This is a genomic window from Mesorhizobium sp. B2-3-11 (genome assembly GCF_006442215.1).
GTDB classification, from domain to species: Bacteria; Pseudomonadota; Alphaproteobacteria; order Rhizobiales; family Rhizobiaceae; genus Mesorhizobium; species Mesorhizobium salmacidum.
Map to the genome: position 1 here is coordinate 54811 of NZ_VFVS01000020.1, position 55586 is coordinate 110396.

Annotated in this window: 55 protein-coding genes, 1 tRNA gene and 2 pseudogenes (2 of these 58 only partly in view); 24 read left to right on the forward strand and 34 right to left on the reverse strand. The window is 62.4% G+C overall.

The features are described from left to right. Positions 1-1193: the 5' portion of an MFS transporter gene (locus FJ960_RS24105; protein ID WP_140717260.1), read on the reverse strand. 10 nt of this gene lie to the left of the window's left edge; 1193 of the gene's 1203 nt are visible here — the first part of the coding sequence; its start codon is at positions 1191-1193; the stop codon falls past the left edge of the window. Between the two features lie 171 nt (positions 1194-1364). Beyond that, on the reverse strand, positions 1365-1823 hold the full coding sequence (locus FJ960_RS24110; protein WP_140505199.1) for an Lrp/AsnC family transcriptional regulator: 459 nt from the start codon (positions 1821-1823) through the stop codon (positions 1365-1367). 171 nt (positions 1824-1994) lie between these two features. Between FJ960_RS24110 and FJ960_RS24115 the strand changes: the two genes are divergently transcribed. Then, positions 1995-2729 (forward strand): AzlC family ABC transporter permease, encoded by a 735-nt coding sequence (locus FJ960_RS24115; RefSeq protein ID WP_140717262.1) that lies wholly within the window; start codon positions 1995-1997, stop codon positions 2727-2729. Further along, positions 2726-3025: an AzlD family protein gene (locus FJ960_RS24120; RefSeq protein ID WP_140717264.1), complete on the forward strand. Its 300-nt coding sequence runs from the start codon at positions 2726-2728 to the stop codon at positions 3023-3025. The genes FJ960_RS24115 and FJ960_RS24120 overlap by 4 nt, the downstream gene beginning before the upstream one ends. 53 nt (positions 3026-3078) lie before the next feature. On the opposite strand, the gene FJ960_RS24125 is transcribed toward FJ960_RS24120, so the two are convergent. Next, the gene (locus FJ960_RS24125) at positions 3079-3711 is read right to left on the reverse strand and encodes an FMN-dependent NADH-azoreductase (RefSeq protein ID WP_140505161.1); all 633 of its coding nucleotides are present in this window, start codon (positions 3709-3711) and stop codon (positions 3079-3081) included. A 109-nt stretch (positions 3712-3820) separates the two neighbouring features. Here FJ960_RS24125 and FJ960_RS24130 point away from each other — a divergent pair, with 109 nt between their 5' ends. After that, positions 3821-4783 (forward strand): LysR family transcriptional regulator, encoded by a 963-nt coding sequence (locus tag FJ960_RS24130; protein WP_140717266.1) that lies wholly within the window; start codon positions 3821-3823, stop codon positions 4781-4783. Positions 4784-4799: 16 nt separating this feature from the next. Here the strand turns inward: FJ960_RS24130 and FJ960_RS29685 are convergent, their stop codons facing one another. Continuing rightward, complete coding sequence (locus tag FJ960_RS29685) at positions 4800-4898, reverse strand: putative RiPP precursor (RefSeq protein ID WP_198028830.1); 99 nt, start codon at positions 4896-4898, stop codon at positions 4800-4802. A gap of 91 nt (positions 4899-4989) precedes the next feature. Between FJ960_RS29685 and FJ960_RS24135 the strand changes: the two are divergent. Next, positions 4990-5307 (forward strand): annotated as a pseudogene (locus FJ960_RS24135) (beta-ketoacyl-[acyl-carrier-protein] synthase II); the annotation flags it as partial. Between the two features lie 20 nt (positions 5308-5327). On the opposite strand, the gene FJ960_RS24140 reads toward FJ960_RS24135, so the two are convergent. Further along, entirely contained in the window at positions 5328-5921 is a 594-nt protein-coding gene (locus FJ960_RS24140) for a TetR/AcrR family transcriptional regulator (RefSeq protein WP_140717268.1), read from the reverse strand. 66 nt (positions 5922-5987) lie between these two features. On the opposite strand from FJ960_RS24140, the gene FJ960_RS24145 reads away from it, so the two are divergent. Beyond that, entirely contained in the window at positions 5988-6413 is a 426-nt protein-coding gene (locus tag FJ960_RS24145; protein WP_140505170.1) for a VOC family protein, read from the forward strand. Between the two features lie 9 nt (positions 6414-6422). Here FJ960_RS24145 and FJ960_RS24150 read toward each other — a convergent pair whose 3' ends face one another. Continuing rightward, positions 6423-7373, reverse strand: coding sequence for a trypsin-like peptidase domain-containing protein (locus FJ960_RS24150; protein WP_140717270.1), 951 nt, complete (start codon positions 7371-7373; stop codon positions 6423-6425). A 226-nt stretch (positions 7374-7599) separates the two neighbouring features. Between FJ960_RS24150 and FJ960_RS24155 the strand changes: the two genes are divergently transcribed. Beyond that, the gene (locus FJ960_RS24155; RefSeq protein WP_140717272.1) at positions 7600-8472 is read left to right on the forward strand and encodes a S1C family serine protease; all 873 of its coding nucleotides are present in this window, start codon (positions 7600-7602) and stop codon (positions 8470-8472) included. Positions 8473-8480: 8 nt separating this feature from the next. Next, positions 8481-9119 carry a helix-turn-helix transcriptional regulator gene (locus FJ960_RS24160; RefSeq protein ID WP_140717367.1) on the forward strand — a complete coding sequence of 213 codons (639 nt, stop codon included), beginning with the start codon at positions 8481-8483 and terminating at the stop codon, positions 9117-9119. A gap of 6 nt (positions 9120-9125) precedes the next feature. Here FJ960_RS24160 and FJ960_RS24165 read toward each other — a convergent pair whose 3' ends face one another. Both FJ960_RS24165 and FJ960_RS24170 read right to left on the reverse strand, forming a co-directional pair. After that, positions 9126-9482, reverse strand: a complete 357-nt coding sequence (locus FJ960_RS24165) for a type II toxin-antitoxin system VapC family toxin (protein ID WP_246672921.1) — start codon at positions 9480-9482, stop codon at positions 9126-9128. Positions 9483-9511: 29 nt separating this feature from the next. Further along, positions 9512-9778, reverse strand: coding sequence for a type II toxin-antitoxin system VapB family antitoxin (locus tag FJ960_RS24170; protein WP_140505177.1), 267 nt, complete (start codon positions 9776-9778; stop codon positions 9512-9514). 177 nt (positions 9779-9955) lie between these two features. Here FJ960_RS24170 and FJ960_RS24175 point away from each other — a divergent pair, with 177 nt between their 5' ends. After that, the gene (locus FJ960_RS24175) at positions 9956-10822 is read left to right on the forward strand and encodes an NAD(P)-dependent oxidoreductase (RefSeq protein WP_140505179.1); all 867 of its coding nucleotides are present in this window, start codon (positions 9956-9958) and stop codon (positions 10820-10822) included. A gap of 383 nt (positions 10823-11205) precedes the next feature. Here the strand turns inward: FJ960_RS24175 and FJ960_RS24180 are convergent, their stop codons facing one another. Beyond that, positions 11206-13488: an OmpA family protein gene (locus tag FJ960_RS24180; protein ID WP_140717276.1), complete on the reverse strand. Its 2283-nt coding sequence runs from the start codon at positions 13486-13488 to the stop codon at positions 11206-11208. A 196-nt stretch (positions 13489-13684) separates the two neighbouring features. Between FJ960_RS24180 and FJ960_RS24185 the strand changes: the two genes are divergently transcribed. The 3 genes from FJ960_RS24185 to FJ960_RS30200 all read left to right on the forward strand — a co-directional run bounded on the left by FJ960_RS24185 (position 13685) and on the right by FJ960_RS30200 (position 14875). Continuing rightward, positions 13685-14131, forward strand: a complete 447-nt coding sequence (locus tag FJ960_RS24185; RefSeq protein ID WP_027146015.1) for a YcgN family cysteine cluster protein — start codon at positions 13685-13687, stop codon at positions 14129-14131. Positions 14132-14279: 148 nt separating this feature from the next. Beyond that, the gene (locus tag FJ960_RS24190) at positions 14280-14654 is read left to right on the forward strand and encodes a hypothetical protein (protein WP_140505183.1); all 375 of its coding nucleotides are present in this window, start codon (positions 14280-14282) and stop codon (positions 14652-14654) included. 95 nt (positions 14655-14749) lie between these two features. Further along, complete coding sequence (locus FJ960_RS30200) at positions 14750-14875, forward strand: hypothetical protein (RefSeq protein WP_281406152.1); 126 nt, start codon at positions 14750-14752, stop codon at positions 14873-14875. A gap of 123 nt (positions 14876-14998) precedes the next feature. Here the strand turns inward: FJ960_RS30200 and FJ960_RS24195 are convergent, their stop codons facing one another. Then, a complete protein-coding gene (locus tag FJ960_RS24195; RefSeq protein ID WP_140717278.1) occupies positions 14999-15709 on the reverse strand; it encodes an SIMPL domain-containing protein in 711 nt (236 codons plus the stop codon). 134 nt (positions 15710-15843) lie between these two features. Between FJ960_RS24195 and FJ960_RS24200 the strand changes: the two genes are divergently transcribed. Then, positions 15844-15919: transfer RNA gene (locus FJ960_RS24200), tRNA-Ile, on the forward strand. 265 nt (positions 15920-16184) lie between these two features. Here the strand turns inward: FJ960_RS24200 and FJ960_RS24205 are convergent. From FJ960_RS24205 to FJ960_RS24215, 3 genes are all read right to left on the reverse strand, one after another. Continuing rightward, the gene (locus tag FJ960_RS24205) at positions 16185-17069 is read right to left on the reverse strand and encodes an SMP-30/gluconolactonase/LRE family protein (protein ID WP_140717280.1); all 885 of its coding nucleotides are present in this window, start codon (positions 17067-17069) and stop codon (positions 16185-16187) included. 95 nt (positions 17070-17164) lie between these two features. Then, entirely contained in the window at positions 17165-17935 is a 771-nt protein-coding gene (locus tag FJ960_RS24210; protein WP_246672922.1) for an SDR family oxidoreductase, read from the reverse strand. A gap of 170 nt (positions 17936-18105) precedes the next feature. Continuing rightward, on the reverse strand, positions 18106-18882 hold the full coding sequence (locus FJ960_RS24215; protein WP_140717282.1) for an SDR family NAD(P)-dependent oxidoreductase: 777 nt from the start codon (positions 18880-18882) through the stop codon (positions 18106-18108). Between the two features lie 109 nt (positions 18883-18991). On the opposite strand from FJ960_RS24215, the gene FJ960_RS24220 reads away from it, so the two are divergent. Beyond that, positions 18992-20482, forward strand: a complete 1491-nt coding sequence (locus FJ960_RS24220; RefSeq protein WP_246672923.1) for an NAD(P)-binding domain-containing protein — start codon at positions 18992-18994, stop codon at positions 20480-20482. A gap of 9 nt (positions 20483-20491) precedes the next feature. Here FJ960_RS24220 and FJ960_RS24225 read toward each other — a convergent pair whose 3' ends face one another. Continuing rightward, positions 20492-21565 (reverse strand): helix-turn-helix transcriptional regulator, encoded by a 1074-nt coding sequence (locus tag FJ960_RS24225; RefSeq protein ID WP_246672924.1) that lies wholly within the window; start codon positions 21563-21565, stop codon positions 20492-20494. 84 nt (positions 21566-21649) lie between these two features. On the opposite strand from FJ960_RS24225, the gene betI reads away from it, so the two are divergent. The 6 genes from betI to FJ960_RS29995 all read left to right on the forward strand — a co-directional run bounded on the left by betI (position 21650) and on the right by FJ960_RS29995 (position 27791). Continuing rightward, positions 21650-22279 (forward strand): transcriptional regulator BetI, encoded by a 630-nt coding sequence (gene betI, locus FJ960_RS24230; protein WP_140717284.1) that lies wholly within the window; start codon positions 21650-21652, stop codon positions 22277-22279. A gap of 113 nt (positions 22280-22392) precedes the next feature. Next, positions 22393-23202 carry an SDR family oxidoreductase gene (locus FJ960_RS24235; protein WP_140717286.1) on the forward strand — a complete coding sequence of 270 codons (810 nt, stop codon included), beginning with the start codon at positions 22393-22395 and terminating at the stop codon, positions 23200-23202. A gap of 57 nt (positions 23203-23259) precedes the next feature. After that, positions 23260-24192, forward strand: a complete 933-nt coding sequence (locus FJ960_RS24240) for an ABC transporter substrate-binding protein (protein WP_246672925.1) — start codon at positions 23260-23262, stop codon at positions 24190-24192. Positions 24193-24230: 38 nt separating this feature from the next. After that, positions 24231-25370, forward strand: a complete 1140-nt coding sequence (locus FJ960_RS24245; protein ID WP_246672926.1) for an ATP-binding cassette domain-containing protein — start codon at positions 24231-24233, stop codon at positions 25368-25370. Continuing rightward, the gene (locus tag FJ960_RS24250; RefSeq protein WP_140717288.1) at positions 25367-27457 is read left to right on the forward strand and encodes an ABC transporter permease subunit; all 2091 of its coding nucleotides are present in this window, start codon (positions 25367-25369) and stop codon (positions 27455-27457) included. The genes FJ960_RS24245 and FJ960_RS24250 overlap by 4 nt, the downstream gene beginning before the upstream one ends. A 154-nt stretch (positions 27458-27611) precedes the next feature. Next, entirely contained in the window at positions 27612-27791 is a 180-nt protein-coding gene (locus tag FJ960_RS29995; protein WP_246672928.1) for a serine hydrolase, read from the forward strand. On the opposite strand, the pseudogene FJ960_RS24260 reads toward FJ960_RS29995, so the two are convergent. The 19 genes and pseudogenes from FJ960_RS24260 to FJ960_RS24350 form a co-directional block, all read right to left on the reverse strand. Continuing rightward, positions 27746-28727, reverse strand: a pseudogene (locus tag FJ960_RS24260) (IS481 family transposase); the annotation flags it as partial. The gene FJ960_RS29995 and the pseudogene FJ960_RS24260 overlap by 46 nt on opposite strands. A 285-nt stretch (positions 28728-29012) precedes the next feature. Next, complete coding sequence (locus FJ960_RS24265; protein WP_140717290.1) at positions 29013-29825, reverse strand: NAD(P)-dependent oxidoreductase; 813 nt, start codon at positions 29823-29825, stop codon at positions 29013-29015. A gap of 3 nt (positions 29826-29828) precedes the next feature. Then, entirely contained in the window at positions 29829-31031 is a 1203-nt protein-coding gene (locus FJ960_RS24270) for a pyridoxal phosphate-dependent aminotransferase (protein WP_140717292.1), read from the reverse strand. Continuing rightward, positions 31028-32647, reverse strand: a complete 1620-nt coding sequence (locus FJ960_RS24275) for a hydantoinase B/oxoprolinase family protein (RefSeq protein ID WP_140717294.1) — start codon at positions 32645-32647, stop codon at positions 31028-31030. Before FJ960_RS24275 ends, FJ960_RS24270 begins: the two co-directional genes overlap by 4 nt. Then, a complete protein-coding gene (locus FJ960_RS24280) occupies positions 32644-34740 on the reverse strand; it encodes a hydantoinase/oxoprolinase family protein (protein ID WP_140717296.1) in 2097 nt (698 codons plus the stop codon). The genes FJ960_RS24275 and FJ960_RS24280 overlap by 4 nt, the downstream gene beginning before the upstream one ends. Next, entirely contained in the window at positions 34737-36407 is a 1671-nt protein-coding gene (locus FJ960_RS24285) for a thiamine pyrophosphate-binding protein (RefSeq protein ID WP_140717298.1), read from the reverse strand. The genes FJ960_RS24280 and FJ960_RS24285 overlap by 4 nt, the downstream gene beginning before the upstream one ends. A 115-nt stretch (positions 36408-36522) precedes the next feature. After that, the gene (locus FJ960_RS24290) at positions 36523-37929 is read right to left on the reverse strand and encodes an FAD-binding oxidoreductase (RefSeq protein WP_140717300.1); all 1407 of its coding nucleotides are present in this window, start codon (positions 37927-37929) and stop codon (positions 36523-36525) included. 55 nt (positions 37930-37984) lie between these two features. After that, positions 37985-38749 (reverse strand): amino acid ABC transporter ATP-binding protein, encoded by a 765-nt coding sequence (locus FJ960_RS24295; RefSeq protein ID WP_140717302.1) that lies wholly within the window; start codon positions 38747-38749, stop codon positions 37985-37987. Positions 38750-38759: 10 nt separating this feature from the next. Continuing rightward, on the reverse strand, positions 38760-39839 hold the full coding sequence (locus FJ960_RS24300; protein ID WP_140717304.1) for an amino acid ABC transporter permease: 1080 nt from the start codon (positions 39837-39839) through the stop codon (positions 38760-38762). A gap of 3 nt (positions 39840-39842) precedes the next feature. Next, complete coding sequence (locus FJ960_RS24305; protein ID WP_140717306.1) at positions 39843-41006, reverse strand: ABC transporter permease subunit; 1164 nt, start codon at positions 41004-41006, stop codon at positions 39843-39845. A gap of 130 nt (positions 41007-41136) precedes the next feature. Next, a complete protein-coding gene (locus tag FJ960_RS24310) occupies positions 41137-42171 on the reverse strand; it encodes an amino acid ABC transporter substrate-binding protein (protein WP_140717308.1) in 1035 nt (344 codons plus the stop codon). 85 nt (positions 42172-42256) lie between these two features. Next, entirely contained in the window at positions 42257-43204 is a 948-nt protein-coding gene (locus FJ960_RS24315; RefSeq protein WP_140717310.1) for a LysR substrate-binding domain-containing protein, read from the reverse strand. 83 nt (positions 43205-43287) lie between these two features. Then, positions 43288-44037, reverse strand: coding sequence for an SDR family oxidoreductase (locus tag FJ960_RS24320; RefSeq protein ID WP_140717312.1), 750 nt, complete (start codon positions 44035-44037; stop codon positions 43288-43290). 10 nt (positions 44038-44047) lie between these two features. Further along, on the reverse strand, positions 44048-44758 hold the full coding sequence (locus FJ960_RS24325; RefSeq protein WP_140717314.1) for an SDR family oxidoreductase: 711 nt from the start codon (positions 44756-44758) through the stop codon (positions 44048-44050). A 281-nt stretch (positions 44759-45039) separates the two neighbouring features. Beyond that, positions 45040-45828 carry a FadR/GntR family transcriptional regulator gene (locus FJ960_RS24330; RefSeq protein WP_181174304.1) on the reverse strand — a complete coding sequence of 263 codons (789 nt, stop codon included), beginning with the start codon at positions 45826-45828 and terminating at the stop codon, positions 45040-45042. A 50-nt stretch (positions 45829-45878) separates the two neighbouring features. Beyond that, a complete protein-coding gene (locus FJ960_RS24335) occupies positions 45879-46226 on the reverse strand; it encodes a RidA family protein (protein WP_140717318.1) in 348 nt (115 codons plus the stop codon). A gap of 14 nt (positions 46227-46240) precedes the next feature. After that, on the reverse strand, positions 46241-47047 hold the full coding sequence (locus FJ960_RS24340) for an SDR family oxidoreductase (RefSeq protein ID WP_140717320.1): 807 nt from the start codon (positions 47045-47047) through the stop codon (positions 46241-46243). Further along, positions 47040-47852: a shikimate dehydrogenase gene (locus tag FJ960_RS24345; RefSeq protein ID WP_140717322.1), complete on the reverse strand. Its 813-nt coding sequence runs from the start codon at positions 47850-47852 to the stop codon at positions 47040-47042. The genes FJ960_RS24340 and FJ960_RS24345 overlap by 8 nt, the downstream gene beginning before the upstream one ends. 4 nt (positions 47853-47856) lie before the next feature. Further along, positions 47857-48747: a 2-hydroxy-3-oxopropionate reductase gene (locus tag FJ960_RS24350; protein WP_140717324.1), complete on the reverse strand. Its 891-nt coding sequence runs from the start codon at positions 48745-48747 to the stop codon at positions 47857-47859. A 109-nt stretch (positions 48748-48856) separates the two neighbouring features. Here FJ960_RS24350 and FJ960_RS24355 point away from each other — a divergent pair, with 109 nt between their 5' ends. Together FJ960_RS24355 and FJ960_RS24360 are read left to right on the forward strand one after the other, a co-directional pair. Then, complete coding sequence (locus FJ960_RS24355; RefSeq protein ID WP_140717326.1) at positions 48857-49621, forward strand: aldolase/citrate lyase family protein; 765 nt, start codon at positions 48857-48859, stop codon at positions 49619-49621. An 8-nt stretch (positions 49622-49629) separates the two neighbouring features. Beyond that, positions 49630-50847, forward strand: a complete 1218-nt coding sequence (locus FJ960_RS24360) for an FAD-dependent oxidoreductase (protein WP_140717328.1) — start codon at positions 49630-49632, stop codon at positions 50845-50847. A gap of 501 nt (positions 50848-51348) precedes the next feature. On the opposite strand, the gene FJ960_RS24365 is transcribed toward FJ960_RS24360, so the two are convergent. Further along, complete coding sequence (locus FJ960_RS24365; RefSeq protein WP_140717330.1) at positions 51349-52383, reverse strand: LacI family DNA-binding transcriptional regulator; 1035 nt, start codon at positions 52381-52383, stop codon at positions 51349-51351. A gap of 186 nt (positions 52384-52569) precedes the next feature. Here FJ960_RS24365 and FJ960_RS24370 point away from each other — a divergent pair, with 186 nt between their 5' ends. From FJ960_RS24370 to FJ960_RS24380, 3 genes are all read left to right on the forward strand, one after another. Continuing rightward, entirely contained in the window at positions 52570-53616 is a 1047-nt protein-coding gene (locus tag FJ960_RS24370; RefSeq protein WP_140717332.1) for a sterol desaturase family protein, read from the forward strand. A 128-nt stretch (positions 53617-53744) separates the two neighbouring features. After that, positions 53745-54677: a sugar ABC transporter substrate-binding protein gene (locus FJ960_RS24375; protein ID WP_140717381.1), complete on the forward strand. Its 933-nt coding sequence runs from the start codon at positions 53745-53747 to the stop codon at positions 54675-54677. Between the two features lie 211 nt (positions 54678-54888). After that, positions 54889-55586, forward strand: partial view of an ABC transporter permease gene (locus FJ960_RS24380; RefSeq protein ID WP_246672929.1) — the 5' portion only. 247 nt of this gene lie beyond the right edge of the window; only the first 698 of its 945 coding nucleotides appear in the window; it begins with the start codon at positions 54889-54891; its stop codon lies off the right edge, out of view.

The following is a 55586-nucleotide window of genomic DNA, read 5'->3' on the forward strand; positions in this document are numbered from 1 at the left end:
TGCAACGCCGTGCGTGGCAGCGGCGGGAAGGCGATGGCTATGCCCGCGGCACCCAGGCCGATGAGAGCCGAGCCGATGAACAGCCAATGGTAGCTGGCATAGGCGTCGAAGATCATGCCGCCGGCAAGCGGCCCCAGCGCCATGCCGAGGCTGGAGAGCATGGTGGCGGCGCCGAATACGGTGCCGAGAATGCGCTGGCCGAAATATTCGCGCGCCAGCACGGCGTAGAGAGGCATGACGCCGCCATAGGTGGCGCCGAAGATGACGGCCAGCATATAGAACTGGTCGAGCTGGCTGATCGAGAGATAGGCGGCAATGACGATCGCCTGGATCGCCAGCCCCACGATCAGCACCGGCTTGACGCCCAGCCTGTCGGCCAGCACGCCGTAGAGCAGCCGGCCGCCGAGGCCAGCCAGACCCTCGACACTGTAGATCGAGACCGCGGCCATCGGGGCGACGCCGCACAGCATGGCGTAGCTGACCATGTGGAAGATCGGGCCGGAATGGGCCGCGCAACAGGCGAAGAAGGTTAGCCCCAGCACGATGAATTGGGGCGAGCGCAGCGCCTGCCCGACCGTCAGGCCGGCGCCTTCGGCGACTGGTGCCGCGGCCGCACCGGAGGCGGCGGGTTTCGGCGGCTGGCGCACCAGAAGGACGGCGGGCAGCAGGAGCACCCAGGCCAGGAGGCCGATGTCGAACATGGCGGCGCGCCATTCATAGGCCGAGATCAGCCAGCGCGCGAAAGGCGAGATCGTCATCGGCGCCACGCCCATGCCGGCCGAGACCAGCGATACCGCTAGCCCGCGATTGGTGTCGAACCAGCCTGATGTCAGCGCGATCATCGGTGCGAAAAAGGCGCTTGCCGCGAGCCCGACGAGCACGCCATAGGTGATCTGGAAGGTGAGAAGCGACCCGGCGCGGCTTGCCAGCACCAGCGCCAGCCCGAGCAGCACGGCGCCGATCGTGACGACGATGCGGGCGCCGAACCGGTCGGACAGGGCGCCCCAGGCGAAGCCGCCGAGGCCCATCACCAGGAAGTTGAGCGTCATGGCGCTCGAAATGCCCGCGCGCGACCAGTTGGTATCGATCGCCATTGGCTCGAGGAAAATCGCCAGCGAAAACATCGTGCCGATGGCGACACAGGACATCAGCGCGCCAGCCGCGACGATGACCCAACGGTAGGAATGATTCATGTTTCTTCTCCCAGCCGGGAACAGGATCGATCCTTCGACGCCGCCCGGCAATTCCGGTTGCGTCCCAAGGACGTTCGAGGCGTGCTCGGATCGACATTCCAGATGGAAATTCTTATAGGGCCAGGCGATGGCCTGCGCCTCGTCAAATGCGCTGAGAGATATTTCAAAGGCTCAGATCGGCAGTTCCGATGTGTACTTGATCGTCCAACTGGGAACGTCGGTCTTGACGTTCTGCACGCCCTTGATGCGGCTCAGATGCTCCGACTGGAAACGGCGATAGTCGTTGATATCAGCCGCCACCACGCGCACCAGGGCGTCGCAGTCGCCTAGCATGAGATAGCATTCCATCACTTGCGGCAGCTTGGCCACCTCGGTGGCGAAGTGCTCGATCGTGTCCTCGTCCTGCGTCTTCAGCCAGATCCGGGTGAAGAAAGTGAGGCCCTTGTCGATGCTGGCTGGATTGAGCACGGCGACATAGCGGTCGATGACGCCGGCTTCCTCCAGGAGCTTGACGCGCCGCAGGCAAGGCGAGGGCGACAGGCCGACCTCATTGGCCAGATCATTGTTGGCCATGCGGCCGTCGCGCTGCAGTGCCCGCAGGATGCGCTTGTCGATGTCGTCGAGCTTCATGGCGTCGAATTCCATTTTCCTGCGGAAATGTGACATTCAATGCCAAAATTTGGCGAAAGACAACAATCTTCGCAACCAAATTTCCGGGAGGTGTAGGTATGTTTCGCCCCTGACATCACGAAATTTCCAAACGCAGGGCAGGGCGGCTGCGAGGCCGGCCTATGGCAGACCATGAGCGTTTCACAGGCAGTCGAGGCAGCCGGCAATGGTTCGGAATCCGAGTTCCGCCGTGGTGTGATGTCCTGCGCGCCGGTGCTGTTCGGCACCATTCCCTACGCGCTCGTGCTTGGCGCCCAGGCCACGCAGAAGGGGCTGAGCACGGTCGAGTTATCCCTGATGACCGGCCTGAACTTCGCCGGCGGTTCGGAATTCGCGGCGATCCAGTTGTGGACGTCGCCGCCGCACATCCTGCTCATTGTCGCCATCACCTTCCTGGTCAACAGCCGTCATCTGCTGATGGGGGCGGCGCTCGCGCCGTTCCTGCGCGAGCTACCGCGGCGCAAGGTTTTCCCGGCGCTGTTCTTCATGTGCGACGAAAGCTGGGCACTTGGCCTGGCCGATGCCAAACAGCGTGCCGCCGCGGGCATCGGCCCGGCCTTCAGCCCGCGCTATTATATGGGCGCGGCGCTGGCGATGTATCTCACCTGGGTAGCCGTCACGACGCTCGGCGCCTTGCTCGGCCCGATGCTGGGCGATGTCGAGACCTATGGTTTCGATATGGCGTTTCCGGCCGTCTTCCTGGTGCTGATGCGCGGCATGTGGAAAGGCTTTGCCGCCGCGCGACCGTGGCTCGTCAGCCTGGCAGTCGCCGCGCTTGTCTATCTCTTCGTTCCCGGCGCCTGGTATGTCGCGGCGGGTGCTGTGTCGGGGCTGGTCGCGGCCTGGTTGCTGGCAGGTGATGCATGATCAACACGACAACCCTTCTCACCATCGTGCTGATGGCCGGCGTCACCTATCTGACGCGGATCGGCGGCTATGTCGTGCTGCGCAACCGCGTGCTCAGCACCCGCGCCACGGCGGTGATGGAGGCAGCGCCCGGCTGCGTGCTGATCTCTGTCATCGCGCCGGCCTTCGTGTCGCGGAATCCGGCTGATCTTGTGGCGTTGGCCGTCACGCTGGCGGCGGCAACGCGGCTTTCCATGCTGCCGACCGTGCTGATCGGGGTCGCTTCGGCCGGCCTCTTGCGGCATCTGATCGGCTGAAACGAAAAGGCAGGCGCGAACGCCTGCCTTTCGAGTTCAGATTATCCAGAGCCTTACGCGGCAGCAGCAGCCTGCTGGCTGGCCACCACGGCGTCGACCTTGGCGGTCGCCTTGGCGAGCGCCGCAGTGACCGCGTCCGGGCCCATGCCGACGCCTTCGATGCGGATGACATCGACATCGGTCATGCCGAGGAAGCCGAGCACGCCGCGCAAATAGGGAATGGCGTGATCGAACTGCACGGCCGCGCCCTCGGAATAGATGCCGCCCGAAGCCAGCACGATATAGACCTTCTTGCCGGTGACGAGGCCCTTGGGACCATTCTCGCCATAGGCAAAGCTCCGGCCGGAGCGGGCGATGTGGTCGACCCAGGACTTCAGGGTCGAGGAGATGTTGAAGTTAATGAAGCCGGTGGCGAGGATCACCGTGTCGGCAGCAAACAGTTCGTCCAGCACCGCGTCCGAAACGCCCACCACCTCGGCCTGGCGCGGGGTGCGGGCATCGGCCGGCGTGTAGATGCCGGTCGCATAGTCGGCATCGATGTGCGGCAGCGGGTTGGCGACGAGATCGCGCACGACCAGCGTGTTCGATGGGTCGGCGGCGAGAAGCTTCTGAGCGAACTCGGTGGCGATGCGGGTCGAGTGCGAGGCAGCGCCGCGGGGGCTCGAGGTAACAAGAAGAATGGACATGGCGGGTCTCTCCAGTTGAATGAATTGTCCCGACATATATGGGCTATCGATCCATCCGATAAACTGGCATATTTTCTATACGATCCATCTATAAAGTAGATACACGACGATGCAGCCGAACCCGACCCTCGACCAGCTCCAGATCCTTGTCGCGGTTGCCGACACCGGCAGTTTCTCGGCCGCCGGTCGCAAGCTCAACCGGGCACAATCCGTCATCAGCTACGGCATCGCCAATCTCGAGGCGCAGCTCGGGCTGAAGCTGTTCGAGCGCGAGGGCACGCGCGAGCCGCAACTGACCGAGATCGGCCGGGCGATGCTGGAAGACGCGCGGCGCATGATTGGCGTGCTGCAGCGGATGCGCTCGCGCGTCGACGGGCACCATCACGGGCTGGAGGCCGAGGTGGCGCTGGCGGTGGACGTGGCATTGCCTTCCCCCGTACTGGTGCGGGTGCTCAAGGCATTCGAGGCGCGGTTTCCGACCGTGATGCTGCGCCTGCATATCGGCACGCTCGGTCTCATCCCCGATCTTGTCGTCAACGGACAGGCCGATCTGGGCATTGGAGGCTTGCTGGGCGATGTCGACGTGCATCTCGTGCGCATCGGCTTCATGTCGCTGGTGCCGGCGGCCGCACCCAGCCATCCGCTGGCACAGCTGCCGAAGCCGGTGGCGCTCGAGGATGTGCGCGAGCACACGCAGCTTGTCGTCACCGATCAGTCGGAGCGCACCAAGGGACGTGATTACGGCGTCTTCGCCTACCGCACCTGGCGCCTGACCGACGTGCGCACCAAGCACATACTGATGCGCGAGGGGCTGGGCTGGGGTGGGCTGCCGCGCTGGTTGATCGCCGACGATCTGGCCAGCGGCCGCCTGGTGGAGCTTGATCTCGAACCCTACAAGGAGGTGAGTTCGCCATTGTTCGCCATGCACCGCAACGATCGCAGCCCGAAGCCGGCGGCCGCCTGGTTGATCGACCGGTTCAAGCGCGGGCTAGGCTGCTTCAACGAGTTCGAGCCGGGCGAGGTGCCCGAAGAGGAGCCGGAGACCCATGGCGTGTCCGGCTCCGGCACCTGACCCGGCATCCGAGAAATCACTGGATTATCGTCACCCCGGAAACCACGATCTGCGCGGTGCGGGCGGTCAATTTCCCGTGCTTGCGTAGCGTCGGTTTTTCATAGGTCTTTTTCATGTGTCGGTCCCGAATGTGAGCCTTGAGGATGCCCTGCCATAACGAGATTGGAGGGTTCCGGTTGCGTCGCCATCTCATTCCCCACCGCGGAGTGGGACAGATTCAGGTTAGATTGCAAAGGGTCTTTGGCGCGGATTTCAGCATCGCCGTCAGCGGAACCAAGTCGGCGACCGGGCACCTGCTCGGAGCCGCCGGTGGGCTTGCGGCGATCTTCACGATCCTGGCGCTCAGGGGCCAGGTCGCACCGCCGACCCTGAATTTGAGCGCCCCCGATCCGGCCGGCGACGGGATCGACTTCGTCGCAAACCACGCCCGGCCAATGGAGATGGACTACGCGATCTCCAATGGCTTCGGCTTTGGAGGCGTAAACGCCAGTGCGTTGTTCCGGCGCTGGACGGACAGTGAGTAGCGTGGGCCGGGCGACCTGCATCAGGCGCGGGACAGTCCGTCTATCAGCGCCGTCAGGACGGCGCGGTAGTCCTCGGCTGATGCGCCCGCCTCGATGGCGAGCGCAGCGCGGTCGAAAGCAGAACCGAGCAGCGCCGTCAGCGCCTCCGCCGGCAGCTTTGTCATCGATCGTGCCCGCATGGCGGCGACAAGGCCTTCACGCAGCGAGCGGTTGCCATGGCGACTATCGATCGCGTCCATGGCGGTGCGGCCGAGCACGGCCGGGCCGTCGAGCAGCAAGAGCCGCGTGCGGCCGGGCGCGCGCATGGCCATGAGATAGGCATCGGAACCGGCAATCAGCGCATCGCGGGCGCTGAGCGAAGGCGGGGAGGCGCGGTCAATTTCCCGCGCCACAGCCGCCGCTTCCTGTTCAACCACGGCGGCGAAAAGTGCCTGCTTGTCGGCAAAGTGGTGATAGAGCGCGCCGCGCGTCACGCCTGCGGCGGCAACGATCTCCGGCGTGCCGGTCTCGGCATAGGACTTTTCCGTAAACAGTTTGCGCGCCGCCGCGATCAGGTCGGCGCGTGTCGCCTCGGTGCGGTCGCGGTTCGAGCGGCGCCCGGATTCCTGTTGCATACATGCAGCCTGTATGTTAATTCGATTTACATGCAGACTGTATGTCAATTGACGGGAGAAGGAAAGATGAAGACGACGAGCTACTACCCGGTGCTGATGACCGGCGATGTCGCCGGCACGGCCGCCTTTTATGTCGAGCATTTCGGCTTCCAGCCGCTGTTTACGAGCGACTGGTACGTGCACCTCCAATCGGTGGACAAACGCAGGGTCAACCTAGGCATCGTCCAGGGCGACCACGAGACGATCCCTGAGGAGGGGCGGGGGCGCACCTCGGGCCTGCTGATCAATTTCGAGGTCCGCGATCCTGACGCAGTCTACGAACGGATCACCGCCGCCGGCCTGCCGATCCTGCGCACGCTGCGCGACGAGCCCTTCGGCCAGCGCCACTTCATCACCAAGGATCCCAACGGCGTGCTGATCGATGTCATCAAGCCGATCCCGCCCAGCGAGGAGTTCCTGGCGCAGTATGCCGAAGGCGCGGCGGGGGTGTGAGCGGCAGCCTCAACCAGCCCTTGCCACCGGCGTCACCGCCACCTGGCTGACGCCGGTGCGGCGTACCACGGTGCACAGCGTCTCGCGGCCGATGCGCTCGGCGTCGAGCATGCGCACGAGATCGTCGACGCCCGTCACCGGGCGCCCGTCGATGGCGGCGATGATGTCGCCTTCCTTGAGACCTGCCTTGGCCGCCGGGCCGTCCTTCTCGACGCTGCGCAGCCGCACGGCCGTGCTGGTCGAAACCTGCGACAGCAACGCCGCGCGGCGCGGCAGGTTTACGGTGTCGGCGGAGACGCCGATGAAGGCGCGGCGCACGCGGCCGAAGCGGATGATCTCGGAAATGACGAACCTGGCGGTGTTGGAGGCGACGGCGAAGGCAATGCCTTGCGCGCCGTGGATCATGGCGGTGTTGACGCCGATCACTTCGCCCGCCGACGACACCAGCGGCCCACCGGAATTGCCGGGGTTGAGCGCGGCGTCGGTCTGGATGACGTCGTCGATCAGCCTGCCGGTCGAGGCGCGCATCGAGCGGCCGAGCGCGGAGACCACGCCCGAGGTGACCGTCCATTCGAAGCCCAGCGGATTGCCGATGGCAATCGCGATCTGGCCGCGCCGCAGCCGCTTGGAATCGCCGAGCGGCGCCACATCGGCGAAGCTGCCATCGGCGCGCACCAAGGCGATGTCGGTGTCGGGGTCGCGGCCGAGCACGCGGCCCTCGCTGGAGGCGCCGTCCGGCATCGAGACGCGCACTGTTCTGGCGTCACCCACGACATGGAAATTGGTGACGACCAGCCCATCCGGCGCGATGACGAAGCCCGACCCATGGCCGCCCGGGCCGCCGATGCGCTCGATGCGGCAGACGGCCGGGCCGATGCGATCGACAGCGTCCGCTACTGTTTCGGAATAGGCGTCGAGCAAGGTGCCATCGGATTGGATTTTGGGGGCGGCGAGGGCCATGAACGGGCTCCGTGTTTTCAGGCACAACGATGCGTTTGTTACATGCGTGTCGTTGTCCCAAAACCGGTGAGCACTTTTGCGCGACACGCACTATATGTGCGGAGCGGCCCGAACCGCCGCGACCTGACCAGATGGCCAGTCAAACCCGCAACTAGCCGTCAGGCGAGTACCCGCGAGCGCGCCGTCGAGCGATATCTGGGACATGCAAGAAACCCAGGAGACCCTTATGAGCGACTTCAATTTGAGCGCGTTTTCAGACGCCATCGCCGATCTGGCGGCGGAAGCCGCGCCGGCGACGGCGAGCTTCGCCACCCATCACCACCGCACGGCCAGCGCCTTCCATTGGCGCGACGGCTATTTCGTCACCGCCGAGGAAGCCGTCGAGGCCGGCGAGGAGATCGAACTGACGCTGGCCTCCGGCGCCACGGTGAAGGCCGAACTGGTCGGCCGCGATCCTTCGACGGGCGTCGCCCTGCTGAAGCCCGCCGATGCGGCGACCGCGCCTGTCCTTGCCAGGGCCGATGCCGTTCGGCCGGGCAACATCGCCATTGCCATCGGCAGCAGCCAGGGTTCAGCACTGGCCGTGTCCGGCTCGGTCGGCGAAGTCGGGCCGGCCTGGCGCTCGATGCGCGGCGGCACCATCGACCGACGCATCAACCTGGCCGTCGGCGCCGGCGGCCGCTTCGAGGGCGGCCCGGTGCTCGACGCCAAGGGCGCGCTGATCGGCATGCTGTTGTTCGGGCCGCGCGGCCGTGCGCTGGTCATGCCCTACGAGACGATCGAACGCGCGGTGGCGACGCTGCGCGAAAAGGGCCATGTCGCACGCGGCTATCTCGGCGCTGGCCTGCATCCGGTGCGTGATCGCGACGCACATGGCGCAATGGTGATGAGCCTCGACGACAATGGCCCGGCCAAGGCCGCCGGCCTCTCACTCGGCGACATCATCGTGGCGTGGAACGGCGAGGCCGTGCATGGCCCGCGCGACCTGATCCGCCGGCTCGGGCCTGACAGTGCCGGTGCTTCGGTGACGTTGGGTGTCGTGCGGGGCGGCGAACAGCGCGACGTCGTGCTGATCATCGGCGAAAAGCCGCTGAGCTGAGAGGAATGATGGAAGCACTCGCCAGCGACCGGATCGGGACCGACAGTGCGGCTTCGCGGCGGCTGGTGGTGCTGATCGCGCTTGGCGATGCCGGGCGCGCCGAGCGCCTGGCCGCCTCGCTTGCCGCCAGCGACGACCTGTTGCCGGTGGTCGTTGGCGGCGGCAGGGCCGATGTCGCGATCGTCGACGACAGGAGCGGTGATGCCGTGCCGGCCTCGGTGCCACGGGTGCTGCTGTCGGCGCGCGCCGGCGGCGAGCGGCCTGCCGGCGAAGTGTCTGCCGTCATGCCCGCCGGCGCGGACGACCTGCTGATCGCCGCGGCGGCGCGGTTGGCCGCCGCTGGCTACAGCATATCGGGCAATGGCCGCGCGCCCGGACATCGTGAAGATTTCCACGCCGGCGATGGCGAGCCGTTCGAGGATGAAGTTCTGGACGAGCACGCCGCCCGGCCGGTGCTGTCGCCACGCGAGGCGGAAGTGCTGGCGCTGCTCGCCGAAGGCGCGCCCAACAAGGTGATCGCGCGGCGGCTCAACATTTCCGTGCATACGGCGAAGTTCCACGTCGCCGCGATCCTGATCAAGCTCGGCGCCGCCAATCGTACGGACGCCATCGCCATTGCCATGCGACAGGGGCTGGTGCTGGTCTGATATCGATCAGACCGCCGCTTCGATGTCGGTCAGGCGGAAATCATCACCTTTGAAGAGCAGCGGCATGGCTTCGAGCCGGGCCGTGGCGTAGGCGATGCAGTCGCCGAAGTTCAGCGCCGCCGGGTGCCGGCCCTTGCCGTAACGCAGAAAGGCTTGCCGGGCGACAGCTGCATGGTCGGCGGTGAAGTCGGTTGTCTCGATCGAGGCGGTGCGCAGGAAGCGGTCGAGGCGATCCAGGATTTCATCCTGCCGGCCGCCCGCGAGCACCATGGTGGTTTCAAGAAAGGTTGGCGCTGCCAGCAACCGTCTCTTGGCTTGCGTGATCGCGAGCACGAAACGTTCGAAGCCCGGCTCGACACGCAAAATGGCGACCAAGGCCGAGGAATCGATGATCATTTCGTCGGGATTCCGAATTCGTCGTAACCGAGGATTTCGTCGTCAGTCATCGCATTTTCGCGCTTGGGGATTTTTCCGGCGCTATCGGAAATTGCCATCAACCGTTGAAATAGGTCGCTTGCTTCATCACGAGGCACCAACCGTTCGCGCGCAACCTCGCGCTCAAGGCTTTGACGGATCGCCTCTGTCACGGACACGCGGCGGCGGCGGGCGAGTTCACGCGCCAATTGCTCGACTTCCATGTTCTTGATCGAGAGTGCCATTCTGTATTCTACCTATCTGTATAGAATATACACCAGACTCCGGGGCAATCCAACATGTTTCAGGCACTCGGCCAGCCAGCCTCCGCAGCGTCACCATGGCTTGCCGTCACAAGCTCTTGTATCCCCCTGCTGCGCGGGCAAGGATCGTACAAAGAAGTATGAGGACGCGGAGGAAAAATGTCGCTCAAGGGAAAGACGCTGTTCATCTCCGGCGGGTCGCGCGGCATCGGGCTGGCGATCGCGCTGCGCGCCGCGCGTGACGGCGCCAATGTGACGATCGCGGCCAAGACCGCAGAGCCGCATCCCAAGCTGCCGGGCACGATCTACAGCGCGGCGCAAGAGATCGAGCAGGCGGGCGGCAAGGCGCTGCCGATGCTGTGCGACATCCGCGAGGAAGGGCAGGTCGCCGAGGCGGTCGCCAGGACCGTTGAGAAATTCGGCGGCATCGATATCTGCGTCAACAATGCCAGCGCCATCCAGCTTACCGGCACGCTGGAAACCGACATGAAGCGCTACGACCTGATGCATCAGATCAACACGCGCGGCACCTTCCTCGTCTCCAAAATGTGCATCCCGCACCTGAAGTTGGCTAAAAACCCTCACATCCTGAATCTGGCGCCGCCGCTCGACATGAAGGCCAAATGGTTCAAGAACCACGTCGCCTACACCATGGCCAAGTTCGGCATGTCGATGTGCACGCTGGGCATGAGCGCGGAATTCGCCAAGGACGGCATCGCCGTCAATTCGCTGTGGCCGATCTCGACCATCGACACTGCGGCGGTGCGCAATCTGCTGGGTGGGGCGACGGTGGCGGCGATGAGCCGGTCGCCAGACATCATGGCCGATGCCGCGCATGCGATCTTCATGCGGCCGTCGCGCGAGGCGACGGGCAATTTCTACATCGACGAGGAGGTGCTGCGCGCCGAGGGCGTCAGCGATTTCTCGGTCTATGCGCCAGGCGCGACCGGGCCGTTGGCGGGAGATTTTTTTGTTCCCGACGAGGTGTTTGCCAATTCCGATACGAACGTCAAAAGCATCTATTAGGGAGCGTTACCCGCCACTGGCGCTGCCCTTATCCGCCTGCCGGCTCCGCTTCATGGACAGTTCCGGTTGTTCTCTGGTCGGCATTGAGAGCGTATTCCGGCCACCAGGCCACCATTTGCAAGATGTATCTGAAACAAGAAACCCCGCCGGTGAGGGCCGGCGGGGCTCATTGCGTCCCGCTGGAGTCGGGACGGGGCAGGGAACGCCCAGAGAAGAATCTGGGGTGGGAAGCCCAGTGATTCAATGAGTTGGATCTAATGGCTGTACAATTCTTGTTGACCCGGTTCCTGCTGCCCATGGTTCCAGCCCATCCCGGTTGACCGGGATGGGACCTTGTTGCCGGCCTGATTCCAGAAATTACTGCAAGCCGCTGGAAAGGCCGGTCAATTGTTGCTCGCCACCGGCGCCACCAGAGGGGTGATGCGGCGGATGGCGACACGCCGGTTCTCGCGGTTGGGCGCCGAGGTGTCGACCTTCAGATACTCCTCGCCATAGCCCTGTGTCGTCAGGTTCTCGGCCGGGATGCCGAAGGCATTGGTCAGCGCTTCCGCAACCGCTTCGGCACGGCGATCAGACAAGGCAAGGTTCGCCTCCGGCGTTCCGACGGCGTCGGTATGGCCTTCGATCAGGAAGGTCTCCGCCGGGTTCTTCTTCAACAGCTTCTCCATGGCGTCGGCGACACCCTGGAGCTTCTGCACCTCGGTGTCGGAGATCGAAGAGGAGCCGAATTCGAAGTTCAACGTATCGAGGTCGATGCGCCGGGCAATGTCACGCACGCGGGCCGAACGTTTGACCTCGTTGATCGAATAGAGGCGCTGCACCTTCTCCACCGGCGGCTGTTCGAGGAAGGTATAGTAGTCGTCGTCGCTTTCGACATCCTCGGAATCGAGAATATAATCCCGGCGCGGGATGGTCAGCCGCATAGGCGGCAGGTCATCGCCGGGATCGCGCCAGTCCTCTTCGTCCTGGTAGCTGCGCTCGTCGACATAGCTCAGCACATATTCGCGACCGTCGGGGGCGATGCGCGACCGCTGCAGGATGTCGCCGTAGCGGTTGCGGATGGTAACGATCCGGAAGCCATTGTCGCGCTCGACCGTCTCGCGTGTGCGGCCCTGCGGCAGGTCCTCGTAGTAGACATCCTTGGCGCCGCGGGTCAGGCGCGGGCGGTCATTGCTCTGGACGAACGTCTGGTTGTTGAACTGGACGATGACCCGGTCACCGATCTCCTTGAGCACGTCAACGCCCTTGGGCCGGCGGCGCTCACGAATGTCCTCGTCAGGCGCGCGCTCGAGGCGCTTGCCCTGCTCCTGAGTGACCGGCACGATCTTTTCGGGCCTGATCGCCTCCTGGGCGGCCCTATCGTCGGTTGGAGGCGGGCCCTGATCCACCGGGGCCACTACCGGCTTGCGGCCCTGCTCACCGCCCTGCTGGGCATTTTGGCCACCATTCTGCTGCCCACCATTCTGCTCTTCCCCATTCTGGTTGGCGGGCTGGTTGGCGGGCGTCCGGCCACCCTGGCCATTCTCGACGCGACCCTTGCGCCTGGCATCCTTCTGGCTGTCGAGGATAGGGGCGGCGTTCTTGTCGGCGGGTGCTTCGCCCTGAACCGGGTTTTCGCCCTGGACAGGCGCGGCTTGTCGACCGGTAGCGGGCTGCTCTCCGGTCGCCGGCTGTTCGCCGGTGGCGGGCTGTTTGCCCGTCTGCGGCTGTTCGCCGTTCGCAGGCTGCTCGCCGGTCGTAGGCTGTTCGCCAGCCGGTTTCCTGCCGTGCTTCTTCGTCTTGTCCTGGGACTGTTCGCCTTGGGCGGGAGGCTGCTCGCCGGCGGGGGCCGGTTCAACCTTCGGCGCCGCTTCGCCGGCAGGAGCCTGCTTCGGCGTCGGGGCGGTCTCCGGCACGGCGGCCGGTGCCTCTTTCTGCTGATCCTGCTTGGGTTTCCTGCCGGGCTTGGTCGGCTGGTTGTCGTTGGCAGGGGCCGCCTCGCCGGCGGGAGCCTGCTCGGTCTGCTGCTGCTGGTCGCGCTTCTTCCTGCGCGGCTGCTGCTCGTCGGTGGCGGGTGCAGCCTGGCCGGCGGGAGCCTGCTCGGTCTGCTGCTGCTGCTGCTGCTGCTGCTGGTCGCGCTTCTTCCTGCGCGGCTGCTGCTCGTCAGTGGCGGGCGCTGCCTGGCCGGCGGGAGCCTGCTCGGTCTGCTGCTGCTGCTGCTGGTCGCGCTTCTTCCTGCGCGGCTGCTGCTCGTCTGTGGCGGGCGCTGCCTCGCCAGCAGGAGCCTGCTCGGCCTGCTGCTGCTGCTGCTGGTCGCGCTTCTTCCTGCGCGGCTGCTGCTCGTCTGTGGCGGGGGCCGCCTCGCCGGCGGGAGCCTGCTCGGCCTGCTGCTGCTGGTCGCGCTTCTTCTTGCGTGGCTGCTGTTCCTCGGCCGCGGGGGCGGGCTGCTGGGCGGCCGGGGCGGATTCCGTCTGCTGTTTCTGCTCGCGTTTCTTCTTGCGGAGTTGTTCCTCGTCGCTCTGCCCCTGGTCAGTGGGCGTGTCCTGCGCCAGGATGATCAGCGGTGCCCCCCCGCTTTGCATGGGGCCGAACGCGGCTGTCCCTTGAAGCGGGGACGCGCCTAACGGCGCGGATGCCATCAACAGGCCAAGGGCTGTGCCTGCCAGAATCCGTGGTTGGCGTTTCATCGAAATTCTCCTTGTGGGGTCCCATCCTTGCCGAAACCGCTTTTGACGAAATTGGTTCCGGTTGCCTATGGTTAGGGGGCGTACAGGGCTATTGGCCGGCCTTTTGAAGGCAACTTCATGTCATTCGGCCGGGTTCCGCCCTATTCCGGCTGTTGTCGCGCTTGACCTTGGCAGCGGCTGGGGCCACATGCCGGAAATGGAAACGCCGTTCTGGAAAACCAAGACGTTGGAAGCGATGAGCCCCACCGAGTGGGAATCGCTCTGCGACGGCTGCGGCAAGTGCTGCCTGTCGAAGCTCGAGGACGAGGACACCGGCGAAATCTACTGGACCAGCGTCGGCTGCCGGCTGTTCGACGCCGAAAGCTGCCGCTGTGCCGACTATGCCAACCGGCTGGCGCGTGTTCCCGATTGCGTCGGCCTGACGCCGCAGAATGTACGCACCATCAGTTGGCTACCCAGCACCTGCGCCTACCGGCTGGTGGCCGAGGGCCACGACCTTTACTGGTGGCACCGGTTGGTCTCGGGCAGTGCCGAAACCGTGCATGAGGCCGGCATCTCGATGCGCGGCCGGGTCAAGGCGAGCGAGACCGACCTTGCCGAACCGGAAGACTATTTTGACTACATGCTCGACGACGAACCCTGACGCGCGCAGAGGGGCCGGCGCTTTGCCCGCCGCATCACATGAACCGCGGATGAACAGCGAGTTCGTAAATAGTTCAGACAGGCCAGTGCATTCTCCCGCCATCGGTTTCACGAGGACGGGCGCGAGCCCGCGACAAGGAGAGAGAACCATGTATACCACCATAAAGACGGCAGCGCTTTCGGCTCTGGTCGGCCTCGGCACTCTGGCGGCCATCCCCGCCCACGCCGACAGCCTCTATCTCGGTTTCGGCAACAACAACGACCCGCGCTTCGGCGTCTATACCGGCGATGATGACGGCTATCGCCACCGCCGGGACGAGCGCCGCGACGATTGGCGCCGCGACGATTGGCGCCGCGGCTGCTCGCCGGACCGCGCCCTCGACAAGGCCGAGCGCATGGGGCTGCACCGTGCCCGCATCGTCGATGTCAACCGCCGTGTGGTCAAGGTGATGGGCCGTCAGTACGGCGACCGCATCGTCGTCGTGTTCGCCAACGAACGCGGTTGCCCGGTCATCTATCGCTGAAGACATGATCTTCCGCAGATTGGTAGCGGCATGATCCTCTGCGAGGATTAGCAGCGGCATAATCCTCTGCGAGGATTGGCCGGGAGATCCTCTAGATGATCGGTCTGGACACGCCATCTGCGATGATCGGTCTGGACACGCCATCTGCGATGGTCGGTCTGGACACGCCATCTGCGATGGTCGGTCTGGGGGCATGGTCTGCGAAGATCAGCCTGGAGTAGCAGGGCCCCTGTCTATCGGACGGGTGCGGCTCGAAAAAACCCCGCGGGAGCGATCCCGCGGGGTTTTTCATGCGTGCCAAGGGGTGACCGATGGCCGGCAGGACCGGCCATCGACTCAGCCGGTTACTTCAGTTCGAAGGTAACGGTGACCTGGACATTGTAGGAATTCTCGCCGGCCTGCACCGGAGCCGCGCCGGCCGCCGCGTCGAACGCCTTGGCGTTGATCGGCATCGGCGCCGGCCTGATGTTCTGATCCGTGATCTCAAGCACCCGGCCGAGACTGACACCCGCCGCCTGGGCCAGCGTCTTGGCCTTGGCCTCGGCGTCGGCGACCGCCTTCTTGCGCGCCTCGGTGACGGTGGCCTCCGGATTGTCGTTGGTGAAGGCAATGCCGCCGCCCTGGTTGACGCCGAGCGACACCGCCTTGTCGAGGATCTCGCCTGTCTTGTCGACGTCTCGCACCCGCACCGAGAGCGTGTTGGTCACCTGGTAGGCGACGAGTTCGGCGTCCTGGCCGCCGTCCGGCTTGTTGGTGTAGTTGTAGCGGGGGTTAATCTGGATGCCCGCTGTCTGCAGGTCGCGATCCTTGATGCCGGCGGCCTTCATCGCGGCGATCACGGCGGCCATAGCGTCATTGTTTGCGTCGAGTGCGGCGCGCGCCGTCTTGGCTTCGCGCATGACGCTGAGCGTCAGGATCGCCAGATCGGGCGCCACGGTTGCTTCGCCTTCGCCGGACACGATGATGCGGGGCGGCGTCGGCAGATCGGTGGCTCCAGCCATCGCCGGAAAAGCGATTGCAGCGGCGAGCGCGAGGGGCAAAAGATGTCTGGTCATAAAAATCTCCTTGGTCTGCGATCAGGTCGCAGGGGTCGCGTAGAGCGCGATTATGGGTTGATTTGGGCGATCTGCGAAAGCCCGCCGGTAAAGCCTTGTGCCGCGATGCAAAAAACATTAATCCAGCCCGCGTGGGGCCTGTAGCTCAATGGTTAGAGCCGGCGGCTCATAACCGCTTGGTTGGGGGTTCGAGTCCCTCCGGGCCCACCAAAAGACCCATATAAGTATTGTTATCACTGTATTTTTTGAGAATGGCCCACGGTGTGGACTCGAACCCCCTTCTCGTTTGAGAACTTCGAAGCGTTTATACGACACACTCCGCAACTAATATAATCGTTATCTATCAATGGCTTACGAAGCGGTCCGCCAAAGTTCTGGCGAATGGCAGCTTTGCGCCTCGTTCAAGTCATTGGATCTGCACTTCGTGTCTCCCGGAAGCAGCCGGTCCGCTGAACCCATCCGTAAAGGCCATGGCCTAGAGGGATAGAACAGGTTCAGGCAATCCAGCGATGTCAACAGGCCGCCTGAAGACTGCGCCACCGACATCGTTTGCCTTCGTCGCCTCCGTTGTGCGGCTGTCCCAACCCGTAGTGACGCACAGGGTCTTGAGATCTGGTCCCGCGAAACACAGGCTTGTTACGAAAGTGGCCGGCAAATAGAGCGACCGCCGGAGGGTCCCCTTAGGGTCGATGCAAACAACCTTGCTACCGCCATAGAGTGCGCACCACACATTGCCCGCGCTATCAACCGCAAGGCCGTCAGGCATTCCATCATTGTTCGCAAATGCGAAAAATACCCGACGGCCCGATATCGATCCGCTATCATCAAGTTCATAACGGAGGATGCGGTGTCCGACTGTGTCACTGAAGTAGAGCCTGCGGTTGTCCGGAGAAAATGCAGGGCCATTACATATGACAAAACCCTTGTCCGCTACTTCCCAACTGGTGCTAGGACCCATTCTGAAAAATACAGCATTAGGGTCCCGCTCGGACACGTCGTACGTCCCGATCCAATAGCGGCCGGCCCGATCGACCTTGCCGTCATTGTAGACAAGGTTCGCTTGCCCATTCTTCGGATCTGCGAACGCGCGTGCTTTTCCCGTTTGGGTATCGAATAGGTGAAGCCCGTGATCGAGGGCGAGAAGCAGACCCTTGTCTGTCAGGACGAGCGACCCGATTGTCTCGCCGAGATCGATCTTCCAGCTATCGACAACGCCACTGCCTCGCCTTTGTCGATGAACGGTCGGTCCATAGAAATCGATCCAGTAGAGGGCTTGCTCTACCGGATGCCACAAGATGCTCTCACCCAGGCGGTCGCGCGTCGGTGCCGAGATCGTCCATTCTGTGTTGTCCCCTGGCATGCTCTAGTCCTCAGCGACTGATTGCGCTGGCGTGCGCCTCACGCGCCTCTCATCAAATGATCCTTACAAAGATCTGATACCTGCCGACCCGCTTCTCAGCTGCCGATGTGGAATGTCTCCGTGTGACCGTCGACAGCTATCGCCTGACCCGTCACCATTTTTGACGCCGGTGATGCCAGGAAAAGGCACATGTCGGCGATTTCCTCGGGCTGGACAAAGCGCTTGATCGATTGGGATTGGACATACTCCCTTTCCACGACATCGACAGCGACCACGCGGCTCTCGGCCTCAGCCTCGATAACCTGTTGCATGCGCGCGCCGTCGACCGAACCTGGGCAAATTGCATTGGCGCGTACACCGCAGGGCCCAAGTTCCACAGCGAGTGATTTGGTGAATCCGATTACCGCCCATTTGGCTGCGGCATATGGCGTTCGAAGGCCATAGCCGTAGAGGCCGGCGGTCGAAGATATGTTGATGATGCTACCGCAACCCTGAGTCTTCATGACAGGCGCGGCGCGTCGGGCACACAAGAATTGTGCGTCAAGACAGATGCCGACGCATTCTCGCCAGTCTTGAAGTTTCAGCTCCTCGACATTGCCGGTCGGCCCCTTGGTGCCGGCGTTGTTTATGAGGACATCCAGGCCTCCGAGATCGCCAAGGGCATCGTCGAACCAATCGTCGATCGCTTTCTCATCAGACAGGTCTACTTTTCTTGCCGCAATATTGGGGTAAGTCTGGGCGACAGTTTGCAACGCGCGCTCATCGACGTCACAAATATGAACCTTGGCGCCGCTGTCGGCGAACGTCTTTGCGATAGCCCAACCGATGCCTGAACCCCCCGCAGTGATCATCACTCGCTGGACCATTCTTCCGTCTCCTTCGCAATGAACGATCGGCCTTCCAAACAAGGCGCAACCGATACCTGTAGGCGTATTCTGATCGTCGGCGTCAGCCTCAAACGACTGTCAACGGACCGGCGAGCTTGGTGCGTTTTCGGGCGTCCAGGCTGGAAATTCCACGCGCGGCAGATTGCCAGTCAGCGTGAGAGCTCACCGCCGTCCACCACGATATTTGACCCATTGACGTAGGAGCAGAGACCCGAACAGAGCGCCACAGCGACGTAGGCGATTTCCTGGGGTTGCGCGAAGCGGGCCATCGGAATGGCCGCCTCATAGCCGGCGCGAATTTTCGCCGGGTCGGTGCCGGATTGACGCGCTATGCTCGCCGTTGTTGTCGCAACCATCTCCGTATCGACGCTGCCCGGTGAGATTGTATTCACGCGTATCCCGCGCGGTGCGAGCTCACCCACAAGTGTATCGGCAAGCCTTAAGACGCCCGCCTTGGACGCGCAGTAGGCGCCCCAAAGAGGCCAGCCTTTCAGACCATACTGAGACGCGATAAGGACGAGATTGCCACCCCGACGCAGATGCTGGGATCCTTCCCGCGCCACAAGAAAGGCTCCCGTGACGTTCACGTCCAGCACGCGCCGGAAGTCGGCTACGGGCATGTCGGCTAGAGGAGCGACGGCTCCGATGGCGGCGGCGTGAACGATGTCATCAATCGGCCCGTCGCCGGCAATCTTCGCCAAGACGCTTTTGACGGATTCCTCATCCGCAATGTCACAACCGTGAACCTGATCTGACGAATTGATATCAAGCCGCAAAACGGTTGCCCCGGCCTGGTCGAACGCATCCGCGATTGCCTTGCCAATTCCGCGCGCGGCGCCCGTGACGACGGCGCGTCGTCCAGCAAGCAGGAGGGGCATCTGGAACTGCGAAGAGGACTTTCCCTGCGACGGGTTGTCGAGTGTCATTTGATGGCTCCGGCAAAACGATTTTGTCTGCAGCGGAGGCTATTTCACCAGTCGTTACCGCAACAATGGTGCCGACGGTCACTATTCCTTTCATCGCTATGGCTGCCCTATGGCGCCGATGGTGACCGTCGGCACCATTGTTGGCCTCTCAGGGCCTGAATTAGGGTCCTGTCACGATCACGATTTTCTTGCGGGAGCCATTGCCATGAAGCCAGATATTCTTCCCAAATGCTGCATTATCGGAGCAGGTTGCAGTGGGATCGTCACCGCCAAGGCTCTTATCCAACGCGGCATCCCCTTCGATTGGTTCGAGATGAGCGATCGCGTTGGCGGTCAGTGGGCATTCGAGAATCCCAACGGGAAGTCGGCGGCCTATAGGTCCCTGCACATAGACACTTCGAAGCTGCAACTGCAACTGGCCGATTTTCCAATGCCTGCAGATACGCCGCACTATCTGCATCACACGCAGGTACTGTCCTATCTGAAGGCTTACATGGATCATTTTGGCCTGTCCGGTAAAGTCAAACTCAACACGGAAGTCGCGAAGGCCGAACGTGACGCGGACGGCATCTGGCAAGTCCGGTTAGGCGACGGTCAGACGCGCCAGTATGACGCGCTGTTCGTGTGCAACGGACATCATTGGGATTCCCGTCTGCCCGAGCCCGCTTACCCAGGCACCTTTGATGGGGTACAGATTCACTCCCACGGCTACCGCGACCCCTTCACCCCCGTCGATTTCAGGGGCAAAAGCGTCCTGGTGGTTGGGATGGGCAATTCCGCGATGGATATCGCCAATGAACTGTGCCCACGCCATATCACGAAGAAGCTGTTCGTAAGCACCCGTCGCGGTGCCCACATTTTCCCGCGCTTCCTGCTTGGCAAGCCTGCTGACAAAGGCAAGCTGTATTCCTGGTTGCCGCTGTCGCTGCAGCGATGGGTCGGTCGTCGGATTTTCCACTTTGCGGTCGGTCACATGGAAGACTTCGGGCTGCCCAAGCCGGACCACCGCGTGTTCGAAGCGCACGTCTCGGTCTCGGATACGTTTCCGACGCTGGTCGCTTCCGGCGATATCGAAATTCGTCCCGGCATCAGGGAACTCGACGGGGATAGGGTCGTCTTCGAGGACGGGCGCCGTGAAAAGATCGATATCATCGTCTGGGCCACGGGTTACAAGGTCAGCTTTCCGTTCTTCGATCCATCCTTCATCTCGGCGCCAGCCAATCGATTGCCTCTGTTCAAGCGCGTCCTCAAACCCGGGATTCCGAACCTCTTCTTCATTGCCCTGGCCCAACCAAGCATCACCCTCTTCGCGCTCGCGGATCGCCAGGCAAAGTGGATCGCCGCATACCTTGCGGGTGACTATGCACTGCCCACGGTGGAGGAGCAGAAGCGTACAATTGTCGCCGATGAGAAGAAGCACATGAGCCGCTACTACGCGTCGGCCCGACACACCATGCAGCTCGACCAGGACATCTATTTTTCGGAACTGGAGAGTGAACTCAAACGGGGCCGAAAGCGCGCCCGTTCCCTCGGATTTGGCCGCACCCGACTGCCTGTCCCAAGGGTATCTGACGCGGAATTTCGCTCCGCAGCGGAGTGACCAGCACTGTCAGGTGCCGGTCGCTCGCAAATGCTGCACATAAGTGAGAAAGAGTTCGCGTTCGGTTGTGATATCGAGCTTCTGATATAGGCGCAGACGATGGTTCTTGATCGTTCCGCGCTTTACCCCCAGACGATCCGCTATGCTGGCGATGGGGTGGCCTTCGAGAGTGAGTTCGACAATTTGCCGCTCGCGATGGGTAAGGGTGGAGAGCCAGGCACTGCGATCGGCACGCGGTGCACGCATCGCCGAAACTTCGACCTGGTCGCATTGGCCGCCTGGGGCTGCCCCGAAATCGGCACCCAGGGCCGATCTGACGACAAGCCGACCATCGGGAAGCAATGCTTGCCTTCTGCCGGAGTTGGCTAACTCGACTAACGCCTCCACCAACCCTCCATTGGGGGCGGCGATCAATCTGCGCCACGCGCCGTTTGCGGCAAGTTCGTCGCCGCGCCGGTCGAGAAGCCGCAATGGTTTCTCGGTCGCGTCCGCCGCCAGGCCATGGCTGATGATGGCCTTCAAATGGGCATCATGCAGCCCGGCCAGCAATGGAAAAGCGTTGTCTATCATTGCCAGTTCCGCCGCGGTGAACTCACCAACAGCACGGTCGACAATGAGCGTCGGACTAGCGCCGCCAATTGGTGGCAGAAACACGGCAATCTCGTCGCTGATGCTGGCTGCGCGCAGGAACTCCAGGGCGTAACGGCTCTTCCACATCTCCGCCGGGGCCAGCCGGCGCAAGGAACACACGGCCGGCAACCCGACGGTTCGCCAGTAGTCATGAAATGGATCGAGCGCATAGAGACCGGATCCGTAAGGTGCTGCAACTTCGCTGCGAATTTCGCGCGGGATAATCAGGTCCGGCGCTCCAGAATTCGAATACCTGACCAAGGAATGCTGATCGGCCTCCACCAAGGAGGTCATCACGTCGAGCATCCGATCGTAAAAATCTTCGTCGCCGATAGCCGCACTGGCGCGTCCGATTGCCGTGCAGAAACCGAGCTTTGCCATACTGTTCGGAATTTCAAACCGAATCTGGCTGTTATCTGGAGCAAGCCTGCTCACTGGAGAATGAATGTTCATCTCTCCTCCCTTGGCCTTCTGGTCCAAAAATTGGTCAACGGGCCAATTCTTGATCCTTTTGGCCAAATATGTCAATGTAGGCCTATGAGCCTGACAAAAATCAGTGACATTCGACGCCGCGAACTGCGGCATGCGGCATTTGAAGTCCTCCAAAGCGAGGGGATGGCCGGCGCAACAATCGAGAAGGTTGCCCAGAAGGCGGGAGCCTCAAAAGGCATTGTTCATCACTATTTCAAAACCAAGCAGGAGCTCTTCGAGCACACGATGCGCCATTCGAATTCGCTGCTGCGCGATGAAGTCATCCGGCAGATGCGACTGGCACGGACCCCGGAAGAACGACTGTGGGCCATCATCGCGGGCAATTTCAGCACCGCGTTCTTCACGCCGGGAATCTGTCACGCCTGGCTAGCGCTCTGCGCGGAAGTTCCGCGTGAGCCGCAACTGGCGCGAATCCAGCGTGTCGTTCACGCCCGGATGCATTCGAATTTAATGAGCACCCTGTCCGAGCTTGTGCCAGTCGATCAATGCGAGGCCGTCGCGCTCGGCTTAACAACGATCATCGATGGCCTTTGGCTGAGGCTTGGGTTGCGACCGGCAAAAATTTCAGCACTAGAGGCCTTGGCACAGGTGAGCGATTACCTGACCCACCGCATTCCCCACATCCGTTGGGACGAGCATTTGTCGCGGACGGATCCCGGCCGACGATTGGGCTGAATGGCGATCGGCACGCGGCTCGGCGACGCCGCGAATGGTGACCGTTGGCACCATTGTTGGGATCTGGATGGCTGAATACGCTTTGAGGGAGCTCAACTCGAAGGAACGACATCATGGTCGCGCGGCTAGCCGAGAAAGTCACCCTCATCACCGGCGCGGCCTCTGGCATCGGCCGAGAAACGGCGAGGCTGTTTGCCCAAGAGGGCGCCACGGTATTCCTCGGCGATATCGATCGCGGCGGTGGGGAGGCGGCGGCTGCCGACATAGGAGCGTCTGCCTCCTATGTTCCGCTCGATGTGACGAAGGAGGATTTTTGGTCGAGCGCTGTCGAAGCAATCGTTCAGCGTGCCGGCAGGCTCGATGTTCTGGTCAACTCCGCGGGGATTTGGAGCGATGGTGATTTTATCACCTACTCGCTGGCAGAATGGCAGCGCACGTTTGACATCAACGCCACCGGAACCTTCCTCGGCTGCCGTGCCGCGGTTGCAGCGATGAAGGAAAAGGGCAATTCCGGTTCCATCGTCAACATCTCCTCGATCTACGGAAACATCGCTGCGGATGACGCGGTTGCCTATGCTGCCAGCAAGGGCGCGGTCAGGATGCTGACCAAGGGCGTCGCCATTTATTGCGCTGCGAACGCGCTGCCCATTCGTTGTAACTCGGTTCATCCAACCTATGTCGACTCGGAAATGCTTGCGAGCTTCGCCCAGGTAGTCGGTGGCCGCGAAGCGGCAGTGGCCGGGTTGAGTGGGGTGGTGCCGATGCGCAAGCTGCCGGTCCCCTTGGACATCGCGGAGGCGATTCTGTTCTTGGTGTCCGACGCAGCGCGGCTCGTGACAGGGGCTGAACTGCCTGTCGATGGGGGAATGCTTGCCGGGATCTTTGCACCTGTCAGCGCTCCGACACGCCATCTCGGTGCCTGAACAGTCCGGGAACGGGAGTTCGACAACAAGAACGAAAGACAATGGGAGAACGAAATCATGATAGGTCGAAAAATTGCACTTTGGACCGTGCCACTTGCCGGTCTCGCGATCGTTCCGCCGGCGATGGCGAAGCCGGTGGGCGACACGAATACCTCGGTTAAGATCGCTATCAACGAATGGACCGGCCAGAACCTGTCCGCCCATATCACCGGCAAGTTGCTGGAAAAGCTGGGGTACAAGGTGGAATATATCACTGCCGGGACGCTGCCTCAGTTCACCGGTATCGCAAGCGGCAGCCTGTCCGTGTCGCCAGAGGTTTGGCCGAGCAACCTGGGTGATGTCTACCCCAAGGCCAAGGCTGAAGGAAAGCTCGAGGAAATAGGCGAACTCGGTCTCGAGACAAAGGACGGGTGGCTCTATACCGCCGACACCAAAACAGTTTGTCCGCAGTTGCCCGATTGGACTGCGTTGAAGGATCCAGCCTGTGTGCAGGCGCTGGCAACGCCGGAAACGTTCCCGAATGGGCGCCTACTGGATTACCCGGCAGATTGGGGATCGGCGAGCGGTCCAGAACTGAAGAACGCAGAGATTCCATTCACGCCGGTGCCAGCTGGGTCCGAGGGTGCGCTCGTGGCTGAGTTGCAGGCGGCCGTGGCGGCTCACAAGCCGTTGTTGATGCGTTTCTGGGCCCCCCATTGGGTGCTAGCCGAAGTGCCGGTGGAATGGCTCAAAATGCCGCCTTGTGACGAGAAGAATCTGGCCGAATGCATCGTAGCGCCGCCGGTCATCAAGGTTGTGTGGGCCGGATTCCACGAAAAATGGCCAGCCGGATATGAGCTGATGAAATCACTTCAGATCCATGCCGACGACCAGCAGAAGATGATCTACGCCGTCGACAAGCAGGGCAAGAATCTCGATCAGGCTGTCGACGGTTGGATCGAGGAGCACCAGAGCGACTGGCAGGGGTGGGTGAAGGCGGCTCAGAACTGATTTTGAGCGAGGCCAATCGCAGCCGTCGAAGGCTGTGATTGGTCGTCACCCTTCCGCAACCGGCTGAAGAAAAGTTGGATATGACCAATCCTGTTGGTGGATCAGATACCCCGGGCAAGGCGACCGCCAAGCTCAGGTCTCGCAATCTTTGGAAGATATATGGACCGCGACCGGCGAAGGCGCTTGATCTGGCGCTCTCATCGAGCGAGCCAGTTGCCGCGCTTAAGCGCCGACTGGAGGCGAGTGGGAATTTTCTTGCCCTGGCGGATGTCAGCTTCGACGTTCAGCAAGGCGAGATTTTCGTTGTCATGGGTCTTTCCGGCTCAGGCAAGTCCACATTGGTGCGGTGCCTGTCCCGCCTGGTCGAGCCAACCCATGGCGAGGTATGGCTGGGCCAGGAAAACCTCTTGTCCGCTACCGAACGCCGATTGGTGGAAGTCCGGCGCAAAGTCATGGGCATGGTCTTCCAAAGCTTCGGATTGCTCCCCCATCTTAATGCTCTCGACAATGTGATGTTTCCGCTGCGAATGGCGGGAGTGCCGTTGGCCCAACGCGTGAAGACCGGAAGCGAAATGATATCGCTGGTTGGGCTGCAAGGGCGCGAGCGCAGCATGCCGCACGAACTCTCCGGCGGTCAGCAGCAGCGCGTTGGCATCGCTCGTTCGCTCGCCGTCAATCCCGAGCTGTGGTTCCTCGACGAACCATTCTCAGCTCTCGATCCGCTCATCCGGCGCCAGATGCAGGACGAGTTTCTGCGGCTGCAGCGCATGCTGCAAAAGACGATTGTGTTCATCACGCATGACATCCAGGAGGCCTTTCGTCTGGCCGACAGAATCGCAGTCATGCGAGAAGGCCGGATCATTCAAATCGGAACACCGGCCGAGATCATGCTTCACCCGGTCGACTCCTATGTGGCAAGCTTCACCGAGGAGGTCTCGCTGACGAAGGTGGTGACTGCTGGCTCGGTCATGGAGGCGATCCCCGCCGACTGGACTGGCGGTGAAGGTGTTCATGAAATCGATGCCGCCGTGCCGATCGAGGCTCTGTTGCCTCAGAGCATTGCCGGCACCCGATCATTTGTGATTACGCGAGAAGGTGAAGGTCGGGTGGGCCTTTTGCGATCCGAGGTCATCGCCAAAGTGCTGGCAAATGACACGATACAGCGGGGAGCAACGTGAGCGCTCAACAGGCTGTATTTGCACGAAACGAGAGCTTGCCGATAAAATCAAGGCAACTGTTGTGGCTCGTCGTTCTGGCCTTCATCGCGATTTGCATCGCAATGCGACCTGCCTTGCCATGGCTCGTGACCTATCCAAACTCCTGGTTGCTGCCGGTTGCATCCATCATAAACAGCGTCTTTGGTTTCCTGATTCCTTTGCTGACCCCAATCTGCGCAGTCTTGGCCACTATTTTGCGAGCAGCTTTGGATGCCTGCAGCGCAGCGCTCCAATGGATGCCCTGGCCGGCGATGATCCTCTTCTTCGTCGTCTTGGGTTGGTTGGCACGAGGTTGGCAACTCGCGCTGTTTACCGCGGTAGCGCTCGGTTATGTGGTGATGGCCGGCTACTGGGAACAGGGCATGAATACCTTGTCTCTGGTCACATTGGCGGTGCCGCTGGCAGTCGGCTTTGGCTTCCTGCTCGGTGTGGCTGCTCACTCATCGCGGTATGTCCGCGGCGTCACGATGGTCGTGCTAGATCTGTTGCAGACGGTGCCGGCCTTCGCGTTCTTGATCCCGCTGCTGCTGCTTTTCGGTTTCGGACCGATCGTCGGCCTGATTGCCTGTTTTGTCTATGCAATCGCGCCCATGGTCCACTGCACCATGCTCGGGCTTGAGCGTGTTCCTCCCTCACTTCTTGAAGCGGGTAGCATGGCGGGCTGCACGCGCCGGCAACGGTTCTGGAATGTCATCTTGCCGACTGCCAAGCGAGAGATTTTGACTGGCATAAACCAGACAACGATGGCGGCCTTCAGCATGGTCATCATGGCGGCCATCATCGGGGGCTTCAACGACGTCGGTTGGGAAGTGCTGAACTCCATGCGTAAGGCAGAGTTTGGTCAGAGCCTCTTGTCCGGCCTCGTAATAGCGGTCCTGGCCATGGTCGTTGACCGTATCACATTCGGCATGGCCCAGCCGGCGCGCGACAGGACACCGACGACATTGCGCAAGGGCCCGCGAACGGTAGTCATCCTGACGCTGCCTGTTTTGATTGCGTTGCTGTTACATGCCTCGCCCTCCAGCATGGCCTGGGCCGACAGAGCGCAGGGGGTCATAGACGCGTCCGGCTTGAACCGGGTCGTTATCGGGCTGGTGCAAGAGTTCTCCGCACCGCTGGACGCCTTCAAGGGGTTCGTCCTGTATCATTTCATGTTGCCGCTTCGTATTGGTCTGGTTGGCGCCGTAACGCCCTTCACATGGGGGTTTGCCTGGACAGTTCAGGTCAGCACCATTTACTGCGGACTGTCGCTGTTGCTCGCGGTCTGGCTGTGGTTCAGAGGCCAATGGCAACTTGGCGCCGGCGTTTTGATCGGCTCGACATTGTTGCTGCTGGGCTTCAATGGGTTTCCTTGGCCGGCGTTTGTCATCGTCGTCACTGCTTTGGCGTGGTCGGTCAGTGGCCCGCGTCTGGCGTCTCTGGCGGGCCTCGGAACGTGCTTCATTGTTGGCACCGGCCTTTACGGCCCGCTCGGTCAATCCCTCTATCTGTGCCTTCTTGCCGTGCTGATATGTATGTTTGTCGGCGGACTTCTGGGTGTGGCAGCAGCCGAGAGCGATCGCTTTTCAGCCGTTTTGAAGCCCGTATGTGATGCTCTCCAGACCATGCCCCAGTTCATATTCCTCATCCCTGCCTTGATGTTTTTTCAAGTGGGCGAACTCACAGGCCTGATTGCCATCGCCTTGTACGCAATCGTACCGCCAATCCGGTATGTGGAATACGGGATAAGAAGCGTGCCATCCGACCTGATTGAGACATCGCGCCAGATCGGATGCACCGCATGGCAGCGTTTGATCCATGTTGAGTTGCCAGTCGCCAAGCCAGTCGTTGTGCTTGGCGTAAACCAGACGATCATGGCCGCCCTTTCGATGCTTCCGGTGGCGGCTCTGGTCGGTACGAAGGATCTCGGACAACAGGTCTACATCGCACTCAGTAAAGCAGACGCTGGCCTGGGCTTGGTGGCCGGCCTGTCGATTGCGTTAGTTGCGATGATTTCAGATCGCGTCATGCGAGCGATGGTTTCAAACGCTGGCGGCCCATTGGATTAAAACCGCGATGCTCCGGAGACAATCGTTTGTGCCGACCTTACACTTTGAGACCTTGCCATGATCATAGAGGGTGACTGCGACGCACGCTTTGCCGGGGTGCGCGAAATTTTAAAGTTTTGACAAACAGCTCGAGCATGGCGGCGGCGTGTCGATTGTGGTCACCGGCAAGACTGTTGTTGACCTTCGGGGAGGTCGTGCGGATCGCGCACGCAGCCGTGAATGGCGGCAAGACAGCCTGGTCAACGTCTGGTCTGCGACCAAAGGCGTCGTAGCGCTGGCAATGTTTGGTCCCGGCACCTGGTGGAGCGGATCGAGTGTAAAGCGTTCGGGCTGAGTGGTCCACGCTTTACAAATGAATTCGTAGGGCGTGAGGCCCTTGAGGGTCTTGAGCCTGCGCGCAAAGTGGTAAGCCGTGACGAAGTCAGCAAGGTGCTGCCGGAGTTGGTCGTGGCTCTCGTAGTAGAAGCGCTTGACGGTGGCATCCTTGATCGTCCGGTTCATTCGCTCGACCTGGCCGTTGGTCCATGGGTGCCTGGCCTTGGTCGTGCGATGCTCAATATCATTCGTGGCGCAGGCATATTCGAAGGCATGAGCCCAGAAACTCTCGCCGTTGGCGATTGCCTCCTTGATGAGGGGCACGGCCGAGCCTCCGGCGCCCGGCGTGGTGAACTGGATGCCATTGTCGGTGAGCACGGTGTGGATCTTGTAGGGAACGGCTGCGATCAGCCGGAGCAGAAAGTCTCTCGAGACGACGGTGGTGGCCTTCTCGTGCAGCTCGACGAAGGCGAACTTCGAGGTGCGGTCAATGCGACGAACATATGCAGCTTGCCCTGTTCGGTGCGCACCTCGGCAACGTCGATGTGGAAATAGCCGATCGGGTAGCTTTTGAACTTCTTCCTTGCCGGCTTGTCGCCCTCGACATCCGCTAGCCGGCCGATGCCATGACGCTGCAGGCAGCGATGCAAGGAAGAGCGCGTCAGATGCGGGATCGTCGGCTGCAACGCGTAGAGGCAGTCGCCGAGCGGCAGCAGAGTGTAGCGGCGGAATGCGACGATGACCGCACTTTTTCCTCGACGGAGAGCACCGTCGACCGCGGCTCCTTCGGTCCGGTCGGCAGGTCCGCGACCGCGGTCCGTCTCTTCCACTTGGCAACGGTCTTCTGGTTGATCCCGTAACGCTTGGCCAGCGCTCTCAGGCTCTCTTGACTATGTTGTATCGCTCGACGGATCGCCTCTGTCGTCGTGGCGCTCCCATGCAGAACCTGGCCCATAGCGCATCCCTTGATTCGGAAGACAAGGATGCCCCATCAAAGCCTGGGATCAAACAGCTAGTCTCACACCCTCGGCGACTAACATCGTTATCCATCAACGGCTTACGAAGCGGTTCGCCAAAATTGATTCAAGGAACTTGTCCAACCACTCGTCAATTGCATTTATCTTTTACGGAATGGCAGCTGCGCCTCTTGGCGGACATTCAACCAAAGACTACCCGTGACGGAAAGCCGACATTCGAGTGTCATTCTAGACTGAGGTGCTGATTGCGGGACCTCGAACACTCACATCGGCTTGTCGTCAGGGTGACCAAGCTCGCAAAACCAGCCGCCGAGATATTTCACCGAGGGCTTCTTCGGATCGGGAACAGGGGTCTTCGCTTCGACCGAGGCGCGGAATGGCTCGGCGCTGTCTTGCGGATTGAAACCCAGATGGTTCGCGCCGCTGTTGTCGACCATCTTCAGCTTGTTGTCGGAAATGCCGTAGGAGATGGTGTGGCCGACGCGCGGCGCGGTCAGCGCCGCCTCGACCAGGCGCACGCAATCGGCGAAGGAAAGATACGACCACAGCATGCGGCGGTCCGCCGGCTCCGGGAAGGACGAAAAGATGCGCAGGCACGCCGTCTCGATGCCGAACTTGTCCCAATAGAGCCGGCTGAGACTTTCGACAAAATTCTTCGACACGCCGTAGAGGCTGTCGGGACGCACCGGCGCGTCGACGCCGATATGCGCCTGGACCTCATGATAGCCGATCGCATGCACCGACGAGGCATAGATGACGCGCTTGGCGCCGTGTTTCCGGGCGCCTTCGTAGATGTGGTAGGAACCGCGGATGCTGGAATCCAGGATCGTCTGCCATTCGCATTCGAGCGGGGCGCCGCCGAAATGCAGGATCGCGTCGCAGTCCTTGGTGGCGGCGATTGTCGCCTCCATGTCGGCGAGGTCGAAAATCGCTTCTTCCTCGTGGGAGGCGAGGCCGTCGAACGGCTGGCGGCCGGCCAGCCGGATCTTTCGCGCCAACGGCACCAGCCCCTTCCGCAGTTCCGAGCCAAGACGGCCCGCGGCGCCGGTAATCAGGATGCGTTCGTAATGCGGCATGTTCTACTCCACTAGCGCGACGGCGGCGTTGATGCGCGCGATCGCTTCGGTCAGCACGTCTTCGCCGGTCGCGGTCGAAATACGGAAATAGGGTGAAAGTCCATAGGCCGCGCCCGGTACCGACGCCACGCGGCCTTCGTTCAAAAGATAATTCGCCACCGCCGTGTCGTCCCGCAGCACGACGCCTCCAGGGGTCTTGCGGCCGATCAGGCTGCCACAGCCGATATAGGCATAGAAGGCACCGTCGGGCGGGGAGAGCGTCAGGCCATTGATCTTCCTGATGCCGTCGACCACCAGATCGCGGCGCGCCTCGAACGCCTGCCGGAAGCGTGCCACCTCGTCCTGTGGGCCATTGAGCGCGGCGACTGTCGCGGCTTGCGCGATCGAGCATACGGAGGTGCAGGACTGGCTCTGGATGGTCGCCATGGCCTTGATCAGCGGCGCGGGTCCTGCCGCATAGCCGACCCGCCAGCCGGTCATCGCATAGGATTTCGAGACGCCGTTGACGATCAGGGTGCGGTCCCTCAGCTCCGCGCAGGCCTTGCCGAAGGAGATAAATTCGCGACCGTCGAAAAGGATGTGTTCGTAAATTTCGTCGGACAGGACAAGCACGTGCGGATGCCTTGCCAACACGGCGCCGAGCGCCCGCAAATCCGGCTCCGAATAGACGGCGCCGGATGGATTGCCCGGCATGTTGAGGAACAGCCATTTTGTCCTCGGCGTGATTGCCTTCTCCAATAGCTCCGGTGTCAGCCGGAAACCTGATGTCTCCGGACATTCGACGACAACTGGCGTGCCGCCGAGCAGCTTCACCATTTCGGGATAGGAGACGAAATAGGGCGCCGGCAGGATCGCCTCGTCACCAGTCTCCAGCGTCGCCATCAGCGCGTTGAAGATGATCTGCTTGGCGCCATTGGCGACGACGATGTCATCAGCCGTATAGGCAAGCCCGTTCTCGCGCCGGAATTTTTGCGCCACCGCTTCACGAACCTCGGGCGTGCCGGCAGCACCCGTATAGAGCGTCTGTCCCGTCTTGGCCGCGACATGGGCGGCATTGATGATGTGGCCAGGCGTCGGGAAATCCGGTTCGCCCAGGCCGAGATCGATCACGTCGACGCCCTTGGCGCGCAACGCCTTGGCGGCTTGCGAGGCAGCCATTGAGGCCGAGGGCTTCACCGCCGACAGGCGCGAGGCAATGTAGCTCATTTGTCGTTCTCCGAAATGTATCCCTTGGAGCGGTCGTTGGCGCGTGCCTCGGCGCCGCGGCTGGACGGATCGCCATAGCCGCCGCCGCCCGGCAATTCGAGGATCAGTCGCCGGCCGGCAGGAACATGCTGCCAGCCCTTGGGGCGCATCACCGTGCCATCGTCGAGCCTGACCACACCGGCGACGCCGGCCTTGCCGCCGTTGCGTCCGGCGGCGGGATGATTGACGCGGTCGAACATGGCGGAGAAGTCGAACTCATGGCCGTCCGTCGCGGCGATCTCCAGAACTTGGCCCAGGCCGCCGCGAAACTCGCCGTCGCCCCCGGAATCCGGGCGAAGTTCCTTGCGCCAGATGACGATCGGGCCGGTGTGCTCGGTCGCCTCGATCGGCATGGTGTGCACGCCCGACGGAAAAGCGGTTGCGGACAGGCCATCGAGGCCAGGTCGCGCGCCCATACCGCCGGAATTGAACATCAGCACTTCGGCATTCCTGCCGGAAGCACCGGGAACCGGCCGCGCCGAGATGTGGATGTTCCACAAGGCGCCTGCGCCCTGGGCGAGAATTTTTCCAGGCAGCGCATGGGCGAGGGCGCCGAGCACGAGGTCGGGCACCATGTGGCCGAAGATATGCCGCAGCGCCACGGGGGCAGGGCGCACGGCGTTCAGGATGTTGACCGGCGACGACACGGTGAAGAAGGCCAGGGACGCGGCATTGTTGGGAATGTCGGGCGCCACTACGCATTTCAGCGCGTAGCAGGCATAGGCCTTGCTGTAGATGATCGGGCAGTTGATGCCCCAGCGGCTCATCGGGTCGGTGCCAGTGAAGTCGACCTCGACGCCGGCGTCGCGGACCGTCACGGTCGCGGCAAGCTTCACCGGCTTGTCGTAGCCGTCGGTCATCAGTTCGTTCGACCAGCTTCCTTTCGGCAGCTTTGCGATGCGTTCGACCATGGCGTCGCGGGTGCGCGAGAAGATGAACTCGCCGAGCCCGTCCAGCGATGTCAGGCCGATCTCCTTCATCATATCGACGAGGCGGCGATGGCCGACTTCGTTGCAGGCAGCGAGCGAATAGAAGTCGCCGACGACCTGGTTCGGTTCGCGGACATTGGCACGCAGGATCCTGACCAGGTCGAGATTGACGTTGCCCTTTTCCGCGAACTTCATGATCGGCAGCTGGATACCTTCTTCATAGACCGACTTGGCGTCGGCGCCGAAGCCACGTCCCCCGACGTCGACGACATGCGCCGTGCAGGCGAAGAAGGCCACAAGCTCGCCGTTGAGAAACGACGGCGACACCATGGTGATGTCATGCAGATGGCCGGTGCCCAGCCAAGGGTCGTTGGTGACATAGGTGTCGCCCTCGAACATGTTGTCGCGCGGGATTTCGTTCATGAAATGCAGCACGGCCTCCGCCATCGTGTTGACATGGCCTGGCGTGCCGGTCACCGCCTGCGCCAGCATCTCGCCGCGCGGATCGAACACGCCCGCCGACAGGTCGCCGGATTCGCGCACCGAGGTCGAGAACGCCGTGCGCAGCAAGGTGAGGGCCTGCTCCTCGACCACCGAGATCAACCGGTTCCACATGACCTGCATGCGGATTTCGCTGATGTCGCTCATGCGCGGCTGCCTTTGCGGGTCAGGAGGATCGCGCCGTCGCTCTGGATGACGGCATCGAAACTGGTGGTGATGACGGTCGAGGTCTCGCGCTCGACGATGACGGCCGGGCCCCGCACGCTGTCACCGGCGCAGAGCGTTGCCCGCTCGACGATGCCATAGATGCGTGCCTCGCCGCTTACCGGATCGAACACCGGGCGCGTGGTGGAGGGCGCCCTGGTCCGCTTGGCGGTCGTGAGTTCGTGCCTGATGGCGGCGGGCCGCACGTCGGTCGCCTTGACCGACCAGGTGACGATCTCGATTTCAAGCCCGCCAAGCCCGTCGATGGCGCGGCCGAAAAAGCGCTGATAATTCGCCTGGAACAGGTCCTTCAGCATAGTGACGGCATCGTCGCCGAACGGTTCATCCGGCAGCGGCACAGGGATTTCCCAACCCTGACCGGCATAGCGCATGAAGGCGGTGATCTCGCAGACGATCTGGCCGCTGGCTCCGGCCTGGACGAAGCTCTCGGCGCTGGCCTTGAGATCGCCGAGCAAGGCGTTGATTTCGGCCGGCTTGAACTGCGACAGGCGGGTGATTTTCGACGCTAGGGCCTCGTAGCCGAAGGGAGCCTTGAGAAAGCCGATCGCCGAGCCAACACCGGCACCCTGGGGAACCAGGCATTGGTCGATGCCGAGCTTCTCGCAAAGCCTGGCCGCGTGCAAGGGGGCCGCGCCGCCGAAGGCGATCATCATGTTGTCGGAAATGTTCTTGCCGCTCTCGACGGCATGGACACGGGCGGCATTCGCCATGTTCTCGTCCACCACCTCGCAGACGCCGAACGCGGTCGACATGGCGTCGAGCGACAGGCGCTCGCCGACTTCGCGCAGGATGGCCTGTTCGGAAGCCGAGGTGTCGAGCCTGATCGCACCGCCGGCGAAATTGTCGGGATCGAGCTTGCCGAGCAAGAGGTCGGCGTCGGTAATCGCCGGACGCGTGCCGCCACGACCATAGCAGGCTGGGCCCGGCTCCGATCCGGCGCTTTCGGGTCCGGTCTGGATGCGGCCCAACGCGTCGACCCAGGCGATGGAGCCGCCGCCGGCGCCGATCTCGATCATCTCGATGACCGGAATGGAGATCGGCATGCCCGAGCCCTTGCTGAAACGATAGGTGCGCGCCACTTCGAATGTCCTGGCGGTGCGCGGCGCAAAATCCTCGATCAGGCAGATCTTGGCGGTGGTGCCGCCCATGTCATAGGAAACGACTTTCTCCAACCCAAAACGCCGCGCGATGTCGGCGGCGAAGATGGCGCCGCCGGCCGGGCCGGACTCGACCAGCCGCACCGGGAATTCCGACGCTGTTTCGACCGAGATCAGGCCGCCGCCCGAATGGATCATGAAGACCGGGCATTCGGCGCCCATATCTTTCAGGCGTATCTGCAGGCGGGCGAGATAGTCGGCCATTTGCGGGCGCACATAGGCGTTGGCGCAGACCGTGTTGAAGCGCTCGAATTCGCGCATCTGCGGCGAGACTTCCGAGCTGATCGAAATCGGGATGCTCAGCTTGCGGGCGAGGATTTCGCGCGCCCGGCATTCGTGGGCAGGATTGGCGTAGGAATGGATGAATCCGATCGCCACCGCGCCGAAACCGCCGGCAGCGATCCGCCCAGCAATATCTTCGAGTGCTGCTTCGTCGAGCGGCTGCAATTCCTGCCCCTCGGCGCCGATGCGGCCGTTGACGGTAAACCGATCCTCGCGCGGGATCAGCGGCGTCGGCAGTTGCAGGTTCAGATCATACTGTTCGAAGCGGTTTTCCGTGCGCATCTCGATGACGTCGCGAAACCCTTCGGTCGTGATCAGCGCCGTTCGCGCTCCGCGGCGCTCGATGAGGGCGTTGGTTGCCAGCGTGGTGCCGTGGATGATGATGCCGATCTCGGCCGGCGATATCCCGGCGTCGCGCGTGACGACGGCGATGCCGTCGAGGATCGCCTGTTCTGGCGCCGCATAATTGGTCAGCACCTTGGTCGAGTACATCGTGCCGTGCAGGTCGAGGGCAATGTCGGTGAAGGTGCCGCCAATGTCCGCGCCGAGACGAATGTCGTCAGTCCTGGGGGTCATGCGTTGGCCTTTTGCGAAGCGAGCGCGGCATCGCGCATCTGGGAGAGGGTCTGCCGGGGCGTGAGCGCTTCGGGCGAGATGGCGATGTCGATGATGGCGCCGGTCGCGGATTTCAGCGCCCGCTCGAACGCCGCAGCAAAATCGTCTGTCGCCTCGACCCGCTCGGCGTGGAAGCCGTAAGCTCTCGCCAGAGCTACGAAGTCGGGGTTCTCAAGCGAGGTTCCCGAGACACGTGCCGGATAGTGGCGCTCCTGATGCGCGCGGATGGTGCCGTAGATGCCGTTGTTGAGGATCAGCACGATCGGCTGCGCGCCGGCCTGCATGGCGGTGCCGAGTTCCTGGCAATTCATCTGGAAGTCGCCGTCGCCGGCAAAGCAGACAACGGTGCGCCCAGGGTATGCGACCTTCGCCGCGATTGCCGCCGGCAGGCCGTAGCCCATGGCGCCGGACTGCGGCGCCAGCAGCCGCGCCTGCGGCCCGAATTTGAAGAACTTGTTCGGCCATACCGTAAAGTTGCCGGCGCCATTGGTGAGGATGACATCGGCCGGCAAGTGTTCGCGCAGCCAGGCGCTGACCGCGACCATGTCGACCGGGCCGGGCTGGACGGGCGCCGTGAATGTCCCTTCATAGGCCTTGCGCGCGGTGGCCCGCCAATCCGCCCAATCGCCCTTCACCGGCGTCAGCGCCTTGGCGAAAGCGTTCGGGCCGGCGTGGATGCCAATGGTGGGCACATAGATCTTGCCGATCTCGCGGTCCGAACCATGGACATGGATCAGCTTCTGGCGCGGCATGGGAACCGAGAGCAGCGTATAGCCGTCCGTCGTCATTTCGCCGAAGCGAACGTTGATGGCGAGGATCACGTCGGCATCGCGGATCAGGGTCTTGAGGTGCGGCACCATGCCGACACCGGCTTCGCCGACGAAGGCGGGCGAATGATTGTCGAACTGGTCCTGATAGCGGAAGGCAGCCACGGCCGGGATGTCGGAAGCTTCGGCGAAAGCCTGCAGGGCTGCGCGTCCCTCCGCCGTCCAGTTGGCGCCGCCCATGAGCAGGACCGGCCTTTCGGCTTGGGCCAGCAGCTTGAGCGCCGAGGCGATCGCCTCCGGGGCCGGCGCCGGCGCGAAAATCGCCGCGGGTCCGCTGAGCGGGGCAGCTTCGGTCAGGGTGGTCAGCATGTCCTCCGGCAGAGCGACAACCACGGGGCCGGGCCGTCCGGTCGAGGCGGTGGTCCAGGCACGCGCCACGATCTCGGGCAGGCGCGAGACGTCGTCGATCTCGACCGCCCATTTGGCGACGGTGCCGTAGACAGCCCGGTAGTCGATCTCCTGGAAGGCTTCACGTCCCTTCATGTCGGTGCCGACCTGGCCGACGAACAGGATCATCGGCGAACTGTCCTGCATGGCCGTATGGACGCCGATGCTGGCGTTGGTGACACCCGGGCCACGCGTCACGAAGCAGATGCCCGGCGATCGCGTCAGCTTGCCATACGCCGAAGCCATGAATGCTGCGCCGCCCTCGTTGCGGCACAGCACATAGTCCAGCTTGCCCTTCGTGTCGTGCAGCGCGTCCAGCACCGCCAGATAGCTTTCGCCGGGTACACCGAAGCTCTTGGTCGCGCCAAGCGCGATCAGGCATTCGACAAGAAGGCGGCCGCCATTGCGGATCATGTTTTCGACATCCTCGGTCGGGGCAAGCGAACCGAGCCTGCCTTTTCGGATTTATACGTGCACGCTGGCGGAACGGGACGAAATCAAGAAATGCGGTTCATTCGAAAGTTATTCTTTACTCAGGCGATCGCACCAGAACGCCGGGGTTCATCCTGCCCAGTGGATCGAACGCGCTCTTCAGCCGCTGCATCAGTTCCCGCTCCACGGAACCGCGATTGCGCTCCGCCAAGGCGATCTTGGCGCGGCCAAGCCCATGCTCGGCCGCGAAACTGCCGCCCATTTCCGTGGCGAGCGCTGACAGTGCGTCGGCAAACCGCCCGGTCTTGCCGTCGAAATCGGCTCGGCCCTCCGGTGGCGACAGATTGTAGTGGATGTTGCCGTCGCCGAGATGACCGAACGGGTTGATGCGCACACCGGGAAGAACGTCTTGGCAGACCTTCGCGCCCGCCTCGATGAAGCGAGCGATCGCGCCGCGCGGCACCGAGATGCCGTGCTTCAATTGCTCGCCTTCCAGCCGCTGTCCTTCGGGCTGTTCCTCGCGTAGCCGCCAGAACTGCGCCCGATGCGCACCCGATGTCGCCAGCGCACCATCCAGGACAAGATTTTGCTCCATTCCCCATTCCAATGCCGAATTCAGGATTTCGTCGAGGGGAACACGTTGCGAGCCGGAAGCCAGCTCGACGAGCAGGTAGACATCCCCCCTTGTCGCCAGCTGATAGGCGAGATCAGGCAAATGCTTGAGGGCGAGTTGCAGGCCGACATCGCTGAAGAATTCGAGAGCGGTAAGGAATTCGCTCGCCTCGCCGCGCACGTAGGCGCCGAATGACACAGCGGCGGCAAAGTCGGGCATAACGAGAAGCGCGCTCGCCTGCCGCCTTGGCGTGGGGTAGAGCCGCAGGATGGCACGCGTGACGATGCCCAGCGTGCCTTCCGAGCCGCAAAACAGCTTGCGCAACTGATAGCCGGCATTGTCCTTCTGCACTGCCCGCAGCCCGTTCCAGACCTCGCCCTCCGGGGTCACGACTTCGAGGCCGAGAACCAGGTCCTGCATCATGCCGTAGCGAAAGGCCTGGCTGCCGCCGGCATTGGTGCCGATCAGGCCGCCGATCCGGGCGCTCCCTTCGGCACCGAGATGCATTGGAAACATCAGGCCATGCGGCTCCAGCGCCTCGTGCAACGCGGCAAGCGCGGCGCCGGCTTCAACGGCAATCGATCCGCTGTCCAGATCCGGCTCACCGATCGCGGCCATGCGTGCAAGCGACACGATGACCGCATTCGGTTGTTCGGCCACCGCGCCACCGCAAAGGCTGGTGTTGCCGCCTTGCGGCACGATTGCCAGCCCGGCCTCCCGACATGTTTTGACGACTGCGGCCACCTCGGCGGTGGTTGCGGACCTAGCGACGCCCAGGGGTGCCACGCCATACCGGTTCAGCCAGTCGCGCTGGTAAGGCTCGGCGTCGGCGCCTGAAAGCCAGCCTTTCGATCCAAGTATCTGTCGCAACACGACAACGGGATCAGTCATTGAAGCACCCGGGGGCTGCGTACACTTGGGACCGTTGCATCTTCCCGATTGCCGTTCAATGACCCAGCACCTGCGATAGGAACTGCCGCGTGCGCTCGTTTTGCGAGGCGGTGAAGAACGCCTCGGGCGGCGCCTGTTCGACGATCTCGCCACCATCCATGAAAATCACACGATCGGCGACACGGCGCGCGAAACCCATCTCATGGGTGACGCAAATCATCGTCATGCCTTCGGAGGCAAGCGTGACCATGACGTCAAGCACTTCCGAAATCATTTCCGGGTCGAGCGCCGAGGTCGGCTCGTCGAACAGCATGATCTGCGGCTGCATGCACAGCGCCCGCGCGATGGCGACCCGCTGTTGCTGGCCACCTGAAAGCTGCCCGGGAAACTTCATCGCCTGCTCGGGGATGCGGACTTTCTCCAGATAGCGCCGGGCGGTGGCCTCGGCCTCCGCGCGCGGCTGCTTGCGCACGATCATCGGGGCGATCATGCAATTCTCCAGCACCGTCATGTGCGGGAACAGGTTGAAGTGCTGGAACACCATGCCGACCTCGCGCCTGATCCCGTCGATGTTGCCGACATCGTCGTTGAGCTCGGTGCCGAGCACGGTGATGTGGCCGCCATTGTGCTGTTCCAGACGATTGATGCAGCGGATCATGGTCGACTTGCCCGAGCCGGAGGGGCCGCAGACGACGATCTTTTCGCCTCGCTGCACGGACAGGTTCACCTTCCGTAGCGCATGGAACGACCCATAGTATTTGTCGAGATTTTCGATGCGGACGGCCGGCCCGTTGGACTTGTTCGAATTGCCCGAGATCATCTGGGCCTCCTTACCGTTCGCCGACAGACATGCGACGCTCGAGATAGGCGCCGTAGCGGGACAGGCTGAAGACGAAGACGAAGTAGATGAAGGCTATGAAGGCATAGACTTCGACATAGGCGAAGCGCCATTCGCCGGTTCCGTAGGCGGCATTGCCGGAGGCCAGGATCTCGAAGAAGCCGACGATGACGACCAGCGAGGTTTCCTTGAAGGAGATGACGAACTGGTTGATGGTGGCCGGCAAAGCGTTCCGCATGGCCTGCGGCAGAAGGATGCGGCCGATGCGCTGCCAATAGCTCATGCCGAGCGCCATGGCGGCTTCTTCCTGTCCACTGGGAACGCCCTGCATGCCGCCCCTGACGATCTCTGCCTGATAGGCCGAGAAGAACAGTGCCGAGCCCAGGATCACGCGGTAGAGCTTGTCGCCTACCATCCATTGCGGCAACGCGAAGGGAAGGACGACGGCGAAGGTGAACAGGATCGAGATCAGCGGCAGCGAGCGGACCCCATCGATGATGAGGCCAGTGGTGCGGGAAATCCAGGGCAGGTCCGACCGGCGCAGCAGGGCCAGGCAGATGGCCAACGGGAAGCCGATAAGGCAGGTGGTGACGAAGATGAACAGGGTGAGCGCCAGTCCGCCCCAGGCTTCCTCACCGACGTAGGAAAGACCAAGCACGCCGCCCTTCATCAGCACGTAGAAGGTTGCTGCTCCCGCTCCCCAGACGAGCGCGATCCGGCGTCCGGTCCAGAAGGCCGGAATACAGCTCAGTACCGTCATCATCACCACGGTGACGCAGGCGAGCGCCGAGCGCCATTGCTCCTCGAAAGGATAGAGGCCGAACAGGATGATCCGCCATCTGGCCGCGATGACCGACCAGCAGGCTCCCGCCGCCGCCTGGCAGGCCTCTGGCCCGCCGCTCGTCGTGAACACGGCCGAGAGGATTGCCCAATTGATGAGCTTCCAGGCCAGAAAGCCCATGATCGTCAGCGAGACCAGCGACAGCAACGCCTGAAGCGGTGTCGCGAAGAAACGCCGCCTTAGATCCTCGATCCTTCCGGGGGCGGGGGGAGCGATAACGACCATCTCCATCTCTTATCCCCTCAGTTGATTGCCCTTGAGGGCGATTGCTTTGTTGATGCGGTTGAAGATGGCGGCGAGACTGAGATTGATGGCGAGGAAGCCAGCCATCAGGATGCCGATCGTTTCGATGGTCTGGCCGGAATGGTTGATCGCCAGCGCCACGATCATGAAGAAATCGGTGAAGCCCACCGCGATGCCCATCGTGGTTGCCTTCATCAGCCAGACATACTGGTTGGCCAGGATCGGCAACATGGCGCGCAACGCCAGTGGCAGCCGCACCAGCGTGAAGACGCGCCAGGGGCTCAAGCCCAGCGAGCGCGCTGCCTCCATCTGGCCCTTGCCGACGGACTTGAAGCCGCCACGCACGATCTCGGCGATGTAGGAGCCGCCATAGATGGCGATGGCGATTGCCAAAGCGGAAAATTCCGGCGAAATGCGCAGGCCGCCCTTCAAATTGAGGCCCTGCAGGGCGGGGAAATCGAGCAGCGGTGCTTCAGGCAGGCGCCCTACCAACAGAATGATTGCCGCACAGGCCAGCGCCGCAGCAGCCCCGGCGAGCTGAATGGTGGCACGCTGGCCGATCGGCTGGCTAAGCCGTGACGTCCTGCCCATCCAGACCGGCAGCGCTAGTGCCGCGATCACGGCCAATATGGCCAGCGCCATTGCCACGCCGCCGACATTCGGTACCGGCACGTAGAGACCACGGCTGGTCAGCAGAAAACCCCAGCCTTCGTGCGCGGCGCGCGGCGGCGGCAGATGCGTGATGAGCGCGTACCAGAAGAAGACCTGGAGGATCAGCGGGATGTTGCGGAAGATGTCGACGTAAGTGCGGCCGAGCAGCTGCGCCAGTTCGTTGGACGAGGTTCGCGCCAGGCCGACGATCGTGCCGACGATGGTCGCCAGGACCAGCCCGACCGTGCCCAGGAACAGCGTGTTGATGATGCCGATGAGGAAGTACCACCAATAGGGATCGTTGGCCGTGGCCGGCAGCAGCGAGAAATTCACATCCCAGCCCGTCGACTTGTAAAGGAAGTCGAAGCCAGAGGTGATCCCTTGCTCGGCCAGGTTCCGTCGGGCGATCAAAACGCCGGCAAGCACAAGCGCCGCGAGCGAGGCGACATAGAGGACCTGCAACAGCGCGTTGCGGACCTTCTGATTTCTCAGCAGGGTGACCATCAGGATCTTTCCCCCGATTGGCGCTTGCTCCGCCCGGCAGGAGCCAGGCGGAGCTTGAGGCGCAATGCTCCAACAAAGAGTTAGATCAGGATGGCGATTCAACGAAACCTCATCCTGATCCAGAACGGGATCAGTCGATCACCAGCGGGAACAGGACGCCGCCATTGTTCCAGAGATTGGTGAGCTCGCGGTCCATCTTGTAGGGAGAGTCCTTGCCGAGATCGCGATCGAAGATCTCGCCATAATTGCCGACGTTCTTGATCACCTTGTAGGCCCAGTCGTCGGAGAGACCGAGGCCCTTGCCCATGCCCGGCGTGACGCCAAGGAATTTGGCGACCTGCGGTGAAGTCGGCTTGGCCTTGATCTCGTCGACATTCTTGGAGGTGATGCCTTCCTGTTCGGCGAAGATCAGCGTGCTCAGCGTCCAGTTGGCAATGTCGACCCAATTGTCGTCGCCTTGCCGCATGATCATGACTTCGGGCTCGACCGCCAGCACGTCGGGCAGGATGACATGGTCATCGACCTTGCCCTTGGCGATACGGGCAATGGCGAGCGTTGGTCCCCACTGCGCATAGAGATCGCAGCGGCCGGAGAAATAGGCCTGTTCGAGCTCTTCGGTCTTTTCGATGAGCACCGGCTCGAGCTTGATGCCGAGCTTGGCCGTATAGGCCGCGACCTGTTGTTCCTGCGAGGTGCCGGCCGGAATGCAGATCGTGCCGCCCGCGGCGTCCTTGAGCGATTTGAGGTTGAGTTCCTTGTGCGCCATCACCTTGGTGGTGCCGAGGTAATAGGACATGGAGAATTGCAGGCCGAGTTCGGTGTCGCGGCTGAGCGTGCCACCGGAAGCCTTGATGATGATGTCGACATCGCCCGACTGCAGTGCCGGCCAGCGCTGTGCCCAGCTGATCGGCACGACCTTCAGCTTCGACGGGTCCCCGAATATAGCGGTGGTGACAGCCTTGCAAAGGTCGATGTCCATGCCCTTCCAGTTGCCCTTGTCGTCCACCTCGGCGAAGCCGAGATAGGAGCCGTCATGGCCGGTGCAATTGAGCGTGCCCCGGGCCTTGACGGCTTCAAGCGTCTTGCCGCCGGCGGCTTGCGCCGGCGCCGCGAAATGCACGAGGCCCAGGGCCATGGCAGCGGCCCCCCATTCCATCATTTTCATTTGATTTCTCCACTGTTGAGGTTGTTCCGTTTCTTGTTGTTGGGGCCTCGAAAGAAAGCTTTCGGAGCCCGGTTCCGAAGCCGCTTCAGTCGGCAAGCGGGGTTGGTTTGGGCAAGGAGATCTTGAGGTCGCTGCGCCAATCCTGCTGGGCGAGCCAGCGATGCAGGGCGGCCACCGCCTTCACGCGCAGGTGCCCACGAGGGACGACCAGATAGAAGCCCGGAATTTCCTCCGGCCTCATGTCGGCGATGGCGTCGCGGCCGATCGGCGCGACCAGCGTGCCGGCCCGGAAATCTTCCTCGGCGTCGATGACGGACACCAGGCCCACGCCGATGCCTTGCAGCGTCGCCCGCCGCATGGTCGCCGCATCGTCGAAGCTGATGCTACGGTCGCCATCCGTCAGCTCGACGCCAAGGTGGCGCAATATGTCCGGCCACAGGCGCTTCGATTTGACGGTGTCGAGCAGCGTAAACTTCGTCAGGTCATGCGCCGATTTGATCTTCTCGCCGATATCAGGCGTGCAGCAGATGATCTTCGGGTCCGGCACCAGCAGCGTGGTCTCGTAGTCCGTCCAGTTGCCGTAGCCCCACTGCACCGTCATATCGATATCGTCGCGCCCGAAATCGGGCAGGTCGACCATCGTCGTCAGGCGCAGATCGGCGCCCGGCAAAATCTCGCGGAACAGCGAAAGCCTGGGCAGCAGATAGTGGGTGGCGAAGTACGGACTCGCATTGAGGTTGATGCGGTCTCGGTAGTTCGACTTGGTGACGCGGCGAACGCCCTCGGAGAACTCGTCGAAACCGGCTTTGACATAGTGCGAGAGAAGGATGGCCGACTCGGTCAGTTCGATCGACCGGCCCTTGCGCTCGAACAGGGTGACCTGAAGCGTGTCTTCCAAGAGCTTGATCTGTTGGCCGACCGCTTGCGGTGTGACCAGCAGTTCGTCCGCCGCCTGCCGAAAACTCTTATGCTGCGCGACGGCGTGGAAAACGCGAAGAGCATTCAGCGAGGGAAGGCGCAGCTTGCCGGTCATCGAAAATTCCGCTCCTTCCGCTTGAGGCTCCGTTGATCATGCACTGTCGTATTCCGGTCGCCGCCGGCTGCGTTAAGGTGCTTCTAAGCGTAGATATAACCACCTGATACAATTACGTTTTCGCCGGTCATGTAGGTGTTCTTGGGCCCACCTGTCATCAGCACCCACTCGGCAATCTCGGTCGGTTCGGCGCCGCGGCCGAGCGGGCTCGCCTTGGCCAGTTCCTCCAGGAAGCCGAGCGCTTTTGCCTTCTCGGTGGCCATGCCGGCCGGCGCAACGGAATTGACCAGGATGCCGTCCTTGGCCACGTGGTGGGCGAACGAACGGGTGAGGCTGACCACGGCCGCCTTCGTCGCCGCATAGTGTGCGTTCTGCGGATGCGCCTTGAACGCGTCGACCGACGTCAGGTTGACGATGCGACCGCGCACATGGGCTTTCGGCTCCTGCGACTGCATGTGGCGAACGGCGGCCACCATCATGTGGTAGGTGCCCTTGATGTTGATGCCGTTGGAGGCATCCCAGTCGGCGTCGGAGATCTCGAGGAGCGGGCGGCGCGGATAGATCGCGGCGCAATTGATCACCGTGTCGACGCGGCCGAGCTTCGAGACGATGGCATCGAAGGCCGTATGGCACTGCGGGCCGACCTGGATGTCGCATGCCGCTGCTGCGGTCGGCAGGCCCTTGGCCTTCGCCGGTCCAAGCGCGGCTTCGGCTGCCTGCTGATTGATGTCGATGATGCCGATCTTCGCGGCGCCGGCGTCAACGCCCATCTCGGCCAAGAGGGCGCCGAGGCCGGCGCCACCACCCACGATGAGAACGGAAAGGTCTTTCATCCTGTTTTTCCTACTTGGTGCCGCTTGGCGAGGTTGGCCAGGTCGGCATGATGTCGAAACGCGTAACGTCGGCCCATGCAGGGAGTGCGAGCACCGCGACGACCATCCTGGCCACGTCATCTGGTTGCACCACTTTCGCGGCGTACATGGCCGCGCGCGCCTCGGCGCCGAGTATGTCCCTGTAGAGCTGCGTCTCGACACGGCCGGCGACGATCTCGGTGACGCGGATCCCGGACGGGGAGAGGTCGGCGCGCAGTGCCGCTGCGAAGCCGGAGATCGCCGCCTTGGTGGCTGAATAGACGGCAATGTTGGAGAATGGCGCATGGCCCGCGACGGAGCCGGTAAACAGTATGTGGCCCGACTGGCGCTCGCGCATCTTCGGCACGATGAGGCGGGTGAGCAGGATCGTGGCGCTGAGGTTCACCTCCAGCGTGGTGTCGATGTCGGCGATGGCCATGTCGGCGAAATTGCCGAGTGGCGGCATCATGCCGGCATTGTTGATCAGCACGTCGATGGTGAGATCGGCCAGCACCGATTCCAGCGCTTCGCGGTCAGTGATGTCGACGGCAATCGGCACGATGCCGGACCGCTCGGCCTGCAGTTCCTTGAGCGAAGCTTTGCTGCGTCCAACCGCATAGACCTCGTAGCCGGCATCGCTGAGCGCGATCGCCATTGCGCGCCCTATGCCGCTCGTCGCACCTGTGATGAAGGCTGTCGTCACGTGGGCTTTCCCGTTTGCCTGACTTTCAGTGTGCGGCGCGGGCCGGCGCCGCGAAACCAAGAAAACCAGCAAAAAGGAAAGATAAACTTTCGAAAGCGCCTTTCACGTTCGAAACATTCCACGCCTTCCACCCGACGGCGAAAGCCGTAAACCAAAGGAAAGCGACCTCTTCAGCGCGCAGGAGGTTCCTTCAGCCGACCGATTTGGCAAAAACACGGCTTTCGCAATGCAGGGCTAATCTGACTCCGTGCGATTGCCTTTGCGATCGAACCCGCCGGGTTCTATCCGCCGGTCGCGGCAGGCCTTGTCATGTCGGTGAACAGCGAGGCCGCGGCTGCTTTCTGTTCAGCCTCGGTTGCCTCGACGCCCGAGGCTTTCGCCAGGGCGCGCACGCGTCCAAGACTGTTGTGCAGGTGCTTGCGCATGGCCTGGCGGGCTGCGCGGCCGTCCTGCTTTTCGATGGCATCGACGATTGCCCTGTGCTCGCTGTGGATGCGCGCGTAGTAGGCGTCCTTGCGGTCGGGCGCGACGACGTAACCGAGCTGAAAACGCGGGACGATCATAGGCCTGAGATAGCTCAGGAAGCCGTGGATGAATTCATTGCGCGCCGCCTTGGCGATCGCCAGATGGAAATCATAATCGTAGTGGATCTGGACGATGGCCGGATCCGCCTGCTGGGCGTCGACCTGTTCCATCAGGGCGCGGATTTCGCTCGCCTCCGCATCGGTGCGCCGCTCCGCGCAAAGTCCGGCCGACTCCACCTCGACACTCAGTCTGAGTTCCAGCAAGGCGATGGTTTCCGGCAAGGTTCTCAAAGCCTCATCCGGTATCGAAAAATTGCGCGGCGCCGGTGTTTCGCTGACGAACATGCCGCGCCCCTGCTGCGGCACCACCATGCCGTCAGAGCGCAGACGCGCCACCGCTTCGCGCACGACAGTTCGGCTGACGTCGTATTCGGCGCAAAGCTCCGCCTCGGTCGGCAGTTGCGCGCCTGGCAACAGCCGTCCGGACCGGATCTTTTCGGACAGGCTCTCCGCCACCACGGTGGAAAGCGGCTTGCGCTTGGTCATCAATCTCCCCTTAGCCAGATTCGGGATGATGCCCGAACCAGCAGGACCATTCAAACCGCCGCGGTGACGATCAGTTCGACCAGCATTCCGGGCTTGGCCATCCGTCCTTCGCCGGACGAACGCGCCGGCGCATGCTCTTTCGGCACCCAGGCATCCCACACCGTGTTGACCTCGTCGAAGTCCCTGACGTCGTCCAGCCACATCTGCACGTGCAGGATGCGGGTCTTATCTGTGCCTGCCTTGGCCAGCAATACGTCGATCTTGCCGAGCACCTCGTGCATCTGGTCGGCGGCGGATTGGCCTGGTCTTGCGACCTGACCGGTCAGATAGAGCGTGCCATTGTGGATGACGCCGTGGTGAATGCGGGTGTCGAAGTCGAAACGCTTGATGTCGCTCACGAAATTTGTCCTCATCAGATAGCCGGCGTCTGCCGGATGGGATTGCCCTGCAAATACTGCGCGTAGGGCGCCTGCACGAGCCAACCGGCATCGACGGGCAGAGTGACACCGGTGATCGACGCGGCACGATCCGAGCAGAGAAACAAAGCCGCCTCGGCAACGTCGCGCGGCTCGACGAAGCGGCGCAGCGCCGTTGTGGCCTGGATCGCCTCGGGATTGCGCTCGCCCCTGGCTATCTTGGTCTTCAGCCCATCGGAAAGCGTGTAGCCGGGCGCCACCGCATTGACGCGGACACCGTGCGGGCCGAGTTCGGCCGCCAGGATCTGGGTTAGCGCCAGGACCGCATGTTTGCCCGGTGTGTAAGCGGGGAGGGAGAGTGGCGCGAAAGAGGCGAGCGAACCGACGTTGAGGATCGCTCCACGCCCGGCGGCCGACATGAGCCGACCGAACACCTGGCAACCCAAAAGCGTGCCGCGATAGTTGATGCGCCACATCTTCTCGTCTTCGTCGAGATCCTGGTCGAGGACGTGCTTGCCGCTCTGCAGGATGCCGGCACAATTGACCACGACATGAGGCGTGCCGAAGGCCTGGCTGACAGTCTTGGCCAGCGCTTCGACCGAGCCGGCATCGGCGACGTCGGTCTGGACAAACACAGCGCGTGGCGCGCCCGCCGTCTCGCATGCACCTGCCGCCCCCTTGCCGCGTGGTGCGTCCCGGCCCGCGACGACCACCCTGTAGCCGTCCTCAGCGAAGCGCACTGCAATGGCGCGGCCGATGCCGGAAGTGCCGCCGACAACGACTGCGGTTGGCGCATCAGCCATGGCTGCGATCCTTCCGATCGATGTCGAAGAAGGCGGACATGGCTTCGACCTGGAAATCCATCATCGGGCGCCCCGGCTGGATGCGGCAGCCGATCGCTTTCGCCGTCTTGAGCAGCGCCGTCTCGGCCGGCTCCATGATGATGTCGACCACCGTCATGTCCGGCGTCAGCTTGCTCACATCCATGGGCAGCGGATCGGTACCTTTCAGGCCCGAAGGCGTCGCGTTGATCGCCATGTGCATACCGGTGGGATCGGGCTCTCCGACCTCAATGCGACAGTTTGGAAAGGCCTTGTGGACCAGCACAGCCAGCTTCTCAGCGCGATCCCTGTCGATATCGTTCAGGCGGATCTCCGCCGCGCCTTCCTCGGCCAAACAATAGGTCAGCGATGCACCGGCGCCGCCAGCGCCGACCTGAAGGATTCTTCGTCCGGCAATTTGATGCGCGCCCGCCTTCAATCCGTCGATGAAGCCGACGCCATCGAAATTGTCGGCATACCAGCTGCCGTCCGCTTGCCGGCGCACCGAGTTGGCGCTTTGCACGCGCGCGGCGCGGTCGTGCGCGGCGGCGCATTTGTGATAGACCGGGACCTTGTAGGGCACAGAGATGATCACGCCGCGGATGTTTTCCGCCGCCGTGATGCCGGCCCAGAAAGTATCGAAATCCTCCGGACGGCAGCTCAGCGGCACCATCAGGCTGTCCAGCCCTTTCTGCTCGAATATCTCGTTGAACATGCCGGGGCTCTTCGCATGCCCTACAGGATGGGCAAGCATAACGAAGATTTCCGCCTTTCCGGTTCCGCGCATCGGTTCATTCCTTTCCGTTTGACAGTTCATGATTACTCAGGATCTCGAGCGCCTGGACAAGAGACGAGTGGTCAGCCTCGGCCCCTCCCGGTCGCGCTGAACAGGCATTCATCAATTGCTGCGCCAGCGCCGTGCTCGGCAGGGAAACGCCAAGCGAACGCGCGCTCTCCAGGGCCAGATTGAGGTCCTTCTGGTGGAGCTTGATGCGAAAACCCGGCGCGAAGGTCCGGGCGATCATGCGCTCGCCATGCACTTCAAGCACGCGCGAGGAGGCGAAGCCGCCCATCAGCGCCGTTCGCACTTTCGCCGGGTCGCAGCCGGCCTTGCTGGCGAAGACCAGCGCTTCGGCCACCGCCTCGATGTTGAGCGCGACGATGATCTGATTGGCGATCTTGCAGGTCTGCCCGGCGCCATTGTGCTCGCCGATGAGGGTGATGTTCTTGCCAAGCTTCTGGAAGATCGGCAGCGCCCGCTCGAACTCGGCGGCCGGACCGCCGATCATGATGGTGAGGCTCGCCGCCTTGGCGCCGACCTCGCCGCCCGATACCGGCGCATCGAGATAGCCCCCACCGGCTTCCCTGATTTTCGCCGCAAATTGGGCGGTGGCGATCGGGCTGATCGAACTCATGTCGATCACCAGCTTGCCGGCGGATATCCCTTCAAGCACGCCGTTCTGGCCAAACAGGACGCGCTCCACGTCAGTCGTGTCGGGCAGCATCGTGATGACGATCTCCGCAGTCCGCGCCACCTCGGCGGCGGAGGCGACGACCGATGCTTGCAGATCCGCAGGCAGAGGCGAGCGGTTGAGCACGGTGACGACCTCATGCCCCGCATCGGCGAGATGCCTTGCCATCGGCGCCCCCATCACTCCCAGTCCGATAAAGCCAATCTTCATCTACAAACTCCGTTGCGGCCAGAGCCATCTTGCAGGTCAAGCGGGCCATATGATATAGGACATCATACAAATTTAAGCGCGCCGTTGTCCATGGGAGATTGATCGCAAAATGCAGGAGCGCCTCAATACGTTGAAGGCCGCCGTGACGGCCGGCCGTGCGCATATCGGCATCTGGTGCTCGCTGGCCTCCGCCCTCACCACGGAGATCGTGGCGGGCTCCGGCGCCGGTTGGCTGCTGATCGATGGCGAGCACAGCCCCAATCATCTGCGCAGCATCATGGCGCAGTTGCAGGTCGTGGCTGCCTTCGACAGCGAGGCGGTAGTCAGGCTTCCTTCGGACGATCCCAATCTGATCAAGCAGGCGATGGATATCGGCGCCCGCAGCCTGATGATCCCCAATGTGCGCACGGCCAATCAGGCGCGCACCATCGTTGCCGCGATGACTTACGCGCCGGGCGGTTTCCGCGGCTTTTCCGTCGGCCACCGCGCCAACGCCTTTGGTCGCATCGCCGGCTACCATGCCAACGCCCGTGCCCAGCAGCTTCTCGCCGTGCAGATCGAGGATGACTCCGGCGTCGCCAATGCCGCCGAGATCGCCGCCGTCGATGGCGTCGACGTGCTCTTCGTCGGCCCCGGCGATCTCTCCACCAATATGGACGCGATGGGCAATCCTGGTGCGGCGCATGTGCAGAAGGCGATCGCCTCCGTGCGCAAGGCGGCAGCGGCGGCAGGCAAGGCCAGCGGCATCCTGGCGCCGGCAAAGGCAGATGCGGACCGCTATCTCACCGACGGTTTCACCATGGTCGCGGTCGGCTCCGACCTCGGTTTGCTGGCAAGGGGCTCGGATGCCCTGATCGCTTCCTTCAATCGATAGGCAAAGTCATGGCAATTCCTCCCTACAAGGCGCCGCTGCGAAGCCGTTACGATATCGTCATCGTCGGCGGCGCGGTCGTCGGGTCGTCGACGGCCTACTGGCTGAGCCAAGCCTTGGGCGGCCGCGCCTCGATCCTCGTGGTCGAGCGCGACTCCAGCTATACGTTCTCGTCGACGGCGCTCTCCACCAGCGCCATCCGCCAGCAATATTCCAATCCGATCAATGTGAAGATCAGCCAGTTCGGCATCGAGACCATCCGCGGTTTCCAGGAGCGGATGGCGCCGTTCTACAAGGACGAGCCGGCCCCTGACCTCGGCTTCAAGGAACACGGATATCTCTATTGCTGCTCGCCCGACGGTGTCGAGGCGGCGCGCGAGCGCGTCGACCTGCAGCGCAGTCTCGGCGCCCACACGGTATTCCTCGATCCAGGCCCGCTGAAGGAGCGTTTTCCCTGGCTCAATATCGAGGATCTCGGCGGCGGTTCCTGGGGTTCTCGTGAAGAGGGCTGGTTCGATTCCATGGGCCTATTGAACGGCTTCCGCCGCGCCGCGCGCGCCAGCGGGGTCGAATATATCGACAATGCCGTGACTGGACTGGATGTCGCCGAGGGCCAAGTCGTCTCGGTGCGGCTTGCGACAGGCCAGACGATAGCCTGCGGAACGCTGGTCAACGCCGCCGGCCCGCGTGCGCAACAGGTCGCGGCCATGGCCGGGCTGTCGATCCCGGTGGCGCCCTACAAGCGCTACAGCTTCGTTTTCGCCAGCGCCACTCCGATCCCTGGCCGGATGCCCAATGTCATTGACCTCTCCGGAACATTCGTGCGCCCGGAAGGCGAACTTTTTCTCACCGGCAACACGCCGCAAGGCGACGGACCGGCCGACTACGACGACTTCGAGATGCACTTCGAAGAGTTCGACGACTACATCTGGCCGTCGCTCTGGCACCGCATTCCGGCCTTCGATGCACTAAAGGTGCAGACCAGCTGGACCGGCCACTACGAGTACAACATGCTCGATCACAACGGCATTGTCGGCTTTCACCCGCAGGTGAAAAACTTCATGTTTGCCAACGGGTTTTCAGGGCACGGTCTGCAGCAGTCGCCTGCCGTGGGGCGGGGCGTGTCGGAGCTGATCGTTCACGGCGCTTTCCAGACGCTCGACCTGTCGCCATTCTGCTATGAGCGCATTCCGCGCAACGAACCGTTCATGGAGGAGGCGGTGATCTAGCGGGCGTTTTCGGCAACTTAATAAATGATGCCGATAGTTGGAATCCGCCTGAGAGAAATGTGTCATGAAAATTGCTCACCAAGTCCAGCAGATGAAGCATCGGATGATTGAGGCTGGCGCATTGGAAAAAGCAGTGTCGGTCAGCAAGACGGTAGCAAAAAGTCACCCAACCCGGTCACTCCGATCGCTGCTCGATGCAGTTTGGGTCAGGTTGTGGAGCCTTTTAAGGGCAAAGGATTAAACGCTCCAAGGGCTAAGCAAACGCCGTTGGGAAACCGCGACCCAGAGTGTCAGGCTCCTAGGCGTTCCCACGAATATCTGCCAGACTGGCGTTGGCGAAAGGTCGTCGGAGATCTGGTTGTGCACGCGCAAAGCCGAGGAACCATTGCCGGTCCCGTGCTACCCGGCAGCACTGCGCCTCATGTCCGCCCTTGCTGCCGCCCTTATTTGCCTGAAGGCAGACATTCGGATGTACAATGGGATCAGCATCTGCGATGCGCCTCAGATGTTCTCCGGCGTAACTATTTCGAATGGTATCGACCGCTGTAGAGTGGCCAGCTGTGCCTGTGGGTTGATAACGTCGATCATTGTCTGCACGAGAAGGGCCGACGTAGCTTCGAGAGGATGACAGAGAGCTGCGGTGATCAATCCTTCCGAAAGACCTCTGCGTGTCTCGGGTCCAATGTCGCGGCATACCACCTTGATAGCTGAGCGCCTTTCCGGTGTGACCTCTTTTAGCGCGCGAAGCACGCCTGTGATGCCGCCGCCGACGATCAGAATTCCCACAAGGTCTTCAGCCGTCTTCAGCAACTCGGCCACCATGCGGTAGGCCTCGCTTGGTTCCTCATGCGTGGGGCGGCTTTCCTCGACCGTCAGCCGAGGCGCGTGCTCGCGCAGATAGGAGCGGAAGCTGGCGTCCGAGACATCCTGGCATTGGTACCGGTGGTTGCCGATGAAAACCGCAATGCGGCCTGGGCCTTGGGTGGTTTGCGCCATTAGGAAGGCCGCAGTCCGCCCCAGCTTCCAATTGTCAGTACCCACATAAGCCGCCCTTTCCGGCGCGGACTGATCCGTGATGTATGAGACGACCGGCTTTCCCACCTCCTTCAGGGCGCGGATGGCCTGACCAACGATTGGGTGATCGGCTGCGACGACCGCGACAGCGTCGCATTCCTCGCCGAGCGCGATAAGACGGTTCGAAATGGTCTCCGGCGTCAAAATATCCACGAAGTCGACGGCGGGATCGATGACCTCATCCCGACGCTCGCGACAGGCGGCAACAATCTTCTTGCCGAACAACTGGTAGAGGTCACGAGTGGACTGCTGGAGCAGGAAACCCAGTCGATAATGCGGCGATATCTTACGGGCCCGATCGTCGATCGCCCCGATGCCGTAAAATCCGATTTCCTCGGCTGCGCTCTGCACGCGTTGGATCGTCTTCGGCCGCACCGAAACGGTGCCGCTCAAAATTCTGTTCACAGTCGCCACCGATACGCCTGCTGCAGTGGCGAGATCCTGGATCGTCGGCCGCTTCATGAACGTCCGCTCCTCGTCGTATCACCATGATTGAAACTAAATGATACAAATGCAACTTTAATCTTATTTGTGCCTTCTCCGAATATCAACCCTCCGATATGAATTGCGCCAAGTTAGGGCTCAGCCTCAGGGCAACGTCCGAACGTGCGAATGCCAGACCGATCCGGGCCAGGAGGCGCTGCCGCGATGGATGATCTCCAGTATGGAACACGCGACAAACGCGGCAACTGGGCGCCGCACCGCCGCGCGGAGCCGGCGCCGATCTGGCGCCGCCCCTTCAATGCAAAAAAAGTGATGGCCTGGATCCCGGAGTTCTTCTGGCCATGGAACACGTTCCATCTCGCCACCGCGCTCATTTGGGTAAATCTGCTAATCCCGAGCTGGCAGAGCCTCGCGAGCTTCTCGCTACTCAATTACCTTTGGCTGTACGGCCTCAACGCCGCGGGGATTTTTCTTTTCTACGGCTTCTTCGAGTTGCGTTACTACATCCAGCGCAAACAGCAGAACCGCTTCAAGTACAATCCGAAATTTCCGTCCGACGCTCCGTCTGACGTTTTCTGGTTCCAAAGCCAGAACATCGACAACTTCGCCCGCTCGTTTTTCGTCACGATACCGCTGTGGACGCTGGTTGAGATCGTGATGCTGTGGGTCTATGCGAACAGCTGGGCGGTCTGGCTGCCGTGGACGACGAATTGGCTTTACCTGTCGTTCCTGGTGCTTATCGCGCCTGCCGTGCATGAGGTATATTTCTTCTTCCTGCACCGGGCGATCCATTGGCCGCCGCTCTACAAATGGGTGCACTCGGTCCACCACAATTCGATCAATCCGAGCCCGTGGTCGTCGCTGTCGATGCATCCGGTCGAGGGCTTCCTCTATCATGTCGAAGCCTGGCTGCACCTGTTGATCCCGTCCAACCCGGTCTGCGCCTATTTCACGCTGCATGGAGCGGGTTTCGGCGCCGTCAACGGCCATCTCGGCTTCGAGACCTTCGAGATCACCGACAAGGTCAATCTCGATAGCCATTCCTACGTGCACTACCTGCACCACAAGTACTTCGAGGTGAATTACGGCGGCGACGGTCTGGTGCCGCTCGATAAGCTGTTCGGCACCTGGCACGACGGCAGCAAGGAAGCCGATGAGGTCATGAAGGCCCGCTTCCGCAAGAAAAAGGAAAAGGTGCGGAGCCGGCAGGAAAGCCGCGGCGATCCCGCATCCGGAATGCCTGCGGAATAACGAACCAAGCGCCGCTTCGGCTGGGTCCGTGAGGAGCGGGTCCGGAACAGGAAGACTTTTGTTGAAACCCTACGGGGTAATCTGGGAGGAATACCATGAAGCTTTTCAAGACACTCGTCTCGACGGCGATGCTGATCGGGTTCAGCACCGGCGCGACGCTCGCCGCCAACATCTTCGTCGTCGGCGGCAAGCCGGACGATCCGTTCTGGTCGATCGTCAAGCGCGGTGCCGAAGACGCCGGCAAGGTGGTCGAGGCTCAGGGCGGCAAGGTCACCTGGCTCGGGCCGCAGAACTACGACAATCTGGGCGTCGATGCCGCCGAATTGATCCGTCAGGCCATCGACCAGAAGGCCGATGCCATTGTCGGCCCGGACTGGGTGCCGGAAGCTATGGATCCTGCGTTCAAGGCGGTAAGGGACGCTGGCATTCCGCTGCTTATCTATAATGCCGGCGGGTTGAAGGCAGCCGATCGTCTCGGCGCAATGAACTATGTCGGCTCGGACGATTATAAGGGCGGTGTCGCGGCTGGCGAGTACCTCACCAAGGCCGGGAACAAGAAGGGCGTCTGCATCAACACGCTGCCGGGCGCTGCCAATATCGAGGCCTTCTGCGGCGGCTTCAAGGAGGGGATGAAGAACGGCGGTGGCGAAGCCGACGTCCTGCCATTGCCCGCTACATCCTTCGGCTCGGCGACGGCCGTCGCCCAGGCAGTGAAGGCCTATCTGCTGCAGCACCAGGACGTCAACGCCGTCTTTACCATTGGCAATGTCGACGCCAACTCGGCCATGAACGGCCTTACCCAGGCCGGCAAGGTCGGGAAAGTGCAACTCTGCGGCATGAACTTTGACGAAACCATCCTGAACAACATTAAGGATGGCAAGCAGGCCTGCGCGATCGACCAGCAAGGCTACCTGCAGGGATACCTGGCCGTCGCGATTCTGAATGGCCACGTCAATTATGGCTTGGCGGTGCCCACCCGCGAGATCCTTACGGGACCAGGCATCGTCGACAAGACAAACGTCGACGCCACCATCGCTGGCGTGAAAGCAGGGACGCGATAATCCTCCCGCCTGGGCCGCCCTCGCTTTACAGCGGGCGGCCCTTTTTCCCTCTCTGTGCGCGGCCGCCCCATCGCGGCCGGCCGTGTGATCGCGGATTACCCTAATGGCACATCCCGTGACATCCACTTCAACTCCGCTGGCGGATCGCACGCAGTCCGGATTGGCTTTCGGCAGGCTGGCGCGTCGACCGGAATCGGGCTCGTTCCTTGGCATGGTCGCAGTCCTGCTTTTCTTCGGTCTGTTCGGCGGCAGTGGCTTTATGTCGGCAGCGGGCACGGCCAGCTGGTTGAATATCGCGTCTGAGATCGGGATCATCGCGCTGCCGATAGGGTTGCTTATGATCGCCGGGGAACTGGACATCTCGGTCGGTGCGGTGATCCCCGCAGCGTCTCTCACCGCTGCTATCGTGTCAGGCCACTATGGGCTGCCCGACTGGCTTGGCATAACGGCCGCGCTTGGCCTCGGCCTCGCTGTCGGCTTGCTCAATGGTCTGCTCGTGACGAGAACGACCATCCCGTCGCTCATAATCACCATTGGCACCATGTTCCTCACGATGGGTCTGACCCTAGGTCTCACCGTCAAGATCGCCGGCAGCACCGGCGTCTCGCTTGTGCCGGAGCCGCTCACCAAGGCAATCTTCGGCGACTATCTCGGCGGCATGTTCCAGGTCACGATCCTGTGGTGGGTGGTGTTCGTGATTGGCCTGTTCTGGCTGTTGCACATCTCCCCGATGGGCAACTGGATCTATGCACTCGGCGGCGACAAGGAAAGCGCGCGCAACGTTGGCATCCCGACCAAACGGCTGACCATCGGTCTGTTCATGCTGTCTGGCTTCAGCGCTGCTTTCGTCGGGGTCAGCGAGGTGATGGTCTACCAGAGCGCGCAGGTTCTGGCGGGCCAGTCCTTCAT

Bases quoted from the DNA above. Each gene is read 5' to 3' on its own strand.
- FJ960_RS24330 (WP_181174304.1), bottom strand. From the start codon at position 45,828: ATGACCAAGCGCAAGCCGCTTTCCACCGTGGTGGCGGAGAGCCTGTCC.
- FJ960_RS24315 (WP_140717310.1), bottom strand. From the start codon at position 43,204: ATGACCGGCAAGCTGCGCCTTCCCTCGCTGAATGCTCTTCGCGTTTTC.
- FJ960_RS24175 (WP_140505179.1), top strand. From the start codon at position 9,956: ATGTCGCTCAAGGGAAAGACGCTGTTCATCTCCGGCGGGTCGCGCGGC.
- FJ960_RS30200 (WP_281406152.1), top strand. From the start codon at position 14,750: ATGATCGGTCTGGACACGCCATCTGCGATGATCGGTCTGGACACGCCA.
- FJ960_RS24350 (WP_140717324.1), bottom strand. From the start codon at position 48,747: ATGAAGATTGGCTTTATCGGACTGGGAGTGATGGGGGCGCCGATGGCA.
- FJ960_RS24160 (WP_140717367.1), top strand. From the start codon at position 8,481: ATGGAAGCACTCGCCAGCGACCGGATCGGGACCGACAGTGCGGCTTCG.
- FJ960_RS24310 (WP_140717308.1), bottom strand. From the start codon at position 42,171: ATGAAAATGATGGAATGGGGGGCCGCTGCCATGGCCCTGGGCCTCGTG.
- FJ960_RS24170 (WP_140505177.1), bottom strand. From the start codon at position 9,778: ATGGCACTCTCGATCAAGAACATGGAAGTCGAGCAATTGGCGCGTGAA.
- FJ960_RS24140 (WP_140717268.1), bottom strand. From the start codon at position 5,921: ATGCAACAGGAATCCGGGCGCCGCTCGAACCGCGACCGCACCGAGGCG.
- FJ960_RS24240 (WP_246672925.1), top strand. From the start codon at position 23,260: ATGATAGGTCGAAAAATTGCACTTTGGACCGTGCCACTTGCCGGTCTC.
- FJ960_RS24290 (WP_140717300.1), bottom strand. From the start codon at position 37,929: ATGACTGATCCCGTTGTCGTGTTGCGACAGATACTTGGATCGAAAGGC.
- FJ960_RS24120 (WP_140717264.1), top strand. From the start codon at position 2,726: ATGATCAACACGACAACCCTTCTCACCATCGTGCTGATGGCCGGCGTC.
- FJ960_RS24190 (WP_140505183.1), top strand. From the start codon at position 14,280: ATGTATACCACCATAAAGACGGCAGCGCTTTCGGCTCTGGTCGGCCTC.
- FJ960_RS24125 (WP_140505161.1), bottom strand. From the start codon at position 3,711: ATGTCCATTCTTCTTGTTACCTCGAGCCCCCGCGGCGCTGCCTCGCAC.
- FJ960_RS29685 (WP_198028830.1), bottom strand. From the start codon at position 4,898: ATGAAAAAGACCTATGAAAAACCGACGCTACGCAAGCACGGGAAATTG.
- FJ960_RS24280 (WP_140717296.1), bottom strand. From the start codon at position 34,740: ATGACCCCCAGGACTGACGACATTCGTCTCGGCGCGGACATTGGCGGC.
- FJ960_RS24320 (WP_140717312.1), bottom strand. From the start codon at position 44,037: ATGAAAGACCTTTCCGTTCTCATCGTGGGTGGTGGCGCCGGCCTCGGC.
- FJ960_RS24185 (WP_027146015.1), top strand. From the start codon at position 13,685: ATGGAAACGCCGTTCTGGAAAACCAAGACGTTGGAAGCGATGAGCCCC.
- FJ960_RS24235 (WP_140717286.1), top strand. From the start codon at position 22,393: ATGGTCGCGCGGCTAGCCGAGAAAGTCACCCTCATCACCGGCGCGGCC.
- FJ960_RS24300 (WP_140717304.1), bottom strand. From the start codon at position 39,839: ATGGAGATGGTCGTTATCGCTCCCCCCGCCCCCGGAAGGATCGAGGAT.
- FJ960_RS24360 (WP_140717328.1), top strand. From the start codon at position 49,630: ATGGCAATTCCTCCCTACAAGGCGCCGCTGCGAAGCCGTTACGATATC.
- FJ960_RS24180 (WP_140717276.1), bottom strand. From the start codon at position 13,488: ATGAAACGCCAACCACGGATTCTGGCAGGCACAGCCCTTGGCCTGTTG.
- FJ960_RS24215 (WP_140717282.1), bottom strand. From the start codon at position 18,882: ATGACACTCGACAACCCGTCGCAGGGAAAGTCCTCTTCGCAGTTCCAG.
- FJ960_RS24220 (WP_246672923.1), top strand. From the start codon at position 18,992: ATGGCGCCGATGGTGACCGTCGGCACCATTGTTGGCCTCTCAGGGCCT.
- FJ960_RS24155 (WP_140717272.1), top strand. From the start codon at position 7,600: ATGAGCGACTTCAATTTGAGCGCGTTTTCAGACGCCATCGCCGATCTG.
- FJ960_RS24270 (WP_140717292.1), bottom strand. From the start codon at position 31,031: ATGAGCTACATTGCCTCGCGCCTGTCGGCGGTGAAGCCCTCGGCCTCA.
- FJ960_RS24130 (WP_140717266.1), top strand. From the start codon at position 3,821: ATGCAGCCGAACCCGACCCTCGACCAGCTCCAGATCCTTGTCGCGGTT.
- FJ960_RS24275 (WP_140717294.1), bottom strand. From the start codon at position 32,647: ATGAGCGACATCAGCGAAATCCGCATGCAGGTCATGTGGAACCGGTTG.
- FJ960_RS24285 (WP_140717298.1), bottom strand. From the start codon at position 36,407: ATGATCCGCAATGGCGGCCGCCTTCTTGTCGAATGCCTGATCGCGCTT.
- FJ960_RS24195 (WP_140717278.1), bottom strand. From the start codon at position 15,709: ATGACCAGACATCTTTTGCCCCTCGCGCTCGCCGCTGCAATCGCTTTT.
- FJ960_RS24225 (WP_246672924.1), bottom strand. From the start codon at position 21,565: ATGAACATTCATTCTCCAGTGAGCAGGCTTGCTCCAGATAACAGCCAG.
- FJ960_RS24345 (WP_140717322.1), bottom strand. From the start codon at position 47,852: ATGCGCGGAACCGGAAAGGCGGAAATCTTCGTTATGCTTGCCCATCCT.
- FJ960_RS24365 (WP_140717330.1), bottom strand. From the start codon at position 52,383: ATGAAGCGGCCGACGATCCAGGATCTCGCCACTGCAGCAGGCGTATCG.
- FJ960_RS24375 (WP_140717381.1), top strand. From the start codon at position 53,745: ATGCTGATCGGGTTCAGCACCGGCGCGACGCTCGCCGCCAACATCTTC.
- FJ960_RS24110 (WP_140505199.1), bottom strand. From the start codon at position 1,823: ATGAAGCTCGACGACATCGACAAGCGCATCCTGCGGGCACTGCAGCGC.
- FJ960_RS24295 (WP_140717302.1), bottom strand. From the start codon at position 38,749: ATGATCTCGGGCAATTCGAACAAGTCCAACGGGCCGGCCGTCCGCATC.
- FJ960_RS24150 (WP_140717270.1), bottom strand. From the start codon at position 7,373: ATGGCCCTCGCCGCCCCCAAAATCCAATCCGATGGCACCTTGCTCGAC.
- FJ960_RS24210 (WP_246672922.1), bottom strand. From the start codon at position 17,935: ATGGTCCAGCGAGTGATGATCACTGCGGGGGGTTCAGGCATCGGTTGG.
- FJ960_RS24370 (WP_140717332.1), top strand. From the start codon at position 52,570: ATGGATGATCTCCAGTATGGAACACGCGACAAACGCGGCAACTGGGCG.
- FJ960_RS24305 (WP_140717306.1), bottom strand. From the start codon at position 41,006: ATGGTCACCCTGCTGAGAAATCAGAAGGTCCGCAACGCGCTGTTGCAG.
- FJ960_RS24340 (WP_140717320.1), bottom strand. From the start codon at position 47,047: ATGGCTGATGCGCCAACCGCAGTCGTTGTCGGCGGCACTTCCGGCATC.
- FJ960_RS24205 (WP_140717280.1), bottom strand. From the start codon at position 17,069: ATGCCAGGGGACAACACAGAATGGACGATCTCGGCACCGACGCGCGAC.
- FJ960_RS24355 (WP_140717326.1), top strand. From the start codon at position 48,857: ATGCAGGAGCGCCTCAATACGTTGAAGGCCGCCGTGACGGCCGGCCGT.
- FJ960_RS24145 (WP_140505170.1), top strand. From the start codon at position 5,988: ATGAAGACGACGAGCTACTACCCGGTGCTGATGACCGGCGATGTCGCC.
- FJ960_RS24115 (WP_140717262.1), top strand. From the start codon at position 1,995: ATGAGCGTTTCACAGGCAGTCGAGGCAGCCGGCAATGGTTCGGAATCC.
- betI (WP_140717284.1), top strand. From the start codon at position 21,650: ATGAGCCTGACAAAAATCAGTGACATTCGACGCCGCGAACTGCGGCAT.
- FJ960_RS24265 (WP_140717290.1), bottom strand. From the start codon at position 29,825: ATGCCGCATTACGAACGCATCCTGATTACCGGCGCCGCGGGCCGTCTT.